Raw genomic sequence first — 57671 nt, forward strand, 5'->3', positions numbered from 1 at the left:
AATCTTGCATTTTCATTACCTGTTGTTTTGTACAGCGGAAGGGAGTATTTTATTTCTGCGTGGACAAATCTAAAGGCAAAGAGACTCAATCTTGATTTTCCATTAGCACTTGGTATCCTGGTTATGTTTCTGCGTTCTGCTTATGAAATCATCTCGCAAACCGGAGCTGGGTTTGTAGATACACTTTGCGGATTGGTTTTCTTTCTCTTAGTAGGAAAGTGGATGCAGGAAAGAACCTTTCATCATATTTCATTTGAGAGAGATTATCGGTCCTACTTTCCTGTTGCAGTAACCACCATAAACGAAGGAGTGGAAAGGCCAATACCCCTCAGTGATTTAAAAACGGGTGACAGAATTCTAATCAGAAGTCAGGAAATTTTGCCGGCAGACGCTATTCTACTCAACGGCGAGGCTGAAATAGACTTTAGTTTTGTAACAGGGGAATCCATTCCGGTAAAAAAAACACTGGGAGAAATTATTTATGCGGGTGGCCGACAACTATCAGGTTCTATTGAAATGGAGGTATTAAAGCCGGTGTCGCAAAGCTACCTTACGCAACTTTGGAATAATAGTGCTTTTATTGAATCGAAGAAGCGTATCAAAACATTTAGTGATACTGCCAGCAGGTATTTTAGTATCGTTCTATTAGTTATTGCATTAGGTGCAGGCATTTTCTGGATTTCCACAGATCCCTCTAAAGCATTGGCATCCTTTACCGCAGTTTTAATTATTGCTTGTCCATGTGCTCTGGCCCTGAGTTCACCGTTTACACTGGCAGCTGTATTATCAGTTTTTGATAAAAACAGATTTTATCTGAAGAATACCGCTGTGGTTGAAGAGCTGGCACGTATTAACACGTATGTATTTGACAAAACCGGCACTATAACTAATCCAAATGCGGCCGGACTTCAGTTTAACGGAACTATCATTGATGCTCAAATGCAATTAATCAGTGATCTGGCAAGAAATTCCGGACATCTGCTGAGTCGGGAGTTGACAAAATTTATTAATAAACCTGCAATCTATTCCGTGCAGGAATATACCGAGAAGATTGGAAGAGGTATCAGTGGTAAGGTTAATGGAAATGATGTAAAATTGGGAAGTTCTACCTTCCTTAACCTTCCACTGAAAAGCTCTTCTGAGGGCAGTGCCGTCCATGTAATGATTAACAATGTATATGTGGGTTTTTTCACTATCAGGCAGCAATGGAGAAATGGCTTTAAAGAATTGATGTTTAAGCTAAATACTCAGGCCGATTTACATCTGCTATCGGGAGATCATAACCACGAAAAAAAACAGCTCATCCCCTTCTTCCAGGACAGCAGCAAACTACATTTTGAACAATCTCCTCAAGACAAACTTGACTATATCCAACAACTTCAAAAAGAAGGAAAGAAAGTTTTAATGTTCGGCGACGGACTAAATGATTCAGGTGCCCTTAAACAAAGTGACTTGGGCGTTGCCATTACAGATAACATAAACAATTTTTCTCCTGGATGCGACGCCATACTGGATGGATTATCATTTCATAAAATTCCTCAATTTATCCAGCAGGCAAAAGACGCGGTAAAAGTAATCGGAATGTCCTTTGTCATTTCTCTGATGTACAATACAGCCGGATTATATTTTGCCGTACAAGGACTTTTATCACCATTGATGGCGGCGATACTAATGCCACTAAGTACCATTACAATAATCCTGTTTACCTCGCTTGCAGTAAGACTATTTGCACATAAAAACAAATTACTATGAACATGATTTATTTACTCATTGGCTGTAGTATTTTACTAGCCCTGATGTTTCTTTTGGCTTTTTTCTGGATGATTAAATCTGGTCAGAATGATGATACGTTTACCCCGGCTGTAAGAATTCTTTTTGATGACGAGGTAGCCGAAAGGGAAATACAAATAAGTGACGAAGATCATGCCTAGCTAAAACTTACATCACATATAGCCGTACCTGGCAGCAGTAATTTTACAACCGTTAACTATAATTTCAATATGACTGAAAAATTCTATTACGATAACAAGATCGTTAGGAACTTTGCCGTAGCCACCATTGTTTGGGGAATCATTGGCATGACAGTCGGGCTTCTGGCTGCTATGCAGCTTTTTAAGCCCGAGCTAAACATGGGTTCGCAGTATACAACTTTTGGGCGCATCAGGCCTTTGCATACCAATGCTGTAATTTTTGCATTTGTAGGCAATGCCATCTTTATGGGGGTTTACTATTCCCTACAGCGGTTGCTGAAAGCAAGAATGTTTAGCGACATGTTAAGTAAAATTCATTTTTGGGGCTGGCAGCTTATTATTGTTTCAGCGGTAATTACGCTTCCGCTGGGCTTTACCTCATCTCATGAATATGCTGAACTGGAATGGCCAATTGACATTGCCATAACCGTGATTTGGGTGGTCTTCGGGATAAATATGTTTGGTACAATTATCAAAAGAAGAGAACAGCACATGTATGTTGCGATATGGTTTTACATCGCAACCTTTGTTACGGTAGCTGTCTTACATATTGTCAATTCATTTCAATTACCCATATCATTGTTTAAAAGTTATTATTTGTATGCAGGTGTTCAGGATGCTTTAGTTCAATGGTGGTACGGTCACAATGCCGTAGCCTTCTTTCTAACTACCCCCTATTTGGGAATGATGTACTACTTTCTTCCAAAAATGGCTAACCGACCGGTATATTCTTATAAGTTAAGTATCCTGCACTTTTGGTCGCTGATATTCATCTACATCTGGGCAGGTCCTCACCATCTTCTATATACATCACTCCCATCATGGGCACAATCATTAGGTGTAGTGTTTTCTATTATGCTCATCGCGCCCAGTTGGGGAGGCATGATCAATGGCTTGTTAACCCTTCGTGGAGCATGGGACAAAGTGAGAGAAGATGCCACATTGAAATTTATGGTTGTCGGCTTAACAGCATATGGTATGGCCACTTTTGAAGGCCCAATGCTTGCACTAAAACAAATTAATGCTATTGCCCACTACACGGACTGGATTGTTGCCCACGTACACGTAGGTGCATTGGGCTGGAATGGTTTTTTAACTTTCGGTATCCTGTATTGGTTAATACCCAGAATTTACAGAACACCCCTGTACTCAAAAAAGCTTGCTGCATTTCACTTTTGGATAGGAACACTGGGAATTATTTTCTATGCAGTGCCGCTTTACTTTGCAGGTTTTACCCAAGGCTTAATGTGGAAACAGTTTACTGAAGACGGGATGCTTAAATATCCCAATTTTCTTGAAACCTTATTGCAGATCATTCCAATGTATGTGTTAAGAGCCATAGGTGGCGCCATGTATTTGATTGGTGTCATAGTAATGACCTATAACATCATTAAAACCGCCAGAGCAGGAAAACTACTTGCCAACGAACCTGCAGAAGCACAGCCGCTCTCAAAAACTTATGAGGCGGTAGGTTCAGACAAAAAAATTCATAGAATTCTCGAGCGAAAACCAATGGTATTTATGGTATTGTCTTTAATAGTGATCTTAATTGGGGGGATGATTGAGATGATGCCGACATTTACCATAAAATCAAACATCCCTACTATTAGTAGTGTAAAACCGTATTCACCGCTTGAATTGCAGGGAAGGGACCTTTATATACGAGAAGGATGTGTGAGCTGCCACTCCCAAATGATAAGGCCTTTCAGATCCGAAACAGAAAGGTATGGTGAGTATAGTAAAGCCGGTGAGTTCGTATATGACCACCCATTTCTTTGGGGTTCAAAACGTATCGGCCCTGATTTGGCAAGGGAAGGTGATAAATATTCCAATGCATGGCACTTTAATCACCTATTGGATCCTCAAACCATGTCACCAGGAAGTATTATGCCTCCGTATGAGTGGTTGATTAACCAAAAACTGGATACCACTACAACCATTGCCAAGATTAATGCTATGCGGACTCTTGGTGTTCCATATGAACCTGGTTTTGAACATAAGGCGAATAGTCATCTTAACAACCAGGCAAAAGAGATTGCTGCGGACCTTCGCAAAAGCAACGTACGTGTTCAAAGCGACAAAGAAATTATTGCAATTATAGCCTATCTGCAAAGATTAGGTACAGACATTAAAGCTAAGTAGAACTAAAATTCTTAAAGATGTTTAAACAATTTTTAAATCAGGTAGATGGTAGCCAGGTGTATTTAATAACATCACTTGGCATATTCCTATTATTCTTCATTATGGTAGCTGCATTGCTTTTGATAATGAAAAAGGATAAGATTAAGTATATGAGTGAATTACCCTTAAAAGATGATGTACAATGACAGATATGTTTATCTGGGCCTTACTGATTACCGCAGTATTGCTCCTTGCAGTATCAGTGCTGCTTCTAAAGGTAATTAAAGTATATGTGCATGAAAGCCTGAACCCTACTCAGTTCGCAACACCTGAAGAGAAAAGGTTAAGACGTATTGCTGCTGAAAAGACCGAAATCGCGCGACCTAAGAAACCATCAATCTGGGTAAAATTAATGGGCTTAAGGCCAATCGCTGAGGAGAAAGATATCGTAATGGAACATCAATTTGATGGAATTGCAGAGCTGGACAACCCTACTCCTGCATGGTTTATGGTTCTATTCTATGGAACAATCATTTTCGCCATTATTTATTTACTAAGCTACCACGTATTTGGTTTGGGAAACTTACAGGAAGAGGAATATGCAATAGAGTTAAGACAGGCTGAAGACGCTAAAATTGCTTTTCTTCAAAAACCAGGAAGCGCCGGGAATAAAATAAATGAGAACAATGTAGAGCAATCCAAAGATGCCGGGGTGCTTACCGCAGGAGCCGGACTTTTTAAAACTGCCTGTGCCCCATGCCATGGTGAGCATGCAGAAGGCTTGGTTGGACCAAACTTAACCGATGAGTTCTGGATTCATGGCGGTGGTGTTAAGAATATCTTTAAAACCATTAAATATGGAGTACCTGATAAAGGTATGATTGCATGGGAAAAAACACTTAAGCCTAAACAAATTGCCGACCTGGCCAGCTACATTATGTCTCTCAAAGGGAGCAACCCTGCCGGAGCCAAGGCACCACAGGGTGTAAAACAACAATAAGATGTCACAAACACCAGCACATTTTAGAGATCAGGTATCCACGCTTACTGATGATGGCCTGAAACGAAAATGGATCTATCCGAAGATAATAAAAGGAAAACTGTACAAATACCGTTCTGTGGTTAGCTATTTTTTCCTTTTATTGCTGATTTGTGCTCCGTTTATAAAATTGAACGGTGAACAACTTGTGCTGTTAAACGTAATAGAAAGGAAGTTTGTTTTTCTTGGAATTGTATTCTGGCCTCAGGATTTTTACCTGTTTGCTTTTGCACTTCTGATTTTTATAGTATTCATTGTTTTGTTTACAGTAATATTCGGAAGGGTCTTTTGTGGATGGGCCTGCCCGCAGACCATATTTCTGGAAATGGTATTCAGAAAAATAGAAAACTGGATAGAAGGAGATCACAATCAGCAGAGAAAACTCGATGCAGCACCATTAACCTTCAGTAAGTTCCTTAAAAAGACGTCAAAGCATTTTCTTTTTTTCTGTATCTCATTTCTGATCTCAAATGTTTTTCTTGCTTATCTGATCGGATCCGGCAAACTGATCAGCATTGTGACTGAACCCGTAAAAGATCATCTCTCGGGATTTATTTCAATATGGTTATTCTCATTCGTATTTTATCTCGTGTTTTCCAGAATGAGGGAGCTGGTTTGCACAGTAGTATGCCCCTATGGCAGATTGCAAGGGGTTTTGCTGGATAACCAGAGTATTATTGTTGCCTATGACTATGAGCGTGGTGAACCCAGAAAAAAAATAAATAAGGGACAGGATACTCCATCTGGAGATTGCATTGATTGCAAATTATGTGTTCAGGTTTGCCCTACCGGCATAGATATCAGGAACGGTACTCAGTTGGAGTGCGTTAACTGCACCGCATGCATAGATGCCTGCGATATGGTTATGACGAAAATCAACAGGCCTTTAAGACTAATTGGCTTTAAATCTGAGAGTGAGATCAAGCAAAAAACCACCTTTAAGATCAGCAAAAAAATATACGCATACAGTGCTGTACTGACAGTCCTTATAATTGTTCTGTCCTTTATGATCATAAGACGATCAGATGTGCAGACAACCATTTTGCGCGCAAGCGGAACATTATACCAGCTCAGGGACAAAGACCAGACTGTAAGCAATCTGTACACTGCAGAAATGGTGAACAAAACGGATAAAATTGTGGAATTTGAAATAATACCCGATGATGAGCATGCACGCATTCAGTATATCCAAAAACCCGATGCTATTGCATATGGAGGCAGTACCAAAGCAACTTTTTTTGTAATCCTGCCTCAAAGCACAATCAGAAAATATAAAACCAAGATCAGTTTCAAACTGCAATCTGAAAAGAAAGTGGTAGATCGGTTTGAAACTACCTTTATAGCACCTGCAAACAATTAAGAATATGAATTGGGGAACGAAATTAATTATTGGAATGTTGTCATTTATGGCCTTTATTGTAATTCTGGCTGTACTAATGATGCGTAGTGAAAATGACGCTTTGGTGGACAACGATTATTATGAAAAAGGATTAAGGTACAATGACCAATACCGGCAAAAAGAGCAGGTAATAAAAGATAATGCATCACCTGATATAGAATTCTCAGGTGACAATTTAATAATAACGTTTAAGACACAAGCTGCTGGCACCTTAAAAATAATGCGTACAGCAAAAAAAAGCATGGACAAGATGATGAATTTTAAGACTGACAGTGCCGCCAGTGTGATGCTGAGATCTACAGACCTGGCAAAAGGACATTGGAAGTTTATCATACAATGGAAGGCGGAAAACGGAAAAACATATTTAAGTGAGCAGGAGGTCTTAATGCCATGAGTAATGAAAGGCTTGCATTTTTTATCGGATTATTAGGCTCTCTCCATTGCATTGGAATGTGTGGGCCATTAGCTTTTGCAGTGCCATTAAGGCATCCAGGATGGGCGTATTTGGTGTGGAATAAATTAATTTATCAATTAGGCCGTTTAATTTCCTATTGCTTTCTGGGTGCATTGGTCGGTTTAGTTGGAAAGCAAATATGGCAGGCAGGTATCCAGCAAAGCATTAGTGTGTTCACCGGAGTACTAATCCTATTAGCCGCATGTTCCAGATTGTTTAAAATTCCTTTTCTTAAACAAACCCCTTTAAAAATATTAAACCCATTCAACAAGCTATTCAATTATGCCTTTAAACATAAATTAAATCACCTGATCATTGGAATGATAAATGGCCTGTTGCCTTGCGGATTCGTTTATCTTGCATTAGCTGGAGCATTAAATACGGAGAGCATTCAGCAAGGTATCATTTATATGTTTTGGTTTGGAGTAGGAACAATACCATTAATGCTGGGTGCGGCAATTATTGTCGGTTTTTCTGGTTTCACTTTCAGAAGGTCGCTCAATAAAGTTGTTCCTTATGCAATGCTAATTCTGGGTTTCTGGTTTTTATTAAGGGGACTGGAATTAAACATCCCCTATTTAAGTCCACAAAAACCAAATTCCAGTGTAGCAGAATGCAGATAAAACGATATTAATCTGCTAGGCTAAACAATTGAGTGCTGGGCTGGCTTGCCCAAAGTCTGGCATCAAAGGCCATACATATATTCCTTAAAAATCTTTTTCCGTACGGGGTAATCCGGACATCATGATCTGAAAGCATTACCAAGCCATCCTGGGCCAGCCATTTCATTCTTTTAATTCCTTCGTCTACTTTCTCATGCATTTCTTCTGGTTTTTTCCAGGATGTATACCCTCTACACATCAAATTCAAAATATGCTTTCGGATTACAAGATCGGTATCATTTAAAATGTGGCCTTTTGTAACTGGCAATTCTCCTTTACTAACAACACTCATATATTCTTCAACATTCTTTACATTTTGTGCAAAGGCCGTCCAGCAATCGCTTATAGATGAAACCCCTAATCCAATTAAGACTGTACTGAATTGTTCCGTATAGCCCATAAAATTCCTGTGTAACTGGCCATTCAGCTGGGCATGGTATAAACTATCGGTTTTGAGTGCAAAATGATCCATACCTATCTCCGAATAACCGCCGGCAATCAGCTTAGCTCTTCCCAGCTCATATAAACTCCTTTTCATTTCTGCCGATGGTAACTCTTCTTCTGTATATTTGCGCTGCCCGGGTTTTATCCATGGAACATGAGCATAACTGTAAAATGCAATTCTATCTGGTTTTAACCTTAATACAGATTGTATTGTTTTGCCCAGACCCGTTAAGGTTTGAAGCGGAAGTCCATAAATCAAGTCATAATTAATGGACTGATAGCCTATCTGTCGTGCCTTCCTTGTTACCCTTTCAACTGATCGGTAAGACTGAATCCTGTTGATTACAACCTGTACTTTTTTATCAAAATCCTGAATACCCAGACTTATCCGTCTGAACCCCAGTCTATATAAAAGGATCAGATGTTCATCGGTGGTATTGTTTGGATGACCTTCAATGCTAAACACAGCATCTTCATGTAAATCTGAGGGATTTACAAGGCCATCAATTAACAATTCCAGATGCTCAGGACTAAAAAAAGTTGGTGTTCCCCCACCCAGATGTATCTCCTTAATTATCGGCTTTATGCCAAGATGGCTGCGATATATTTCCCATTCTTTTAATACAGCATTAATGTAGGGAATTTCTACACCGTGATTTTTGGTAATCCTGGTATTACATCCACAATAGGTACACAGGCTTTCGCAGTAAGGTAAGTGTACGTATAAACTTAAACCTTCGGTACTATTGCGAACCGTAGTAATGAGGTTGTTAATCCATTTATTTTTATCAAAACGCTGCGCATCCCAAAATGGCACGGTAGGATAGCTGGTATATCTTGGTGCAGCAACGCGGTATTTGTCGATCAAGCTGCTATTTATCATCCCTGTCAGATTTTATGTTAACTTCTTTATGATGCTGATCACAAGATCTGGAACATATGCAGGCCTCTCCCAAGCATTTACGACCTTCCCACTTATCCAAATTGTTGATGGTTTGTGATGCAAGTGCCATTGGAAGTTCATTTTCGGGAATACCACTTAGCGCCCAGGGCGGAACGCTGGCAATTTTAATATTGTGACTAGAAGCCTCCTTGTGATCTATATGTGAACTATCTATTGATCTGGTTGCAATATATTTAATACCCAGATCAGCTAGCTTATGGATTACATTGGCTGAAACATCATCATCAGTAAACACAACAACGGCGTCCTTACCCTCTGCATAAAACACCGTTTCTGCACACAATGAATTGGATATCAGTGTAATTTCGTGTTTCTTGCGGTTGGCTGTCGCCAATGGCTCTTTTTCAGTTGACTTAATACTATACGCTACAACTCTCATTCTATTGATTTTATCTATCAAAATTAAGTCGTAGCTTACTGGCAAAGAATGAGGTTAATCACATCAAATTAGTGATCTTCGTCAGTTTTTCATGGTCTGTAATTTCAAATGATCAAGAATCAAGATCTGACTCCCCTTTCGCTCAATCAAGCCCTCATCTTTAAAATCGCTTAAAATTCTGCTCACAGTTTCCGTCGCCATTCCTGCCATTGAAGCCAAATTATCCCTAGACATACTTAATGTCACAGTATCAACTACCGTTTCTTTATTAGAACTTAACCTGATCAGAACTTCTGCCATCCGTTTTCTTACTGAATGATAGGCCAGCTGAAGCAGCTGCTGTTCCTTATCTAATATATTATTGGCTAAGAGTCTGATAAACTGAGATGCAACTGCAGGGTATTTATTTAGCAAGGGTTCCAGAAATCCCTTTGGAAGAAGACACAGGGAGGTATCTTCCATAGCCTCACTTGTTTCCCGGTAGTTCTCATTCGCTAACAAAGCGGCAACGCCAAAATACTCATCTGCGCCATGTATTCCGGTTAATAATTCCCTACCGTCATCAGCAACTTTAAAAGTTTTTATGCTTCCGGAAATTACAAGATAAATACCATTTACTGGATCTCCGTCATAGTAAACAACCTGTTTCTTTTTGATTTGTCTCACCTTTCGCTCAGCAATTAACTTTGAAAGTTCCTCGAGTCCTCTATTACCACTCAAAAGATTATCTAATTTATCAAGCGATTGACTGTATAATTGCTTTTGCAAGTCTCTCTTCTTAATCCGGCTCTCTATGGCATTTAAAAGTTCTACATCATCAAATGGTTTGGTCAAATAATCATCCGCCCCCATTTCCATCCCCTTTCTTATATCAATCCGCTCGGTCTTGGCGGTTAAAAAGATGAAAGGTATAGCAGATGTTTCAGGTGCCTTACTCAACAGATACAATACGCCATACCCGTCAAGTTCGGGCATCATAATATCACATAATATCACATCAGGTAAATATTTTATGGCAAGTTCTATCCCCTGCTTGCCATTTTCTGCCTGGAACACTTCATAATTCCCAAGCATTAAAATTTCAGAAGTGCTTTCTCTTATATCGTTGTTGTCTTCGATAATAAGTATCCTTGTTTTTTCCCTCATCTCTATTTATTGAATGATAATGTGAACTTAGTTCCCTTATTAAGCGTACTGGTGAAACCTACGGTCCCCTTCATTAACGTTGCATACCTCAATACAATGTTTAAGCCCAAACCCGTACCCGGAATATTCCCTGTATTATTCGCTCTGAAAAATGGCTGAAAAAGATCTCTTTGATCTGACTCAGGAATTCCAATACCGTTATCATTAATTGTCACGATGCATGCATTATCGGTAATTTCGGTATTAAACTCAATAAAAGTATGTTCACCGGAGTACTTAATCGCATTGGATATCAGGTTTATCATGCAGTTCTTAAGCAAGTTTTGATCAAGATAAACTACACTATCCACACCGGTATGCTGATAAATTATATTTTGCTCTTCTTTAGCTATCATTTGCATCTCTTCGGTTATTTCTTCAGCTAACTTAACCAGGTCAAATGACTGGAAGGAAGGTTCTACATTACCTGCTTCAAGCCGTTCAAGAGAAAGAAAATCATTCAAAATGGTCGTAAGATTACCTACGGCATTTTTTATCTTATTTACATGTTTTCTAATATTTTCATTGTCATACGGTACCGCATATTTTTCGATAAGAACCGAAGACAATTGTATGGAGCTCAAAGGAGTTCGGAATTCATGAGAGGCCATGGATACAAAACGGCTTTTCATTTGATTCAGTTCTTTCTCTTTCACCAGAGAAATACTCACCTCTTCTTTTGCAACTCTTAATGCCTGAACCAACTCTTTTAATGATCTTGTACGCTCATCAACAAGGTTTTCAAGCTCAGCTGCATATTCCTTTAACCGCTGTTCTGCTTCTTTTTCCTTTGACAGATCATGGATAAAACCAGTGTATATCGTTCGGTGGTCGTAACGCACTTCACTTACTGCCAAGCGAAAAGGAAAGGTTGTGCCATCTTTGCGCAATCCCCTGACTTCTCTGCCCTTGCCAATGATCCGCTTTTCACCGGTGCTTTGATAACGGTGAAGATACCCGTCATGGCCGCTTTTATCAGGCTCAGGCATTAGCATTGAGATGTTATTTCCAATAACTTCCTCAGCCGTATAACCAAAAAGCTTTAACGCAGCAGGATTAAGACTTTCTACTATACCTCTGTGGTCAATCGTTAGAATTCCATCAATTGCAGTCTCAATTATTGCCTTAAGCAGCTTAGCTCCGTCCATAGTTTTTCTTTACACAAATGTAATAAAAGCACGATCAGGCCTAACATAACCAAAATCATGGTAAATAGTGACCATCGTCATATTTTGCAATTGCTAATATAATTCTCTTTGCCAAATAAAACTTTATTTATGCAGCACACTTTCCACATTCCAGTACTTGGATTAGGTTATTCTATTGACACTCCACTAAAAGTCGCCAGATACGGTATATCATCGGTTGTATCTATTGTAGATGACGAACTTACTGAGCGGATGCGGAAATATCATGCTGACTTGAACAGTGAACCGTATGATTTTATAGCTAAAGATAGGCCTGATAGCCGTTCACTCAGGATAACTGAGTATTTAAATCTGCTGCATAGACTCGTAAATAAACAAATTACTGAGCTGAAGAAACATGACTTTGAAAGCCACAGTGAACTGAACAGCTATTTTGAGCTATTACCGGAAAATTCTGTATTAAAATCAAGATTCAGGCTGATGCAGGAGTTGCCTCAGGGTGATGAAAAGCAAAAACTTCAAAATGAACTAAAGGAGGGCATTATAGCAGGGAATATTGACGTAAACATCATGTCAAAAGTAGATAAGGCAAACTATCAGAATGGCGCTTATCTGGGCGACGAAAACACTGACGCTTTGGCTGCACTCCGCGGTTTCGCAAAAAGCACACTAAGCTCTTCTGTGATTGTATCGGCCGGTCTGAATCAAAGATTATACGCCTATATGGAAACTTTTAGCGATTTCTTTCCTAACGCTGAAGGTCTGTTTACTAAACAAATAACATTGAAGGTAAGCGATTACCGTTCAGCAATCATTCAGGCTAAAGTACTTGCGAAAAAAGGACTCTGGGTCTCAGAGTTTCGCATAGAGTCTGGTTTGAATTGCGGAGGACATGCTTTTGCTACAGACGGATTACTTATGGGGCCAATACTTCATGAATTTAAAGAGAATCGAACAGAATTGTTCGCAGAGTTATTTGAGATATATCAGGATGTACTTAAGATAAAAGGAATAGACCATGATGAAAATTGGAAACCTCAGCAACGTGTTACCTATCAAGGGGGTATTGGAACTGCCCAGGAGCATCAATTTCTAATTAACTACTATAACCTGGATGCAGCTGGCTGGGGAAGTCCTTTTCTTTTGGTACCAGAAGCTACAAATGTAGATAAACAAACCCTTGATGATATTGCAAATGCCTCAGAAAGCGACTTCTATCTGAGCAATGCTTCGCCACTGGGTGTTCCGTTTAACAATTTCCGGAAAAGTACGGCGGAAATCCAAAGAATTGAAAGAATCGCTAAAGGGCGTCCAGGAAGTCCCTGCACAAAAAAATATCTTTGCAGCAATGTTGAATTTACCGCAGAGCCTATATGTACGGCTTCAAGACAATATCAAAGACTTAAAATAGCGCAGCTAAAAATTTTAAACCTGCAACCAGAGGTCTTAAAGAAAAAACTCGATCTAATTACCGAAAAAACCTGCTTATGCGAAGGCCTCTGTTCATCCAATTACTTAAAATCAGATGTTCTTAGACAAAAAGAAAATAAGGCGGTAAGCATTTGCCCTGGTCCTAATATTGCATATTTCTCCAGACAATACAGTCTGGCAGAGATGATTGGACATATATACGGGCGAAATAATTTACTGAACGATATCAACAGACCAAATGTTTTTATCAAAGAACTTGGGCTTTATGTTGAGTACCTTAAAAAAGAGATGGAAAATTTCTTTTCCGATTTGAATTTGCAGCTCGATGATTACAGTGCGCAATTACAGGCATCAAATGCTAAGCGGACTAAATACTTTGCTAAATTTTGTAATCAATTAATGGAGGGAGTCGGCTACTACCATAAAATGTTAGGTATGTCCGATTTAAAATGCAAGCTTTGGGATGGTGATCAAGTTAAGAAACTTGATGATATCATTAATAAACTGGTGCTGCTAAAGATATAGGTAACAAAGTTACTTACAATATACCAAGCCCCTCGCTTATTTCATAAAGCGTGCTTAAACTAAAACAATAGGTTCCGCTTAACCACTTATTAATTACTGATTTATCTTTCCCCATTATCATTGCAAATTCTTCCACAGACATCTGGCGTAAGCTCAACACATTCTTAATGGCTTTGGCTAGCTTGATAGAACGGACCTGTTCTTTGTATTCTTCCAGGTCTATGCTTACTCTTAAGAAGCGAGACTTTGTATGTCTGCGGTGGTTTCTCATAGTTGTATTTTATACTTAAGCGTATCTCAGTTATGGTACCAAATAAAAAAACAACTATAAAACAGCCTTTTTTTCTATTTAAAAGGCGGAAGCTTAGTTTCTGCCAATTGCTTTTGTGAAGAGTTATGAGGCAAATGAACAACTATTTGCGAAAAAAATTACCATATGCAAACGGACAGTTATGCAGCTGGACTGCTGCCAGTTAAGATAAAATACAACTCAACTTCATTGCCTACAATACGCTGTTGCAATTGACTCCCATTTGCCTTCATGTACTCCCGGCATAGTTGCAACCCAAGACCAGTTCCAGATTCATTAGCGGTGCCAATTGTATGCATCTGGCGTTTATCATCTTCCCCGCTCTCTATGGCATTTTTTGCAGCAATTGGATTTAAAACCACATTATGAACTGCAACTCTCAATCCCTTAGCTTGCCGTACAAGGTTTATAGATATCTTATTGTCCTCAGGTGAAAATTTAACAGCATTATCAATTAAATTTCTTAAAACAAGTCTCACTTGATTCTCATCGGCATATACGGTACTTTCATCATTTGCATTAAGCTCTAAAGTAATATTCTTCGACAGTGCAATTGGTTCATATACCAACATTAAAACCTCAGAAAGCTTTTTGAGATCAAATTCTGTAAATTGCACACTTACCTGCTTCATTTGATCTTTTGCCCAAAATAATAGATTATCAAGTGTAAGCCTCATCTGGTCTATATTTTTTCGGTTTGCGTTAAGCAACATTTTCAGTTCCTCAAAATTCAACATTCCCATATCCTTCAGTGAAAATATGCTTATCAAGCTATTAAATGGAGTTCTTAAATCGTGAGCAATAATTGAAAACAACTTATCCTTCACCCTATTCGATGATTCAAGCTCAACTATAGTTTCACTTAATTTTATGGTCCGTTCTTCAACTACATATTCAAGCCTTTGATTCTGGGTTTGTACAAGCTTCATAAGACTTTCTCTCGCCTCGCGTTCGTTGTTAATCAATATGCTGTAGCGGTCTCCTAACGCGAATGCCAGCAATAGCATTTCGATGGTTGTAGCAATTGGAAAAATCTGAAAAGTATAATCCCTTAATTCCAGTACACCGAATAGGTTTAAGTTCACAAGAATCACACCTGTTACCCTAAAAAGCCATGCAATAATATAAAACTTAGCAGGCCTGTGTCCTTTTCTCAATGACATTATTCCTGCTATCGCTAAGCCTACTGAAATGAAAAGCGCAGTATATTGTATCATAGAGGCCGCTACGCTTTTATACCCCAATAAGCTTACAGTCATCAAGGCAAATCCAAAACCCATCATGATATAATAAACTGGTTTTATACGAGGAATTAATACTTGCAGATTCAGGAATTTCCATGAAAACAAGATGCCCGACATTGATGACAATGCCAAAAAGAAATGGGGATATTTATATATTGTTGTTCTGAAATCGTAACCGAACAAATAACCATAGCCTCTTAAATACAATACTAAATAAACAAAGCCAGCAAGAAGGTACAGCCCATAAAAGAGGTACATTTTTTCGTGCAAACTGATGTATAAGAAAATATTAAACAGAAATAATGTTATCAGTACCCCAATGTAAATTGATTCGATGTGTTCTTTAAAAGAAGAACCTGCGATGTAAGCCTCATGTGTTGCAAGTTTAATAGGCACCAGCATAAAATTATTTGTTTTAACCCGAAGATAGACTTCGTTTAAATCTTCAGCACCGGCTGTTTCGGGTAAAGAAAATATATAATTATTATTCGCAATAACACCTTTAGTTTCCTTACTAAGGCTACCAGAATTTATTACCTGCAGGTTACCATTACTGCCAATGATATAACAATCGACAAACTCAAGATTTGGCACATCAACTACAAGAAAGCTCCCTGAACCGGTATTGTTTTGATAAACTATCTTTATCCAAAAGGCGGATTTACTGTTACCAAAATTAAGTATACTTTCTTTGGATGATTTAAATTTACCTGCCCGATACAGGTCTTTAACATCTTTAAAGTTAAGTTTGCCTGTTGCATCTTCAAGATAGACTAATTTCTTACCAATATTAGTATAATCCTGTTGGTCAAGTTTAATTACATATTCTGTCGCATTCGAAGATAATGAAAGGGATAATAACAGGATTACAGTAAAAAATCGCATGAAGGGTTGGTTATTAGCCGCTAAATTATTTCAACATTCAGATGTAAAGAGAAATTCAAGAAAAAAGAAACAGTTAACAACTGTTAATTTTGCGACTTAAGTCCAGATATGCCGGTTACTGGCTCTTCTTCTTTATTTTTCCCCTTTTTTCCCTTCTTTTTCTTATTGTCTCCGTTTAAACGCTCCTCTTGTAACTTATCAAATTCAGCTATCTGATTCCCTTTTAAAATATTTTTAATATTATCATTTGTTTCATTTTGAAACTTATAAAATCTGGTTACATCTTCTTCCTTAGATGAGCCCGCCTGTTGCTTTTTCACAAGTTCCAGTTGCTGGCGATACATGTCAAATACGTAATTATATATCACACTTTTCTGAGTTGGACTCAGTTCTAACCTTTCATTCAGCTCATCTATATTTTTAACAGTCAATTCTTGAGCAGTTGGAATCTTTTTTTGTGCGTTTGCGAATGTATTAACACCTAGGCAAAACAATATTATTAAAATGTATGTTTTCATTTTTGGATTTCTAATGGTGCAATTTAAAATTTTTTTATCAAAATAACGTTTGCACTCATACCTAATATATTATATTAATTATGCGCTACCTGTTTACTTTCATTCTTTCGCTTTATTTTGTTTCAAATATTTTCGGACAATCAAGCCCTGGTTTAAAAATTTCACATTTAACCGGCGACTTTTATATTTTCACATCCTACAATTCGTATAAGGGGACTATTACCCCGGCCAATGGCATGTATGTAGTGACCAATGACGGGGTGATGATGATTGATGCTCCCTGGGACACCTCTCAATTCCAACCCCTACTCGATAGCATAAAAGTTAAACATAATAAGACGGTTAAAATTGAGATTGCCACGCATTCACATGAGGATAGAGCTGGAGGGTTAGATTTTTTAAAGAATAGTGGTGCTAAAACCTTTACAACTGATCAAACTGACAAAATTTTAAAAGAAAGCAATAAGAAACGAGCAGAATTTACTTTTAAAAGAGATACAACGATATCGCTTGGTCAATACGAGCTTCAAACATACTATGCAGGAGAAGGTCATACCAAAGACAACATTGTCGTTTGGTTTGAAAAAGAAAAAGTACTTTATGGGGGCTGCCTGGTGAAAAGTACAGATGCAAAAGACTTAGGCAATACCCAGGAGGCCAATCTTACCCAATGGGTGAAAACAATAAATAAGATTAAGCAAAAGTTTCCCAATCCAAGCTTTGTGATCACTGGTCATCAGAACTGGGATCATGTGGATGCGTTGGATCACACCTTAAATTTACTAACTAATAGTATGCAATAGAAATAAAAAAAGCCCTTTATCAAGATAAAGAGCTTTTTCTTACCAATTTTTTATAGTCTTCCAGTAAGGCAATATATTTTTCCATCCAATAATAAACTGATCCCGGATGATCTGATTGAATGTCATTCTTAAGTACCGTAAGGTCTTCCTGGAAACCAAAGCCATTGAGTTCACCTTCAAAATCATGTGAGAAATCATAATTTATGACCTTTCCGATTTCGAAAATCACATCTGTATGAAGTTTCTTTTGTCGAAACCAATTATACAAGGTTCGCCTGTTTACATGTAAACGCCTGGATAACTCACTAATATTTACGTTTTGTCGTCGAACAGCTAGTTCAACAATCTCTCCGGCATTGTGTTCCATAACTTTAGTTAATTTAGTAATCCTTATATTAAACGTTAGGGACGTCTTAATGGTAGCGTATAGGGTTTTAAAAAATTAGAAGTTCTTAGGATTTGAGCATCAATAAAACAGTTAAGGGCATCTTATAAACAAAGATATTTAATAGAAAAAAAAACGTGAACCTACTGATTGTCATAAACTTACTTTTAATGTTCAATAATTTACAATGAAGCAACATAAATGATTACGCCACTCACTTCCTTATTTTCATTATGCCAAAGATTTACGATGCATTTAATCAAATGTCCATTATTGTAAAAGTCGTAGCTCCCTGCACAATTCTCTATCTTCCCGCTATCTATTTTGTTTTTTAGCGTTTCCAGGTCGGGGCTGGTTTCCGAAAATGCATCAAAAAAATTCAGGCCCACAGGATCCCCTTCAGGGAAACCAAATTCTCTCATCCATTGCGCCGATGCCAATAAGTAATTCATACTTAGATCAAACATTGCAACTGGTAAAGGAAATTGAGTGATCAGAATTTTATTTTTTTCATCAATATCTGCAACAAAAGTTCGTTTGCCTGTTTTTTCTTGTTTGCTGCTTTTGTACCGATTATAACATAATGTATAGTTTGCAGGATTTGAAAAACCAAGCATAAAGGCCATCTGTTTTTTACTGCAGCCTGTCCTGCTTATGTACTGTTCGGCAAATTCCATTTGCAAGCGTCTGAAATAAAGATAGGGGCTTGTTTGATAAGTGGTTTTAAAATCACGCATCAATTTAGAAACCGAAATATTGTGTAAAATCGAAAGGTGCTCAACCTTGGGAAAACCAGACAGAATGACTGTTCCAAGATAATCCGCAATCTGATGGCTCTTATTACTTGCTGTATCATGGCCCAGCATTGCTTCATGATTAATGTTAAATTGATCGCCCAGAAGTTTCTCATCCATCAATCCGGGTAAATTTTTATTATAAATGTTTGCAAAAAAACCGACTACATTTCCATTTTCAACATCAGGATAATAGATGATGGTTACCGAACATTTCTGTCCATTAATCAGCTTAATTTCTGAATTATACTTTTGGACCTGGCCATCCAGAACCTTATTCACGTATGGCAGGTGATGTTCATGATAGCTACCATTAAACAAAACTCTTAGGCTTATAATACCTAACAATTCTTCAGGAGTCTTGCCACACCATTTAAAAAACTCCTTATTTGCAAAACGGCAGACTAAGTCCATGTCCCAATAGGACCACAAACTGATTCCTGCACAGGTTTGCATTATGGAGATTTCATTAAAACTTGATCCCATATAAATTCGCCTTTATTTTTTCGCATATTTCTAGGTAGATATACAGATATTAAAAGCAGCAATCTCAGCTCACGCCTGGTTCAACACTAACATCCATTAGATCTCCAGTTTCCACATTTACTACATCCATACTCTGATAAGTTGAATTTGCACTAACATATTCAGGAACGATCTCCTTCATTTTTCGAACAACCTCTTTATCATTGTTCGAGCAGTTCAATGCCAATAACTCGTCTATATTTCGTTGTACATATTCGTAGGGATAATAAATTACATTCGATATCTTAATTTTTTCATGATAAGTTGGAACAACCTTTTCAGTTTTATTCAACAGCTCTTCATACAATTTCTCACCTGGTCTTAGTCCGGTGAAGCAAATTTTTATATCGGTGTAAGGCATAAACCCAGCTAACTTGATCATATTTACAGCCAAGTTCAAAATTTTGATTGGCTCACCCATATCAAAAATAAATATCTCACCACCTTTACCCATTACTGATGCCTCCAGCACTAATTGTACTGCTTCAGGAATCGTCATAAAATATCTTGTTATGTTTGGATCGGTTACCGTAACAGGCCCTCCCATTTCAATTTGCGCCCTAAATCGTGGAACAACTGACCCGTTTGACCCCAGTACATTTCCAAACCGGGTAGTGATAAACCTTGTTCTATGAACCACATCAGTTTGATAATTTTGAAGGGACTGAATATAGATTTCTGCGATCCTCTTCGATGCCCCCATCACATTTGTTGGATTTACAGCTTTATCTGTAGATATCATTATAAATTTTTCTACATCATAGTCAATTGCCAGATCTGCAAGATTTTTGGTGCCCATCACGTTAGTCAAAATGGCCTCCGACGGGTTATGCTCCATCATTGGCACATGTTTTAAAGCTGCTGCGTGGAATATTATTTCCGGCCTGTACGTCTCAAACAAGCTTTTAAGCCTTCCATAATTTTGGATATTTACGATAAACAATTCACAAACACTATCTTTAAAATTATCTTCTATTTCTAACTGCATTTCGTGAAGTGGTGTTTCTGCCTGATCACAAAGAATCAATAATTGTGGATTACACCTCAACACTTGACGAACAATCTCTGACCCTATGGAGCCTGCAGCACCGGTAATTAAAATCCTCTTGCCTTTAAGTTCAGCTTTAATATTTTCTCCTTCCATGTTAATAGGTTCGCGCTGTAAAAGGTCTTCAATTCTTAAATCAGGGAGTTGACTTAACCTCAGTTTGCCCTTTAACCAATAATTTGAAGCGGGTACTGAAATAACTCTTATTCCACATTCCATACACTTTTCTATTGCAAGTTTCCTTCCTTCAATGTTTATACAATCCTCCATTACAATCATCTTCTCTACTCCATATTTATTTTTCAAGTACTGAATAGAATGAGAACCGTATACTCTTTTTTGTTCTATGTGTTTATTCCTACGATCAGGATTATCATCAACAAAGCCCAATATTTCAAAATTATTTTCTGAAGATGCGTCTAAACCTTGCTTAATCAGTAAAGAAGATCTGTCAGCTCCATAGATCAGCAACACCTCTTTAGAAACAACTTCCAGATCTTGAAGGTAATGGAACAATTGTTTCACAGTTATCCTTAGTGCAATAAGCATCGAGGCAGAGATAAAAAAATTAATGATGAGCATAGGAATAAACCAATGATTATTGAATCCAAAATAAGAGGATAAAAACAGGTAAGCCGCCACTTCAAATAGCAAACTAGCTAATAGCACTGCTTTAAAGACACGGAAAATATCGTCAACACTAGAGTATCGGATTATTCCGGTGTGTATTCTCATACTTACAAAAACCACCATCGTGATTACATTGTAAACGATCAGATAAAGGAAAAACTTGTTATTAAATATTTCATTAAAATTCTCCTTTTGTATAATCATTAATGATGCAGCAAGAGCGATTGTTACAATGAACTGATCAATTAACAGGATCAGCCACCTGGAGTACACTTTTTCGCAAAATAGAATTTTTTTCATGTCATTAAACGTTAAATAGATGAAGAAAGGTTAAGCTTTGTTAGCTTGCAATCTATAAAGTGGGAAAAAATCAACATCAGAGTTGAGATCGATTTCTTGTTGAGATAACAAAGAGGTATATACTTCCGGATTGGCTATGAAACGCCAACTATGGTAATTGAAAGTAAGATTTGAAAAATTAGCTTTCCACCTAAACAACGAATCTTCTTTAAAGCCTAAGCCTCCACCCAGATTGTAATATTTTACACCAAGTTGTCGCCCAAGAATCGTGATTTCTTCCGTTAACAATTTGGCAGGAGAATCTCCCAGATATTCTTCTCTGGTCCCCAATAAATGCGCCTGCATAATACCATTTGTGATGACCACTATTGCACCACATATCGGATAATCATTTTGATCATACACAAAGATTAGTCTTGCATCGTATTCTTCTGAATCAAGCAATCGCCTAAAATATTCTTCATCAAAATAATAGGTGTTCGAGGCATCCACCCTAAGCATATTTAATGTATAGATAGCACTAAAGGTTTTTATATCCTCGCCCGTACTGGCTTCCCTAACATAATACCCCTTTTTTCTCAGGGTCCTGATTTTTCTTAATACCCTTTCCTGGTAAGCGCTTCTCTGTTCCTCAATAGGAAGGCTTAGATCCAGTACCACCACTTTTCCGTTATCTACCACCCCTCCAAAATCTCCCATCAGTTCTGCCTGGTCAAAGAAAGGGTTCAACCTGGAAAATACGGTAACGATCTTTTCATCTTTTAGGAAGTCCAGAAAACAATTCCTGAAATTATATACAAAATCTGAAGGAAGCTTGTGGAAATCCCTATTCGAAATCGGACCGCTATAACCATATACCGAACTCATATCATAGTATTCAGAATCCTGAATATCTCTTTTCAATAATGGGATAGCAATAAAATCACTCCCTTCTTCATAAACAAACAACATTGGAATTCCAGAAGTGTTATCCAATGAATGATAGGTCCATGAATGATAAAAATCATATTTCAAAGCCCTTTTTACAAGACCTTTCCACTCGGCCTCTTGTTCAAGTTTAACGATGTACTTCATGCCGGGTAAATTATTTTTAGTTATATAATCCTCTTTTATTACTTCCATTTTCAGATATTTATCACTACCTGGGATACCAACAAAACCTTGTTTACTATATATTCTGATGGCTGCATTATGTTCTTTATTTACTTCAAGTATTACCTTTTTCAGGTTTAGGGTAGAGAAAGCATAATCAAGAATAAGTGCTGTTGCCTTTTCTCCGATGCCTTTGCCCCAGCAGCTTGAGTCACCTATAAAAAGATGAAATTCGGCCTGTTGTTCTGAGATGTCAAGCAATTGCACGTTCCCGATATATCTCTTGCTATCTGTTAAGCAGATGGCAAATCTCTTTTGGTCAGTTCGCTTTAAAACACCCCTTAGCCAATCCCTCTCCACTTTCAATGTAATTGGCTCTGATGGATTGAAAGGTGTATACTTCCATATCTCCGGATTATTTCGCCATTTATAGGATATCATCGCATCCTCAAGTGCCAGAGGCCTTAAAAATATACTTTCGCTCATAATATTGTTTTTAATACATTAAGTATGCGTTTCATTTCAGAATGGGTATACCGATGATCTATTGGTATGGCGATAAGATGCGTTGTTAAATAATATTCATACATCTTTTTTGTAGTCCATTCCAGAACATTTGGCCAGTATGTAGCCACATATATTCTTTTTTCAAATAGCTTGTTTCTAATTTCGGTAGAAGAGATTAGCAGTGGATAGATCATCGGTCCATTTACAGAAGACGCATCAAATGAATAGTCGTTATAACTCTCCAGAAAATCATGAAGGTACATGAAGTTGGAATTTCTTCTGTATTTACACGCTTTATAATCTATACCTGATAAAATCGACTGAGATAAAGAAGACATTTTACGTATTGGGTTGTTGGAAAGAACAACATTATTTACAATAAAATCTTCGTACCCGCTTTCAATCCCCATGTCAATACTTTTTATCAGATGGGAAAATCTGTCTACCGACACATCTTTCTCTAGCTTTAGTCTTACATCACTAGTGCATTGAAGATAGGCCCCATCTGGTACACCAAAGAACTTTCGGCAAGAATAAAAAGTATCCACCCCCTCCAATGGCTCAGAAAAAAAAGCCTGGGAATTATCTACTATCAGATTTTCGAAAAGCTTACTTAGCCTTATAACGGTATCCTGTTTTAGTCCAAAATAATTTGTGTACAGCAGACCATCATCAGGACCTACCTCGAAATCGAGAACCGGATCCATATTTTCGTCAATAGTATAATATTGAAATTGAACACCCAACTTCTTAAGTGGCTCCAACATCACCTCACAGGTATAATAAGGTATGTGAACCAATTTATATCGCTTAACTTTGAGAATATATTCAAATGCATTCCTACCAGTATTTAATTTTATTAGCGAGGGATAAAATTCCTCACCTCTGGACAATTGTAATTCTAAATATCCTCCAATAGACTTCATTTTGTTTGAATATTGATTTTGCATTTTGAAAATAGGTTAACAATGGGATTGATGTATTTTGAATGAATCCAAAACGACTTAACTATTCCTGTCCCCTTTGGTACATTCTTTTATGAACTGGCTGATAATACTCATACAGATCCGTAGGAGTTCTTGCATTATAGCCTATAACTTGTCTAAGGTGGTCATTAAGTTCCTCACCAAAATCATAGCCTAATAATCTTGGATAATCAAGCTGTTGTTTCATAAACGGTTTTGTAAAGGCCATTGTAAGGGTCCTTCTTGGCTTGTCTGTATAATTTTTACCTGCAGCATGCCATAGGTTAGCGTCAAATAAAATAATGCTGCCTTTTCTTGCTACTGCTCTGTCCGCATAGTCATAAAAATATTGGTCGTCAGGCTTTTTATCATGCTTATGCGATCCGGTAAGCATGTATGTTGCGCCATTTTCTACAGTAAAATCATCAAGAATAACCATCATTTGGATCATAAGCTTAAATGATCCTGTAAAAGTTCTAACATCCCGATGAACATTCTGAACATACGGTTGTGCATTTCTTACATTAATTACCGCGCCTAATGAATTCAAAATGTAATTGCCCTTTAAGAAATGTATAATTTGCTCATGTGCATACTTTTGTTCTAAAAATTTTAATGTAAACAGCTGCTTCTCCACCAAGTGATGTAAGGTGCCATCCATATTTTGCGCAATGCCATTGGCTTCCTGTATCTTATGCCTTACTTCATAAGCCGGCAATAGGGAGTCATTGATTTCATCAAGTAATTCATTGCTTAAAGCATTTTCATATACGATCCAGCCGTATTCGCTGATCACCTTATCAAATATTGTAATATCAGCTTCCGAATAATCAAATTTATTGTTCATAATAGTACGTTTTATTTGTTATGCTTTGGTTTGCCTATACGCAGGAAAGAATGTAGACTGCTGGGTGAGCCCTACACCTTTTTGATGTAAAAGCGCATTATAAGATTCCTGGTCGCTAACGTAACACCAGATCCAGTCGTTAATTCTTAAATTAGAAAAATGACTTTTAAACTTAAATAATGAGTCTTCCTTTCCTCCTACACCCCCACCTAAGTGGAATATCTTTTTCCCCAATCTTCTGCCAATCAGGCTAATTTCATCCGTCAGTAATTTACTGGGCGATACTTTCAGGTATTTTTCAGAAGTGGCAGACAAGTGGTTTCTGACTACATTTTCGGATATCAATATCAGGGCTCCGCAAATCATTTCAGTACCATCATAAATCAGCACAAGCTCATTTTCAAATTCACGGGTATTGAGCAATCCGGCAAAATATTTTTCATCGAAATAATAACTCTTGCTGGCTCCCAACCGATCCATATTCTTATGATACATTTCTGTAAATGCAGCTATTTCGCTAGGACCCGCTGCATTTTTAATGGTATATCCGGTTTCCCGAAGTTTCTTTATCTGCCTTTTCAGCCTCTTATCGTATCGTGATCTCTGCTCTTCAATACTTAATGATAAATCCATATAGATGGTGCTTCCGTTAGGAATAACGCCTCCAATATTTTCCAGTAAGTAATGTTGATTAAGAAAAGGATACAATCGTGAAAAAACACATATACACTGTTCGGACTTCAGAAAATGACCGAACTCTTCTTTAAAGCTTTCAATCGTTAGTTGCGGAATATCCTTAAAATCTACATTAGATATTGGCCCTGCGTATCCATATACTGAAGTCATATCATATTGAGATGACCCTGCGATATTTCTCTTTATTAGTGGAAATGCTATAAATAAATCTTCTTTCTCGTAAATAAAAAGAATGGGCTCTCCTTCCATATTTAAGGAGTGGTAATACCAGGTGTGATATACTTCATAATTATGAGCCCGTTTAACATAAGCATCCCACTCCGCTTTTGCGCGGACAATTAAGCATTGATAAGACATGTATATTTTTTCTTTAAGGTGCGCTAGTGATCTGATTTTCCTAGGTAGTAGGATTATGCTCCTTCCAGAATATTAACCATAGTCTGGTTCACTTTGTTTACATCAAACTTTTCGCTTGCGTATTTTCTGCCATTTAGCCCGAATCTTGCAACATCATCTGTATGCCTTATATAGTACTCCATTTTAGAGGCCAATTGTTGAATATCTTTTATTGGAACCAAAAAACCATTGGCCTTTCTTAGAAGCGGGTTAATTGTTTCCCTGCATCCAACAGAATTACAGGTAATAACTGCCCTTCCCATTGCCATTCCCTCTAAAAGACACCGTGGAACTCCCTCTCCATAATAAGATGGTAGCACAATAACAGAAGATTTGTTAATGTATGGTCTTACATCATCAACCAGCCCAAAATATTGGATGGTTCCATCCGTTTTTATTCTTGAAAACAGATCCGCACTAATGGCATCAATGTTATCATCATAAGGCCCAATTAGTTTAAAAACAACATCAGGGAATTTTTCTTTGATCTGTTTTGCAGCATAGTAGTATTCCTTAATTCCTTTCGCGTTAATTAATCGCGAAATCATCAAAAAACTTATGTTATTTAAATCGGGGGGAGAGTACTCATAGTGAGACAAATCTACCCCCGAACCATTCACCACATGAGCTATATTCTTGTTTGTAATAATATTTGCACGAATCAGTGTATTATAATCATCCTTATTTTGAAAAATGATCTGCAATCTTTTACTTGCTCTCAGACTCAATTTTAACAAAATCCTTGTTATCTTTTGAACTACCGTTTTCCTTGAACCTACATTTAAAAAATTGTAGCCAAGCCCCGTCAGCATCGGTGTGATGTGATTTACTCTGCAAAACCTGGCAACAAAAGCGCCATAAATAACTGGTTTAAAAGTGTAGGGAAAAAACACATCGGGTTTAGTAGCTTTGATCAGCCTGCGCAATTCGAAGAGGTATTTAAGATCAGAGACTATTGATACATTACTCGGATTCAATCCATTTTCATATACCCTTACCCCCATTTCACTTAGCTTATTTTTAATCTCCTGATGTTCAATTTTAGGAGTAAAAATAATCACTTCGTGTTTTACAATTAATGCTTCTATCAATTTACCTCGGAAATCCAGCAATGAACGTGGAGAATCGCATGAGATCAAGATTATCTTTCTTTCTTTTACCATGTTGATTTAAATTTATAGGTAAATATTTAAGGGCCTGTTTCAACTGAGTTGAAACACGCCCTTAATACTATGACCATCAAAAAAGATGTTATTAAATCAAAAACTATTATTGCTTAAAGGTTCAGGATTGCTCCGGCATTTGCCATCACAGTCGCAGGAACATTTGCTGCTGGAATAAGTTCTGACTTGTATTCATAGGTTGGTACCCATGATGATGCTGCTGTTGAAATTTTGTTTACACTACCTTTGTAAATATTAGTGCTTGCGCCACTAACAAATCCTGGTTTTGAATTAAAATCAGTATAAATCGCATAATGCTGGTTCTCAAAATAGTTATTATCTGTTCTTACTGTCGCACCCATAGTTACACCAATCCCGTATCCGCTACCATTTTGCAGATAGTTATTAAATACGTGCATGGTTCCAAATCTTGTACAAGGTTGTCTTTCAGAAACATTATAGAAATAATTCTTGTAGACAGTAACACGAAGTTTACCAATATCGTTAGTGTTTGCATCTCCAAAACCGATTAACATCGCGACATTATTATCATGTAATCTATTGTACGATAAAGTAACATAATCTGCTCTGTTACCAACGTCTAACAGACCATCATAATAGTCCCATCCGTGATTTCTATCAGATGATAGATCGCAATGATCTACCCACACGTGATGAGCACCTTCTTTAATAACTATATTTGAATAGGTTACCACATTTCTGATGGTCATGTTACGGATGATTACATTACTGGTTCCATAAACTAATAAACCAACACCTTCCAAACTCGAACCTTTCATACCAAGGATTGTTTTATTGGAACCTACGTTTAAATAGCCTGTACCAGTAATTCTTCCGGATACCTTAATAATCGTAGCTGTATTTGATGAAACAGCATTTTTTAAAGCAGAATAAGTTGTTACAGTTATGGTTTGGCCACCTGTACCACCTGTGGTTTTACCGTCAACCATAGCATAACCAATAATAGCACCGCTTGTTGCCGGAGGCGCTACAGGACTCGTTACCGGAGGTTGTACAACAGAACCACTGCTGCCATCTAAGGTATAAGTATACTTACGTCCATTGGTCCTTGGATCGCTATTATCCGAAGCAGATATATATACGCTGGTAAGCCAATGACAAAAGCGTCCTTTACCAATGTTCCTGATGTCTGCTGCGCTTGAATGCGCAGGACCAAGCTCTTTTCCATCCTCAAAGACCCTCATTGTTGATACTTTGGGCTGGCTTTGTGAATCTCCTGACACTGGAAGCTCATAAACTCTGTAAGAGTAACCACCGTCACTTGCTACTCTAAATGTTTGTAATGATTTAATACCACTTGTGGTGCTCGTAGCTGCTACACCAGTATCAGTCTGCGTAAGTGGGTTTTCAGGGGTTGCCGCATCCGAGCCTTTTTTACATTTACTAAAAGTTAATACAACTAACAGTAATAGAAGGCTCATGGGCAGTCGATTTGATGTTTTGTTTTTTCTTTCCATTTGATTTTTTAAAAGTATACAATGGTAACGCGAAAAAGCGCGTCACTATACACTTCAAAAATTATGGAAAATCAATGATTTTACATAAAGAAAACCATTTTTCAGGCGCTAATCCAATTTAGCAAATCTCATCGATTTAATTATTATAATTAATAAATTATCATTCAGAAATTAGAATATCTTTTAGCTTAATCAAATATTACTTATTATTATATCAGGCATCAATTGATTAAAATATTTTCCAGATACAAATTTTAAATTAATTTAAAATAGTGATAAATTATTAATATCGACGTAGATATTAACTACAAAAAGCATGTTCAAACACATGAATAAATGTAATTTTTCCGTCACAAAAGAACCATCAGACCTCAAACTCTAAATATACTTGGCCCAAAACTTAGAATTATCAATAATTTTTAGTATTGTTTTGTAAGAGAATTATCAATGATAAACAACACTTGCTAGATGCGTTTGTCCCTTTTTTGTTACCAAGTAAAAATCTTTATACCAATTCACAAAATTTCTTACCCCTTCAGATACTGAAACCTTCGGATCATATGCCAGCATTTTCTTCATTACCGATATATCTGCCCAGGTTTCTGCAACATCGCCATTTTGCATTGGCATATAATTTTTATCGGCAATTTCACCTATATTTTTCTCAATTTCAGTAATAAACTCTAACAGATCTACTGATTCTCCTCTTCCAATGTTAAATACCCTGTATGGAACATTGGAACTCGAAGGGTCAGGAACAGAAGCGTCCCATAAAACACTTTTTTTTGCGGGATGATCAATAACACGAACAATTCCATCCACAATATCATCTATATAGGTAAAGTCCCGTTTCATTTTCCCATTGTTAAAGATATCTATCTGCTTGTGTTCCAGAATTGCTTTTGTGAAAAGAAATGGAGCCATATCAGGTCTTCCCCAAGGGCCATATACGGTAAAAAAGCGTAGCCCCGTTGTTGGGAGTTTAAATAAATGGCTGTAAGTATGGGCCATAAGTTCATTACTTTTTTTTGTAGCAGCATATATTGATACCGGATGATTTGCCTGATGACTTGGAGAAAACGGCATTCTTTTATTTAAACCATAAACGCTTGATGAACTTGCATAGACAAAATGTTTGATATTGTGTGTACGACAGCACTCTAAAATATTTAGGAAACCGGTGATATTTGAATCAATATATGCTCTGGGGTTCGTCAAACTATACCTTACTCCGGCTTGCGCGGCTAAATTACATACCGCATCAAAATGACATCCTTTAAAAAGTTTCTTCATCTTGCCATGATCTGTGAGATCTAGTTTAACAAACTGATAATTGGGATATTTACAACTTCTTACAGCTTTTCCATATTCTAAGGATAAACCATCAATTCCTGTTTCTGAGAGCCTGCCATGTTTTAGATTTACATCATAGTAATCATTAATATTATCAATTCCGACTACCTCATCGCCTCTTTCCAACAAATATTTTGCCAGATGATACCCAATAAAACCGGCTGTACCGGTAACCAATACTTTCATAACGATCGCTTTAAAATTTAGATTTATAGATTTAGGCTTAAAGGTTTTTATGCCACACTTCCAGACTGAATACGCAAAAGAGTATTTTGGCCCTTCTTTCATCAGAAATTTTAATCTTTCTGGCAATAAGGTCCATTATGAAGTCTTTTTTTATGATTTTAGAATATAAATTATCCGGAGCCATCAAATAGGTATTGATAATCTCTTTGAGTTCATGATCTACCCACTTCTTCAGGGGTATTTCAAATCCTCTTTTAGGTTGTTCAATGAGCTCAGCCGGCAGATATTTTTTTCCAAGCGTTCTCAAAATATCTTTGGTCTGGAGTTTCTTTATTTTAAAATTGTCCGGTAATCCAGGGGCAAATTCAAGAACTTCTTTTGCTAAAAAAGGGCTTCTTCCTTCTAAAGAATGTGCCATGGTAGCAATATCCATTTTGGTAAGTAGTCTGCTGAACAACATCGAATCAAAATCCATCAGCAGCAATTTCTTTAATGGCGAAATTGAATAGTCGTTAATTCTTGCAAGATCACTTGAAATAACCTTCATTTTTGGTTTTTCAAGAAACGCGTCTTCAAAACCCACAAAAAGATCTGAAGAAGCTGAGCAATAGATTTTAACCAAATCAGAATAGCCACCAAACTTCAATAACCTATATATATACGTGTAATTACTTTGTTTCTGATTAGCTACAGGCAATAGACTCGTTAAGATTCTTGAACTAATCCTTGTAAATTGACTCGGATTAAAAAAATCTACGTGTTTAAATGGCACATATCTTCTATAACCACCAAATAGCTCATCTGCACCGTCACCATTTAAAACAACCGTTATATGCTTTTTGGCTTCCCTGGCCACATAATAACTCGGTATTGCGGAATTATCAGAATTAGGCTCACCATGGTTAGATATGATCTTTTCTATATCGTTGGTTAAATCAGAAAAGTCTATTTCAACAACAGTGTGGTCGGTTCCATATTTCTTTGCTACCTTCTCTGCAAGGGCCGATTCATCAAAAGATCCCGGAACCTTAACCGTAAAGGTTTTAAGTTTTGAAGTTTGTTCAGCGGCCATTGCTGTCACTAATCCGCTATCAATCCCTCCACTCAAAAAAGATCCTACATCTAAATCGGAGCTATCTATTCGTCTTTTAACTGCAGTTTTCAGTATGCCATCGAGCTGTGTTACAGCATCGGTATAATCGGGGTATCTTTCTGCTTTATAATAGTCTTCGATTTTAAACCAGCAAACATCATCACAAAGACCTGTAAGTGTATCAATCTTTAAATAGTGCCCATTTTCCAACTCGTTAACAAAAAGATACGGAGTAGCTTTACGGTAATGATGCCCAACATAGAGGTAATCAGCCAGCGAGGAGTAATCTATCTCAGGTCTGCACTTTTTATAAAGTACGTTTAGCTCCGACGAAAAAACAAAGGTTTTTGCTTTATTATATACATACAAAGGTTTTTTGCCCGCCCTATCACGTGCCAGGTACATTCTAAAATTGAGGGTATCATATAATGCAAATGCAAACATCCCATCAAATTCCTCAAGCATATCCATGCCCATCAATTCAAACATCATCAGTATGGTCAATGTATCAGAATTGGAAGAAGCCTTAAGACCATACTTTTCTCTAAGCTCCATATGATTGTAAATCTCACCATTAAAAACAATCACCAGTCCATTGTGTTCCATTGGTTGCTGCCCGGTTACACTTAAATCCTGAATTGCCAGTCTGGTATGGTAAAGATTTACATTATACAAGCTATAATGTCCCTGTTCATCGGGGCCTCTGTGCAATAACCCATTAAAGATCATACTGTTCTCTATTGGATATTCATAGTTTATCGTTCCAAATATTCCGCACATATTATGTCAATTCTAAATAGCACTAACCGGCTAAGCCGTCAATTAATTGCATCCACTCCCCCATCACTTGCTCTTCACTAAATCGTGCCTTAATGTGTTGCTGGCCCTTAGCACCAAGAGCAGTTCTATCGGCAGCAGACATATCCATTATCTTTAACATATTACTGGCCATATCATGCTCATTTTGCTTCTCGCATAATAAACCACATTGTGCCTTTTCAATCAATTCATGATTTCCATCAATATCAGTTACAACCGTAGGTCTCGCATATGCCATAGCTTCCAGAATTGCATTTGGCATCCCTTCTGAAAAAGAGGAAAGCACAAAAGCGTCTGATTGGCCTAAAAAACTATGTGCTTCTTTCTTAAAACCTATGATGTTAACATAGTCTTGAATATTTAGCTCCTCAATTGTTTTCTCAGGCCACAACTCTCCATTTAAATCTCCAACAATATCTACCGTGAAATTTTTGTGTTTTAAAAGTGCTATTGCTTTAAAGAGTGTTAAATAGTCTTTGTTCCACCTAAAGTGACCAATGCATACCCACTTAAAACTACCATTAACCAATTCGCCATCAATCTTGGTATGTTGTGGTATAGTAATTCCATTATGAATCACTATACCTCTTTTGCTCACTAACTTCTGCTTTTCAAAATTTATCATAGAGGCAACAGAATTGTAAACAACTGCATCGTCAAGTCCGTCCGTAAGTTTAAAAGGCATATACCATTTTTTAGGGATCACAGATATCCTAATGGTAGAGATCAACTTAAATTTAAGTCTCATCTTTAATAAGCGTGCAAATATGATTGCAATGAACATAAAAGCAATAACTACATCAGGTCTGAATTTTTTAATGGTTTTATAAAGTATCTGTATGTTCGAAAACGGAGCGCTAGACCAATTCCTTAAAAACAAAGCATCTACTCCGGCTTTTCTGATATCACCATTAAACTCATCAATGGGTTTTAAAGAAATGATCAATACTTTATGATGCTTTGATTGCAGAAATGATGCAATTTTCAATAGCTGCGTTTCAGCTCCACCCTTGCTCATAGATGGGGTCATTAAGATCACCCGTTTATTCACTTTCATAAACTATTTTATTTGAGAGGAAAATTAATTGAGAACTTAATTTGCTATGGAATCTTCCAGGTATGCCTTTACCTGTTTATGCTTAATATCAAAAACAACATTTACGTACTTAACATCCCATGAATTAAATAAGCTGAAATGCTGCTTATAAAAGGCATACGCTTTTTCCTTTAATTCCATTTTAGGATTCGGCTGATAAAATGGACTAACTTCAAGATAAATAGGCTTAGTACTCAGGTCATCGTTTTCCCAGGTAACATCAAAAGCACCGGTAGTGATCTTCAATGATTTAAAGGTTTCTATAATGTGTGCTCTCCACTGTTCCGGAAAGAAATCAAAATCTACCTTACTTCCATAACTTGTCGAAGTTGGTTTCCATTCTTCATTTAAATTTATTCTCCAGTAATGGAGCAAAATCTCTCCTTTAACCAAAATAACCCTTAGGTCTTTTCTCATATTAATCAGCTCCTGTGCTATAATATGCTTGTTTTCTGCCACAAATTTCTTGTTCGAAACAAGGTCTGAAAGATCTTTTATAGATGATATTTTGTATAACCCTTCTGAAGATGAGGAATGCTCTGCTTTGATAAGAAAAGGGAAACAGATATTCGCTTTTACCAAGTCTTCAATTGATTCAAAAATTCGTGTTTTAGGCTCATTAACACCCTCTACATAAAACACTTGATGCATGTAGGTTTTATTTTCCCATAACATGGTCTCGCTGTGTTTGGGAAATACTGAATTTCCCTGCTGTTCAAGCTGCATGGTAATATGCGACAGTATATGGGTATAGTTATCAAACTTGTATATATTGTATCGATTGCTAATGGAAAAAAAAATCTTTTTGTTATGGTATTTCCCAATGGCCAGATTAAACACAATTTTTATTCTTTTATTTTCTGCTATCAGCCCAGCAATAGTTGCCATATCCCATATAAATGCATCTGATCCAAAATACTTAATAGATCTAAAGGGAATCCAAACTAAAATATCACTACTAGCATCATGCAGTCTCCAGAGTTTTAGCCATTTAATTGCTACTATAATTCTGATGATACGCGCTATTCTCTTTAGTACCTTGGTTACTTGTTTCATAAGCTGAATTAATTAGTTCTATTTCTTTAATACCTAAGTATTTTATAGGCATTTCCTTCAATTTCAATATTACCTTTTCATATAATTTCATTACTCCAGACTCATGACCATAACTCAAATCGTCTATATAAACTACAGGCACGCCTCTGTTTAATAGTTCATTTATATAATCAAGCTTGTCTTCAGCCTTCCTTACCAGAATTACACAATCAGCCTTCAGGCCATTTGCTGCCAGCCATTTACGTGTCGAAAAGTAGTCGAGGTAGCTTCTTGCGGATATAAATATTACTTTCTGCCTGGTTCTGGTTTTATCCAGTATAAAATTCCGCATCCCAATAAAAATCGATAACGATCCATATCGGTGGTTTTCATTTCTATAAACATAATCTTGTAGTGATGGCCAGGTATCGGCAAGGGTATTATCTATATCAACAAGGTATATCTCCTGATTTTGGACGGCATTTTTTATAGACCTTCTAAAACGATACCTGAAATACAAATTACAAATCCCAAAAACTATTGCTTTAAACAACCGTTTCATTTACCAATTTCAAAACGTCATTCATCTGAATACATGCTTTTATGCTTTGAATTACATAGTCGTTTTCATCTTTTGAACGGGATGCTAATCTTATAAACTGTCCCTTTAAGCCAATTTTATCATCACATGTTCTTACGTAAATGCCATAACTTATAAGCAGTTTGGCTACAAACTCTGTAGATTTTATGCCTTCCAGTAACTCAATAAGTACAAAATTGGCCATGCTTGGGTAAACTTTAATATTTGGCAACTGTCTCAGCTCCTGTATAAATTCCAGCGTCTCAACAATATATTTTACCCTTACCTTATCATATCTAAGTGCAAAATCCGCTCTTGTATACAATCGAAAGAAATATTCGGCAAAACCATTTGAATTCCACAAATAACCATTCTTTAATAAAAGATCAACATATTCCTTTCTCATCACACCATACCCGGCCCTTACACCTGCAATCCCAAAATCCTTCGACATGCTTTTTAGAACAATAACATTAGGATGTTCTTTAACAAGATGAGATAATGATACCAGCTGATAAGATTCACTTTCATATGCGAAGTGAATAAAGCTTTCATCTATAATAATATTGTCAACAAATGAAAGCTCTTCTATAATCCGCTGCACATCAGCAGCTTTTGTATAACCACCATTTGGATTATTCGGGTTAATCAATACTATGGTGTCTGGCTTATTTTGTTTAACAAATGCAATGTATTCTTCTACATCAAGGTTGTAATTATTATTCTTTGATAAATTATAATACACCACCTCCACACCATCCTTAACATACTCATAATAAGATGAAAAGGTAGGTATTGTAATGATAATCTTCCTTTTGGTAAAATTATGGATAACAGCTTGAATGATTTCAATAGCTCCATTGCCAATAAAGATATTCCCTGAATCAATTTTTAAGAAATCAGCTAAAATCTCAGCAATTACACCATTTTGAGAGGGATAACTCTCCAATAAATCTCTGATATTCCCAGTATGAAGTATTTCCTTATTAAAATACTCAATAAACAAATCCGTTGCATAAGGATTAGATAAAAAGCAAGCATCTACTTTAATGTCTACCTCTGGGAGTTTTTGTTTGAATGTAAAGAAACTAGGTGAATGGGAGCCTGCCTCATTCTTTAATACCTCAATTTTCTTTACTACTTTGAGTTCGTCACTAGTAAATTTTATCATCTCTATTTAAGTTAAATCTTAGTAATCATCTGGTACCCTTTCACCATGTTGCTTTTATCCGAGATCAACATTGTAGAATAGGTTTTTAAATGGGCATTTGCAGATGCCTGGATATGGTAATTTAATTTGAAGAATAACCTTCCGTTTAGTTTGATCATTTTTTTATCAGGATGATAAAGCGCTTCTTTTAATACATCGTAATAACTTTCTACACTTACATCTTTACTTAGAAAACCGGTTTTTCCATGTCTGATCATCTGACCAATCCCCCCTACAGGCGTGCAAACTGGAATACAGCCAACCGATAAGGCTTCGATTAAAGAAATTGGCATTCCTTCGAATATGCTTGAAAGACAAAATGCATCGGCTATACTTAAATAATCCACCACATTATGCTTTCCACCTATAAATTCTATGTATGGATCGTTACCAACCAGTTTCAGTAAATGCTGATATAAATGCTTTTCTTTAACCTCTCCAATAATGATCAGTTTGCATTTCTTGTCTTCAGTAACATTAAATTTCTTTACAGCCCTGATTAATAAATCCTGATTCTTTTCCGATACAATTCGTCCTACATGAATTAAAATAAAAGCGTCTTCGCCCTCCTTGTATTTTTCATTTAATAAAGGATATTCATCAGTTGTTACCAGATCCTGTCTTCCATTTTCAATTAAAATGTCATTATCCAGCTGATAATAATCTCTATAAGTTTTCTTGCCGTCAAATGAGATCGTAACAGGTTTCACCTTATTTATTTTATACCAGAACTTTCTAAAGGTTTTGAGTATAAAATTTGGACATTCCGCCACAGCGATATTATGAATGGTATGAAAGAACAACGTGTGCTTGCTAGCCAATAGATATAAGGCCAGATATTCGAAGCCATTTAAATGAGAGTGTAACACATCAGGTTCCTCCCTATTCAACCATTTGGTTAAGCCCAAAAAAGCCTTTAAGCTAAATCCTCTGCCTTTATTGAAAGAAACGTAGCGAACATTCTTATGAATATCTTTCACAAATGTCTCTTGTGGATCATTCCAGCAGATAGAAACCAAATAAACTTCATATTGGTCATCTTTAGCAAGCTCATTACACAAATCAACTACGAAGCGCTCTGCTCCTCCCTTAGTTAAATCACCTATAAGGTGCATTATTTTGATTTTCTCCATTGTTATATGTACCTGGAAATCCGATTCAAAAAATTATTTCGTTGCAATACCACTTAGTATGTATCTTTTTCTCTTTGGGATGATGAACTCCAATAATCCATCAAGGTGTCCTAAAAGGATTCTTTGCTTTTCAGTCCTACCAAAGCAGCCAAAAAAACCTGTTGTTGTATATTTGATTGTTTTGAATGCACTAAATAGCTCTTCTACCTCATTTATATCCAGATAATTCCATCCAGGGGTACCATATTTCCTTCTCAGAAACCGATGGAGATTAGTAGCGGCCAAATTTTCTGTGAAAAGCAGCATGCCTCCCGGCTTCAGGGCACCATAAATCTCATTTAGCGTTTTTGCTTTATATTCATTTCTATTATTCTGGCTAATCCCACCCAGGATAGATTTAAATACGATAATGTCAAATTGGTTCTTAAAAGGAATATCCGTTGCATCCAAAGCCGCATACCTTATATTAATGCCACATTCATACTTACAATGAATTTCACCTGCTATAGGCTCCGGATTTTTAAGATCCGTACATAGTACTGAGTTGCCTCTAAGTGCAAGCCAAAGTGATAGCCCACCACGTGCCGCGCCCAATTCCAAACATTGTGTACTCTTCTCGTTTGCTGGCACATTCTTATCCAGATAATCAATTGCCCTCCACCAGTTTGTAATATCCCAGTCTATGATATCTCTAATGGTTTCCTTATCCATATCATTCGGCTTTAAATATGGGTTACAACTACATCCTCATCCAGATCAGCTTCTCTGTTCAGCAAAAAGTTTAAGTGCAGAATCGCGAAATACAGGAAAAAGGTAGGGCCGTTTGCGCTAACAAGCCATGAGTTGTGCGACAGTGAATTGATGGAAACGGCAATAAATGAACAACAAAGACAAATCATCAACGCATATTTCTTCTTCTTAACATTTCGAAATGCATTGATAATGATCTTTGAAATCTTATAATACAATCCGGCCAATATTCCCAAACCCAAAAAAGGTCCGACATAGGTAAGAAACATCAGGTAGGCATTGTGCGAAGTAATCCCCGACGAGAACACCTCATTACGATAAGTAACGTCTGACCAATCCTTCCCATAAAATATAAGCCCATAAGGATAATCCGAATAGATTCTTAAGTTTTCAGCAGCCAGGGTTGATCTATTGTATTCCTCCATATTATGTTCATTCTTGGTAAGAATGTTATTATAAGAGTCTGTATTATCTTTCAAAATGTATGTGTAGAATACAAAAGCTGCACAAACAGCAAACACCACAATAAAAATCGCTTTGTAATTGTAATACAATATCAGGAACAAGAATACCGAGAAAACAAAACCTACAAATACCGAGCGTTGCATACCCAGATATATAAACAGTAAACAAGCCAAAAGACTAACTATTTTAATAACAAGCGCTTTGTCAAACACTAGAGTAAAAATCAATAGAAATGGAACCAGGGCGGCCAATTGATAACCAAAGTTAAATTGATATGTTGCTATTCCCGAAGGACTCTGCACGACCGGTTCTCCCATCAGCATCGACCTTAGATTATTTATTTCTGATAAATAAAATGGATTAAGAACCATTACAATTGATGAAAATGTCAGCAAGGCAAAAAAAATATAAACAGAAATCGTAAATCGCTCTTTATCTGCACCTACAAAATAATTAAAGTAAAGCGCGCACATTCCAATGCATAAGGTATTGGCCATAAACACCATGTAATCTGAAAAACCAATCGCATTGTACAAGAAAATAGCGCCCCCAAGAAGAAGAAGCTCCGTTTTGTACAAAAATCCTAGCCCATCTTTTTCCCTAAACAAAAAAATAAGTGGTAAACAGAAAATAAGAGGCGTAGGGATTCTAAATAAATTTGTCATAAAAACCCCGAACGACAGGCTGTATAAATACAACACTATAAATACAACTGCAATTAATTTCATATGCATTATAAGCTATTCTATGTTTTGTTTAAAAGTTTCTATAAAACCTTGGGAATCATTAATCGCATTAAAATATTTCTCCTGGCCATTTTTTGCGATGTGTTTATAATCATCATAATGAGCTGCCATGTGTTCAAGGCGAGCCTCAAGTTCTTCTAAATTCCAATTAACAGGAACATAGGTTTCGTTTTCTATAAACAGATTCGGGTAAGTTTCAAGATGATTCATAAGCGGTTTAATCAGTACCGATCCAGAAATAAACGTTTCAAAATCCCTATAGCAAATTTCACCCCAGCCAAATGGACTGATACTAAGTTTCGAATCCCTTAGTTCTTTCCAATATCTGGCTTTGCTTACATTCCCACCACTTGCTATTTGCAAATTCAGGCGATCAAAAAGACTTAAAACATGGTTTCTTTGATAAGAGATCATGTTTCTATTCCCATTATCTTTATGGATTGTTCCACGAAAAGCCAAATCATATTTCCTGTCTTTATCGTAAGTAGATAAATGAGTTGGGTAAACCCTATAACTCAAATAATTACTTAATCTGCTCATTTTATACCCAAAGTATCTGTAATCATTAAACCCGATATTCCAACCAAGTTTAATTTTATGAAGTTCCGCTTCGGGGCAGGGTACAAAAGTTGTTTTTTGATCATCCGAAATTGTGTTTAGCCATATCCTTAAGTCATTTACCTTATTTGAAACGGTATAGTAATCAAGGTTTTTTAGTCGCTGTTTTTTCATAAAAACATCAACAAAAGATATAATTGGAAAGTCGCTGGATCCGGAAGAGTCCGCAGCATCAAACCAAATCAGTCTACCTGCTGTTCGTTTCATTTCTGTTAAATACATAATCAGTTCATTCTCATTTTTAGAAGATCTGGTATGTATGTTTTGCCAGCCATCCGCAAAATACCGCGAGTGCAATAGCAAATAATCGGCGTCCCTTAATCTTTTATCATTGTGATCATAGTAAAATTCTACTTTCAAATCATGCTCAAGAAGATTCTTTTTCCAGCGATAAAAATGATGTGATTCGCCATAAAATCTTTTTGATGGCCAATCCAAAACTTTCAATATTTTCATCTTCTAATTATACTTTTCAGGGTATATGAAATGATCTTCAGATCAACCCAAAGGTTGTGGTGATCAATGTATTTTAAGTTCTGAGTAATCTTTGAAGGGATAATGGTGTTAATATAAAAACTCTCTGGGTCTTCGGCTGCTGCAAGCAACTCGTTTTCATCTATATATTGAATGGATGCCCAATCTGTAATGCCCGGTTTTACACTAAGTACTTTTATTTGAGAGGCATCGTACAATTCAACATATTTAAGTACTTCCGGTCTGGGGCCAACAAAACTCATTTCTCCCTTTAGAATATTAATAAGCTGTGGAAGTTCATCTATTTTATATTTCCTTAGCCAGCATCCAACTTTGGTAATACGCGAATCATGATCTCCAATAGTCAACAAACCGGCCCTATCTGAATCAGTATACATCGTTCTAAACTTTATCAGTTTAAAATTCTTCTGATTTAAGCCTACCCGAAGTTGCTTGTAAAAAATGCTCCCTTTTGAATCTAACTTTAAAAGAATAACAACCACAATAAACATTGGCGACAAAAAGAACATACCACCCAATGAGAACACGATGTCAAACACCCTTTTCGCAATCATGTTATATGATTTTATGATAACACTTTAACCAATTTATTGATTTCAACAACCTGATGAACAGCCCCTATAACAGATTCTATAATGAAATCGACCTCCGGATCAGAGAGTTGAGGATATATAGGCAATGAAATCTCGCAGGCGAACTGTTTATAGCTATTAGGATAATTTTCTATAGCATATCCAATGCTTTTGAAATACGTAAGCATCGGCATTGGTATAAAATGTACATTTACGATCACTCCCCAGTTTACCAGGCTTTCAATAATCTGATCTCTCTCAGCCTCGGTAATTCCTTTAATGCGCAAAGGGAAAAGATGATACGAACCTTCTCTTATTTCGTCTTTACCGGTTGGTTCAATAAACCAATCATAAGATTTAAATGCGGCACAATATTTTAAGAAAATATTTTTACGGAGTGGCAGCAAGGTATTACTGTATTGTCTTATCTGGGCCAATCCAATTGCAGCGCAAATATCGGGCATATTCATTTTGAATCCTTTAAAAAGAATATCATATCTCCAGTTAGCTCCTTTTGATTTTGCAAATGCATCTTTATTCTGTCCATTTAGCGAGAAAATCTTCAAAAAACTATATTCTTCCTGGTTGTCAAAAGGAGGAGGCAAATTCAAACAGATGCAGCCTCCTTCAGCAGTTGTAATATTCTTAACGGCATGAAAAGAAAAAATAGTAACATCACATTTCTGTGCGGCAGGCAGTCCTTCGTAGGTTGCACCAATAGAATGTGCTGCGTCAGACATCAATAATATCCTTCCCAATTCAGATTGTTTTGCTGTAACGGGTTTAAAAATGCTTTTTATTGCCGGATCATTTACAATTTCACGCAACTCGTTATAATTACATGGTAAGCCTGCAATGTCAACCCCAATTATTGCTTTCGTTTTTGATGTAATCTTACTTTTCACCATCACCGGATCAATAGTAAAATCGTCTAAAATATCCACCATCACAGGTATGGCTCCACAATGCAAAACGCATAAAGCGGTAGCACAATAAGAGTACGCTGGCACAATCACTTCATCTCCGTCGCCTACCCCAAACCATTTCAGCATCATAATTGCTCCAGAGGTCCAGGAGTTCACGCAAACTGTGGCTTTAGATCCCGTTAAATTCAACAACTCATATTCCAGGGCCTTAACTTTTGGTCCCGAAGTGATCCAGTTGGTACGAAGAGAGTCAAGCACTTCATCAATCACTGCCTGATCAATAAATGGAGGAGAGAAAGGTATATTCATATCTTTAAGATTTTAACATTTGGTAAGACTAATAGATTGGTTATTAAACCCTTATGGATTTAAACATGAGTTAGTATTAATTTTTCCCATTTTGCGAAAGTGTTTTCGGGGGAGTTTGTCTGATTAATTAATTGAGCATTTACAGACATTTTTATTTTAAGAGCAGGATCACTCATGGTTCTTTTAATTGCTTCAGAAAGGTATTTTATATTGTTTGCTTTAACCAACAAACCGTTTTCCTCATTTTCTATAATATCAGAAGGTCCAAACTCACAATCGGTAGCCACACAAGCACAGCCTAAACTCATTGCTTCCACAAGTACATTGGGATATCCTTCGTTTCGCGATGAAAGCACAAACATTTCTGCCTGCCTGTAATAATCCTGAAGATTTTTCTGATAACCAATCAGCTTCACTCTATCACTTAGATCTAAATCTTTGATTTGTTTCTCCAGATTTTTACGCTCCCCCCCCTCGCCAGAAATCAAAAGATCTACATCTTTCATTTCCAACCTTTTAAAGGCTTGTATTAATAGATCAAATCCTTTTTGGTGATCTAACCTGCCTACGCTAAGAATGAATTTACGAGGGTAAACTCTTTCTGTACAGGCGGCGCTAAACTGGCTGACCGGATTATTTATTACTTCAAAATTGCTTAGTGCACTAAACGATTTGTTCTTTCTAAAGCCATCAACCATTCCTTTTGAAGGAACAACGATCGCTTTGGATTTACTATAAACCCTTGCCGACAACCATCTTAAGAAATGATTAAGTTGATTTACGGTATAGTCTGGGGTAATGCGTTCAGAAACCAAATAAGGAGTCCTTAAAATATTACAGGTAAGTCCCATCCATATATTGGCAGAGGTCATAAAAGATATCACGCAACTTGGTTTTTCTTTTATAAGGATAAACAGCAGCTTAAAAAGAGTAACTCCACCATACCAAAGCCTAAAAAAAAATGATTGGTTTCGGATATTGGTCACAAGAGAAATGATTTTTATTCCCTTCTCTAAGTGATAAGCAGGTTTAGCCTCATTCAGGCAAACCATTGTAACATCAAAGCCTTTCTTATAAAAGTAATTGCCAAGGTTCGAAATTACACGCTCCGCTCCGCCTCCAAAAAGGCTGTTAATGGCAAAAATCAGTTTATATTTTCTTACCATAGCGAGGTAATTGTTTGGAATGCATTATTGAAATTGAAATACCGTATATCAAACAGGAAATATTGTTTAAAATAAATTTTCAACAGCTCTCTTTTTTGAAGTGAAGAATACTTGAAATTCTTGATTGTGAGGTTAAAATCGCTTATCATTCTTGATTTTCGGATCTTCGGATCTATCATACTCCATATCCCGCCGGTATGGTGCCTGTAGCATGCCATCACTTCAGGTAACACATAAATCTTTTTACCTGTATTTGAAAGCGCATATAGTTTCAAAAGCGTATCTGTACCATAAGTTTCGAAATACCAGCTTTGTTCTGCTACGCCCGTTACCTGTTTAATGTTTCTCATCATCAAAGAGCAGATTCTTGTCTCTTCTCTTTTTCCCAGCAAAACGTCTTTGTAGTCAAATTCCAAACTTACCGGCAAATCTTTAACATAAACAAGCTTGTCAAAATCATCAATCACTTCACTATGGTGACAGCAAATCACATAATCATCATGAGCTTCCAGAAAATCTACCTGTTTCTGTAGTTTAGAGGCATCTGTCCAAAAATCGTCTCCATCGCACATCGCTATGTACTTTCCTTTTGCGCGTCTTACCACGTCAGTTTGGTTTCTTATCGCTCCTATATTGGGGTTATGGCTAATCAGTTTGATCAAATCTGGATACCTTGCACAATAGCTTTCAATGATTGCTTTTGTGTTATCTGAAGATTTATCTTCACCAACCAGGATTTCAAATTTAAAATTGGTTTCCTGCATCAAGAAACCATCTAAAGCCTGAGCAATATACTTTTCGTGGTTATACGTGATGCAACATACTGATACCATTAATTCATGTGTAGGCATAGCTATATTATTTTTTATTATAAGGATTAGACAGCTCCATTTTGTAAGCCGGCGAATACAGGCTTCAGGTTATTTATAGGAATCACATGATTCAATCTTTCGATCTCAGCCGGACGATCATAATTTTGTACCCTTAAAATTATCCTTGTAATCAGGTCCAGGTCACTGGATGTTAAAGTATGATACAGTGGTAAACAAAGAATCCTTCTTGACACTGAATCGCATACGGGCATATGAGGTGAGGTAACAAAAGGCAAAGTAGAAAGAGATGGGTAAAAGTATCTTCTGCAATACACCTTTTCATTCTCCAGCGCCTTTAAGCATCTCAGCATTAAATCTTCACTGTCAAACAATACAGGGAAATACGCATAATTGTAATCAAGGTTTTCATTCAGCTTTGGATACCTGGCCTCCAGATTAGCTAAGGCTTTCCAATAATAAAATGAAAGCAACCTTCTTTTGTCTAAAATTTCATCGATCTCTTTCAGGTTGCATAAACCCATAGCAGCATGAAATTCACAGTTTTTTCCATTTATACCCAACTCAGAAAATTCATCAGGCCCGTCGTGCCCAAAGTTTCTCATTAAGGCCATCTTTTTCAATAAGTCAGGGCATTGAGTAAATACGGCTCCTCCCTCAATGGTATGAAACACCTTGGTTGCATGGAAGCTTGTTGTACTCACATCCCCATAAGCAAATACCGATTTGTTTTTATATTTTGTACCAAAGCAATGTGCAGCGTCATAAATCACCTTCAATGAATACCTGTCTGCAATTTCCTGTATGGCATCAATATCACATGGATTCCCATATACATGGGTAGCAAGAATGGCTGATGTTTGAGGCGTTATTGCAGCTTCAATTTTTTTAGGATCTATATTAAAAGTCTCCTCATCAATGTCTACAAATACAGGTTTGCAGCCTTCCCATACAATACTATTTGTAGTCGCAACAAAAGAAAAAGGTGTTGTAATAATTTCACCTGTCAGGCCAAGTGCTTTAATTGCAATTTGCAATGCAATTGTACCATTCGAAACAAACAGCAAGTGTTTAATTTCCAAATAGTTCTTGAGCTTCAATTCAAGTTCATTTACCAGTGGCCCGTTATTGGTAAGCCACTGACGTTCCCAAATGCTGTGAATGTACTCTTCAAATTCGTTAACTTTTGGAAGAAAAGGTTTGGTTACAGGTATCATCTCTTTAGGATTAATTGTTTAAAATCATGAATTGGTGCAAGTCTTAAAATTGAACTGCTGGCCAGATAAATCAGAGAGAAAAACAGGCCGTCTATTATAATTCTGGTAACATCTAATAATTGGAGTGTGCTGAAGCATAGCGTATCGGCCAGGTAGCATAATATTCCTGCAAAAACAGAGGTTGCAATCATTGGAATAATGTCAATAATCTGCTCTCCTATGGGGTAATTGATCAGTTTTCCGCTATAAATTGAGTTGATGTAATAACCTATAAAATTGAACATCAGCTGAAAATATAGTAAGCCATATATTCCAAAGGGGAACACGCACAAAATGCCAACTACACAAATTGATTTTTTAATAAATTCCAGTTTCAGTATCAGATCGCTCCTTCCCTTTACTTTTAATATGTTAAGGTTATAAGCATGCAAAGGATACATAATACCAGCAATGCATAAGATTTGAAAGTATGGTACTGCCGGCAACCATTTATCTGTAAACAGAAACCTAAATAAAGGCTCTCCTATTACGGCCAGCAAAATCAAAATAGGCGTATTCCAGAAAATAACCTGCTGCATTAATCTTTTATAAACCATTTTTAACCTCAAATCGTCATCGGCAATTGATGCGAACATTGGGTAGGTAACCTTATTTATTACTGCAGATATATTTGCAATAGGGAGCTGGCTAGCCGAATCTGCCCTCGAATAAAAGCCTAGTTGTACAACAGAATAATACTTACCAATGATTAATACATATATATTTCTATAAAGGATATCCAGTAATCCAGTCAGGGTCATTTTATAGCCAAAATAAAAGTGCCTCTTAAAGCATCGTTTACTGAACACAAAACTTGGTGTCCAGCCAGAATAAATCCAATGCATCACTGTGGATAAGAAAGACTGAAATAAACCCATCCAAACTAAACTCCATACACCGTAACCCTGAAGCGCCAAAAAAACGCCTAATAGTCCACCAATCAATACTGCAGGTATCTGAATTTTCATTTGAATTTTAAAATTCATCTCCTTTGTTAACCGTGCATTCTGCACTCCATAAAAGGCATTTATGATAAAATCTAGGGCATAAACCCTAAGAATCAGCGTCAGTACATCCTGATGGTAAAATGAAGCAATCAGCGGTGCAAGCAGGTAAATAATGGCATACAGTACAATACTTCCGCCCAGGTTAAAAAAGAAAACCGTTGAGTAGTCTTCCTGTCCCAGATCTGACGATCGTATTAACGACGATGCCAGACCGCTTTCTAACAAAGAATTACCTATGGCAATAAATACTGTTAGCATTGCGATAAGGCCAAATTCTGCAGGCAATAAAATCCTTGCCAGTATCATGGTAATGCAGAAGCCAATTAGCTGCACACTAAACTGCTGTGTAAAATTCCAGATTAACCCTGAAATTGTTTTTTTCTGTAAAGACATGATAAAGGGTTTATTTCTGAAAGGAACCTGAATACCTGGGTTTATGGAACCTATAGTTCCTTAAAAAATGAAGTATTGGTTTTTCCAAAAACCGGGTTACCAGCCATGCTATGGTTATCATAGAAATGATGCCTATAAAAATTACCAGAAACTCGTTAGAAATATATCGTCCTATTTTTCTCATCAGCACAAAACCTATGTTTTGATGCAGCAGATATAACGGATAGGAAATATAACCCAGAAACACAAAAGGCTTCCATGTTAGCAGCGTAAGCTTGTTATAAACAAATAAGTAGAACAAGCAAAATATGGCAGAGAACACTCCGAAACAAATCAGCGTTGGGTTTTCTATTACACCAGCTAAAAAACACACGCCAATCAAAATGTGTTCGCGCCAGTCCCCTCCATCAAATTTTATCTTGTAAAAAAGAATCCCCGCAAGAAAAAACATCCCATACTGTAAGTTCAGCAAATAAGCGCCAAAAGGTAGCGTAAACAGACTATTGCTTAACATCAGCGTTAGCCATATCACTGCAATTGTCCTCATTTTTCTCAGCAGCCTGAGTTGGAACAAGGCACCCATAAAAGCGTAAAAAAACAGTTCCGGTACCAGCGACCAGTAAGCACCATCAACATTTTTTATCCCGAAAACCCCTTGTATCATACTCATGTTCATCAAAAGAACCGGGATACTGTTTGTTTCCATTTTAGGATCCTGAGAAAGGTTTACAATTAAAAATGTTATAAAAACACAAATCCAGTAAGTTGGATAAAGCCTCGAAAATCTTTTATAAGCAAAATCTTCTAATGAGGTTTTCCCTTGAAGAGACATAAAGATTACAAAGCCACTGATCATAAAAAACAGTTCTACTCCGTAACGACCAATCTCCCAATCGAATTTTGAAGGATAATTATGGCCAAAATTCATTCTGAACTTAGATGTATAATGGAATATAACTACGTTAAGAGCGGCAATTCCTCTTAAAACATCCAGTTCTTTTAAGCGTACCATAATTCTGGGGTTTGTCTTAATTAATTAATTCAAGACTATTAATAGCAACCTTAGTGGTTAAAACACAACTCAGGCTATCTATTACTACTACTACTGTTCTTTCCTGAATTTTTATAACCCTGCCTTCTTTAAGGTTCATCAATCCCTCTTTAATTTTTACCCTGTCACCAATTTCCAAATATTGAAAAGCCATAACTTCAGTATCAGGGAATATTTCAAGACAACGTTTTATATCCTCTATAACACTTTCTCTAACCTGTGCCGGCTTTCCCATGTAATACACAAAGTTCATTACCCCTAAAGTAACCCTCACTTTAAGTTCCTCTCTTGGGTCTATGTATACAAAAACATAAGAATTAAACAGCGGAAGCTCTACTTCTTTTATCCTATCCGCCCATTTATTCTTTACCTTTCTTACCGGGCAGTAACTGGTAATACCTTGCAGTTTAAGCAACTCATCAACCTTCTTTTCCCATCTAGGGCGAGTGTAGATTACATACCACCTGCGTGGCATATTGGTTCTGATGGTGGACAGATTTTCCATAATTTTGATTTGAGATTATTAATTAGATTGTGGCCGGATACAGCTTCGCTACCTCACTTACATGATTAATTGCAGTTTTAGAGAAAAATCCTGTTGCACACCGTCCATTTCTTGAATATATCGGTCCCTTTTACCGATCTGTCACTACCCCCAACTCACCTAAACTTAATGTATCAGCTAATCCCTATATTAGCCTATCCCGGATAAGCATAGCCACCATAGCGGTAGGCATTCTTATTCTCTTTTTTAGCATCATTAAATACGATCATCGGATTTATTAATCTTCTGTTCTCACAGATCTCTTCAAATATTGCCAGATCTGCTTTGTTTGTATAATTGTACCGAACCAGATAAATACTCGAATCAGCATACTCTGCAAGCGTAAATGCATCAGCTACGTGCCCAATCGGAGAAGTATCCACGATAACATAATCAAACCGTTTTTTAAGCTCATGAAACAAAATTTTCAGTTTATGGCTCATTAGAATTTCTGCCGGGCTCTCAGATATCTCCCCGCAACCAATCACATATAAGTTATCCGATTGAGGGGCTTTTATCAAAATGTCATCAATAACCATGGTTTCCGATTTTAAATAATCAGATAAGCCCAATTTCGTTTTTATGTTCATGTTATTCAGCAAATCGGGCTTGCGCAAATCAAACTCCAGTATCGCAACCTTTTTTTCAACCAGCGACAAGGTAATGCCCAGGTTGATGCTAAAAAAAGTTTTACCCTCGCCTTTTGTGGTAGAAGTTACCAACAGAACTTTGTTGCTCTTATTCGTATTCATGAATTGCAGATTCGACCTGATGTACCTGAATAGTTCAGATATAGTGGTGCTTTTATCTTTATGAACTACAATAGACTCTCCTATTGCTTTATGACTAAGTTCTCCCAGAATCTTTCCATTTATAGCGATGTATTCTACATCATATATATCTTTCACCTTATTGTTCATTTTATCTTTAACATAGATTACAGAAAATGGAACAAATAAGCCGGCTATCATCCCCAGCATGTAAATCATTTGTACTTTTGGTTTTGCAGGAGTAGGATTGTATGCAGGTCTGTCTATGATTTGAGAAGTTGGAATAGTGGCAGACAATGAAAGTTCTGTTTCTTCTCTCTTTTGAAGCAGATATTGATAAAGCGTTGTCTTAACACTCTGTTCCCTGCTTCTTTCCAACAGCCCCCGTTCTATAACCGGAACACTATTTAATTTAGCCGCAAACTGCGATGATTTGCTGTTTAATTTATTTTTCTCTAAAGTTAACCCTCTTCTTATCATACTAAGGTTCTCTAGCAAGCTGCCTTTTAAGCTGGTTAGTTGCTCAGTAAGATTGATCACCAAGGGATTGCTAACGCTACTATTGCGTAACAGCTTTTGTCTTTCAATCTGCAGATTATTATATTTTTCTGTCAGATTTAGCAAGGTTGGATCCTTTAAACCCAATGTACTTGGCACCAATTCAAACTCACTATCTGCATTTTTCAGATAAGAAATTATAGATTGAATAAGACTCAACTGTACTTCGCTTGTCGACAGCTGATCATTATAATTACCCGACGACTGTAAGTTCATCTGTGCATCTGCACTCAATTCAGTAATCCTATTGTTTCTTTTGTAGTTTTCTACGTCTTGTTCAACTCCCGATAAATTACTGGTCAGCATTTTTAATTTACCATCAATAAACTTAATGGTATTTAAAGCCATTAAATTTTTATTGCTTACGTTCTCCAGGTTATACCTATAGATCAGCGTATTCAACATATCAACCCCGCGTTGAGGTATAGCATCCAAAACACTAAGAACAATTGTGTTAGCATCTTTAATTACTGGCAAAATAACCAGGCCACTGGAACTGTATGCCTGCGCTAACTGATAAAGATCTACAAAGCCAAAATGTACAGTTTTACCTGAAACCTCAAAGCCTTCCCCCTTTTGAACGACAATAGTGAATTGTGGGCGTGTTATTTTATTACCGAATCTGTAAATGGTTTCCTTGTCTTTTTCCCCTAAAACAAACTGGTCATTATTTATAGCTCTTAAAGTAAGCTTTAAGGCACGTGCTTTATCTGTAAGCTTATCTACCACAACTTCCATTGGCAGGTTTTTACCATACAATTCCTGTGTTTTTAAAGGAAGATTATAATGATACCTCACATTCATTTTAAGATCAGATAACACCTTATAAATCAAATCTCTTGACCGCATCACCTCCATTTCATCATCAACAGTTTTAGAGGTCTTAAACATATTCAAATCACTGAAAGCGGTTCCTTTTAACAGACCATCCCCTTTCGAGTCGTCCTGAACAAGCAGTGAGCTGGTGACCTTATATTTAGGTACCTGAGTTTGAAGATAAAACCACGCCCCACCTAAGCCCAGCAGTAGTGCAAGTCCAAAGAAATACCAATACTTAGCATATTTCATAATCTGAGCCTTTACGTCGGGGCTGTTCGTCGGATTTTGTTTGTTGTAAGCCATCACAATAAGTTTAAAAGATTAACACTGCCTTACTTATTCAAAAAAGTTGTCGCCAATACCGCCACAGCAGAGATTGCTGCAACAATTAGTGGCATTAATCGGTTGTTACTACTTACTTCAACTGATTTTGCTTTATCAGGCTCTACATAGATTACATCATTTTGCTTTAAATAGAAGTACGGAGAATTAAGCACGTCTTTACTATTCAGGTTTACCCGCTCCATCCTTCTCTGCCCATCCAATTCTCTTATCAGTAAAACATTTTCTCTTTTGCCGTAAGGTGTCATATCGCCCGCTAAGCCAAGTGCTTCGAGCAGATTTATTTTCTCACTGGTTACTGTAAAAGTTGAGGGGTGGTTAACCTCTCCGATTACGGTCACTCTAAAATTCATAAACTTGATATTTACAATGGCATTCTTCACATACTTATTAAGTTCAGATTCCATTAATGCCTGTGCCTGCCCTACAGTTAAACCTTGTAATTTGACTTGACCCAAAACAGGGAACTTCACAAATCCTTGTTTATTCACCCTGTAACCTTCTCTTTCGTATATTCCACCTACTGTTGGATTACTTGGAACAGAAGCAAATAAAATATTAGATTCGGGGCTGGTACTATTAACTGTAATACCCAGCACGTCATTTTGAAGTATGGTGGGCTCTCCGGCATCTAAAACCTGTGAACTACTTTCGCTGGCTCCTTTAAGATCACTGAAATAAACTAAATTTCTTTGTCTGGAACAGCTACTTAATATAATTAACATTAAGTAACAGAAGAGGTGTTTTAGATTCATAAAATATAATTTAAATTAAACACAATAAATGTTTGATTAAATACTATGATATGAATTTACACACTTATTATAATCCGTGAACCATACTTTAACTAGTTGTAAACCATTTTGTAAAAAGTTCACAGTTTATTGCACATACCTGTGAAATATCTTTCACAATAAGTAGTTATAAGTTTCTCACAACCTGTGTGATTACTCAGTCCTGCTTTTTAGAAAAGTAAAACATTCTGCTCACTATAATTGTTATCAAGAGGCGAATAGGGAGCAAATCCATGAAAACGATCATCATTGCCACTGATTTCTCTGCATCTGCATTAAATGCAGCACGGTATGCAGCATCGTTAAGTAAACAGCTTCATGCTAAACAAATCTTGTTATATCACTCCTATGAATTACCTGTTGCTACCGAGATTCCATTTCCTGAGAATAGAGATGCACACATTTTACATGAGAAAAGCATCACATCTCTTAATAATGTAAAAACGGCAATTTCGGATCTGTGTGCAGAAGATACCGCTATCGAAATCTTTACCGACGACAGTCCCATAATAATGGGCCTAGAACAGCTTTCAAAGCAATACCCCGATCCTTTTGTAGTTATCGGCATTACAGGGAAAAGCAGAGGACTTACCGCCTTAATAGGTAGTAACACAATAAGCATTGTTAAAAGCGTATCAATGCCCATTCTTGTTATTCCTAATGAGTCGAGTTACACAACTATAAAAAACATGGTGTTAAGTTGTGATTTGAAAGAAGTAAACGAAACCAGCCCGGTAAATACCATAAAGTCATTTATGCATGCTTTAAACACCAGGCTTCTCCTGCTAAACGTTGATCATAATGAATCAGCTCATTTTAATCCTGATCGCATTATAGAACAATATAACCTTCACAAGTTATGGGATAATGAAACTCCGGAATACCACTATACAGATAATCCGGACGTTGCATTAGGAATCATGGAGTTTGCAAAACAGTACGCCTCAGGTATAGTCATAATAGTTGCAAAAACGTATGGCTTCTTTGAGGGGCTATTTCATAAAAGCATGACAAGAAAACTTGCTTTGAATACGCAATTACCCTTATTAATATTAAAGGAAGTCCACCAAAAAGTCCATCAATAATCTACATGATAATCTTTTTGAAAAGACTTACCGCTCCAGGCGCTCTTTGCAGTCCAGTCTGCAGGTGCTTGTGTCCAGAACAAATTAGTTTCAGGTAAGCCCAATGGCAAAAATGAAAGCGTAGCCATATAAAGGCTACCTGTGGATGTATAGTAATCTGCAATATCTGGTTGATGTCCACAAAAACCCAGAGTTAGCCAGTTATTCTTATCAAAAGTTCCTGGTATACTATACATATTCTGTTTAACTTTTGTTAATGCACACCGAACTTGTGCTGGCAAAATAGATTCAGGAAGCTTTTCCATTAGGGCAATCTGACTTAAGGCCTGAAAAGCACCTGTCCTATAAGTAATGGAACGGCCAATTGGAGGGTAAGTACCTTCCGGAGAAATCATTCTTTCCTGGCCTACTGCATAACGTTGCATTCTGATTAATGCAAGCTCATAGCTTTTCTCTTCTGCTAGCTTATGATCAACTAAAATCCGAAGCGTATCAACCATCATTGGATGTATTACAAAGGAATTGTAATAATCAAATGCCAGATTAGGTCCATCGCCATACCATCCATCGCCTTTGTACCAGTCATTCAGGCTATCAACTCCATTTGTTATCCGGACATGGTCATATTCCTCTCCAATAGAAAGCAAAAATGCTTCCGTAATAGCGCCAAACAATAACCAGTTACTGTTAAATGGCTTTCTGTTCCTCAGTGATTTAAATGAGGATACGATCCGTTGCTTAGTTAATGAATCAAGAGGCTCCCATAAAGCCTTTGGTGCCCTTAAAAATGCCTGCGCCAGGTAAGCAGAATCCACAATAGGCTGATAGTCCTTTGAGAAATTTAAAAGATCGGGGCTTGATGGATCAAAGCATTTGTTTAAACCAGTAATAGCGTCTGCTCTCAGTTTTTTTCTCAATACAGCTTCCCTGGTATTGTCATCTGGCAGCGCAATCCACGGGGCAATCCCCGCATAAGTGCGACCTACCGCTTCAAGGTAGGTAACACTTAACGATCTGGAATCAAAAGTTGGCGACTTCTCAAGCGGCATATTTTTCTTCAATGTTCCGCTGGCCAGATTGGAAACCACCGGGCTGGCAATTTTATATAAAAGCTCGCACCAGTATTCCCGGTCATTCCTATATGGGCCTAAGCGATTAGCTTTGTATTCAGCAGCCAAAAGTTGTGTTGAACTCACTACGCCGGCTGCCGTTGCAAATGACATCGCTTCTATAAATTTTCTTCTTCTCATATTTTGGCTTTATCATAATTATTTTCACCACTGCGCTCCTTTTTCTTTGTTTCCAAAACAATCACAAAGGGTTTACTCTGGCTAGCGGGGTTGGCATAAACAAAGTATTCATTGGTGTGCACTTCTTCTACTTTTAAAACCTGGTTCTGGTCGGCAAGCAGATAAGATTTGGCAATCGCAGTTTTAGCAGGTAATTTAACACGATAAGCGCCTGATACCGGAATGTTAAAGACCACCATATATATCTTATCAATACGTGTTTTTTTTGTTGAATAGCCCCAGTCTTGCTTCTCTAAACCACTATATCCACAATTATATATTGCCTCATTGTTAACTTTCATCCAGTCGCCTATCTCCAAAGCAAGCCTTTTCTCCTGGTCACGGATAGAACCGTCTCCTTTGGGGCCAAAATTCAGCACAAAATTCCCACCCAATGAAACAGCTTTTGCTGTCATCTCTATTAACTCAGTTGAAGTTTTAATATGTCCCTTCCATGCTTTATTGTACCCCCATTGATTTTCTGGAATCGTCATTACGCAATCCCAGTCGTTTCCATGTACATCAGCAATCGTATTTGGTAGTTTACGCTCCCATCCTTGTTCATAATCTCCCATAAGTACGTTGTTCGAATCAAAATGGCGTTTTCCATATTCATCCGCTCTAAAACGACTGCCAATAATCAAACCAGGGCGAAGTTTTCGCATTTCGGCTTCCAGTTCATCAGCAAACTTCGCCTGCTTTATCCATGATTTATCCCAGGTGCCATCAAACCATAGTCCTTTAGCTTTTGGATACATAGTCAATAATTCTATTAGCTGATTACGTGTAAATTTTTTGAATCCCTCAAAGGCGATACTATCCGCCCTGGTTTTGATATCATACCGCCATCCCGGATGATTCCAGTCCATAATAGAGAAATATAAGATCACATCTATCCCTGCCTTATCATAAGCATCAACCAATGGTTTCATGATGTCTTTTTTCCATGGAGAATTGGCTACTGTATACGATGTGTATTTACTAGGCCATAAACAGAAACCATCATGGTGTTTGGTGGTAATGGTTACATATCTGGCTCCCATATCCTTTGCAATCGCAGCCCACTGATCAGCATTGAAATTAACGGGATTAAACTTATAAATTAGCGAATCATATGCCGGTTTGGGCATTTCATTCCAGGACCGGATCCACTCTGCGGCACCATTATATTGTTTACCATTCCATTCTCCACCCGGAATAGCATACAAACCCCAGTGAATAAACTGCCCAAGTCCATTACCTCTCCATTTTTGCATGATGGCATCGGTACGTTTACCCTCACGGTGTGAGCCATGTTTTAGTTTTATCTTTTCAGCATTCTGAGCGTAAACAGTGCCAGTAGTGCCTGCTATTAAAAGGAATAATAAATGTAGAATGATGAAGCTTTTAATTGGTTTTCTAACCATGATTCAGGGAATAATAGGTGTCTTTTCTTTTAATTAAATGGGTTAGTTTTATTTCCAGTTAGGATTCTGTACCAGATTTTTATTAAGGATCAGATCCTCGGTAGGAATTGGAAACAAATAGCCTTTCGTTTCGTCAAATTTGCGACCGGCCGGAATTGTTTTAAAATAAGGCAATATATATCCCTCGGCGCTTAAATAAATGTCCTTGTTAACCACTACTGTAGGGAACTGCGACTGAACAAATTTAATGCCCTCAACAGGAACATTTATCAATTTACCTGCCTTCCATCTCATCAGATCGTCCCAACGGGTATTTTCAAAAGCCATCTCTACACGTCTTTCTCTACGAATTTCTCTTAATAAAGGAGGAATTGAAGCGCCAACATAAGTTTGATAGATCCCATCCAAACGTGAATCTGCAGGCTCATTGCCTATTGTTAAATGCGGCATTCCTACACGGTCCCGCAATTTGTTAATTGTCTGATCAATAACAAGCTGATTCACTTCACCTAATTCATACTTTGCTTCAGCATAGTTTAACAATACTTCTGCAAAGCGAAATACGGGGGCAGCCTGCTGTCCATTGGTAACTCTTTCCCAATCCACAGGATTATTATAGAACCATTTGGCCAAACGATAACCAGTTGGACATTTATTGCCATTCATTCCCGGCAAGTTTGGCAATGGTGCATTATTCGCACCCTGTATGGTGGTATTAGCCAGATTGTAAGTTCCAAAATTGGCAATAGTTTGGGTTAAGCGCGGATCACGGTTTTCCATTTCAGTTTGGATCGATCCCTTTCCTTTGAACAACGGACTTGTCGAAATGGTTAAACCGTCAGCGCATAAATACTCGTCTACCAGGCTACGGGTAGCTCCAAACTGATGCCTTAAATTTTGTGCAAAATAACGGCTAAATGCGGCGCCGTAAGTCACTGCTGCAGAATACTCCCTCCACATAATCACCTCAGGATTGGATTTGTAAGATTCCGTAGCAAACAAGCTATTGTATACGGTATTGTAATCTCCCTGTACTAAACTGTATTTGTTAAGCAAGGCTTCAGAAGCTTCAGCAGAATATCTCAGAAACGTATTCGCATCCAAGCCCAGCTCTGTATGGTACTTTCTGTAGGTACCTTCAAATAATCCAATTCTGGATTTTAAGAACAGTGCCATATCCTTATTTAAACGATTTGTTTCTTCAGTACCTTTGGCCGGCAGGTAGTCTATGGCCCTGTTAAGCATAACCATTACAGAATCCATTACCTCAGCCCTTGGGGTTCTTGCGCCAAACAGCTCCGGTGAATTTATATTTAACGAATGTTGTATCCACGAAACATCACCGAATAGCTTCACCTTATTGAAATAGTCCCATGCTTTAAAAAAATAGATCTCTCCTAAATATTTGTTTGCTATATTATCCGGAAGACTGGCACGCTTATAATTATCTATAAAGAAGTTCAGCTGTCTCACACCTTCAAAATTCCATCCACCGGAACCGCTTCCACCAGAAAGATAGGCAATGTATTCATCGGTACCTACTTTAGAATAGGTAAGCGGTGCGGCATTATCCGTAATTACATCCCCATAAACCAAGGTATTCACATTTACACCATATGGCTGAACCGTACCATCGGCAAAATCGGTTCCAAATCCTACAATGTATTTTGGGTAAAGGCTGTTTGCATACAGCTTTAAGTCGTTCTCGGTTTTCCAGTAATTTTCATCAGTGATCTGATCCAAAGGATAGCGGTCTAACAGATTCTTTTTGCATCCAAAGAGCAGCAAGCAGGCTATTACACCCAGTGTATATATTTTGATATTGTTTTTCATGTTTGTTTAATTTGAGTACTAATTATTTAACCTAAAATGTTGCCTGTAAGCCAAATGCATATGATCTGATAATTGGATAGTTCATCCCAACCAATTCAGGATCAAAAGTTTTCGGAACACTCTTAAATTCAAATAAATTATAGGCAGAAGCAGAAAGTCTTACCCTTTGCAATTTAATTTTATTGGTAAAGCCCTTAGGAAGTGTATACCCTAATGCTAAATTTTTCATGCGCAGGTAAGCACCATTTTCGAGATACCTTGTTTGTACCTGTCTGTTCCTGCTCGCATTTTTATAGGCAGGGTAAAATGCGTCTGTACGCTCCGGAGTCCAGGAGTTATTGTAAGTTTCCCATGTACCTGTTGTACCAGCTCCCCAGTAAAGATTGTTTCCAATCCACAGGTCTCTCTTTCCTACACCCTGTACAAATATATCCAGGTCTACATTCCTGTAGCTAAAATTGGAGTTAAAGCCAAACTGATATCTTGGGGTACTATTCCCTATGATCTTCCTGTCTCCGGAATTCCCAACAGTATTATTTCCAAAATTAATCTCGTTATTACCATCAATATCTTTATATCTCACATCACCTGGAAACCAAAGGCCGGATGAAATTAGCTTTTGAGTGGGCGAATTCGCAATTTCTTCTTTAGTCTGAAAAATCCCGTAGGTTTCATAACCCCAAATCTCACCCATTTTCTGGCCTTCATATAAATACTGATCGCTTAACAGCTTGTTCGGATTATTATCAAACTTTACTACTTCCGACTGGCTATCTCCAAGCGTAAGGGCCAAATCATAATTTAATCCAAAACC

The 57671-nt window shown here is 37.2% G+C and carries 51 protein-coding genes (2 of these 51 cut by a window edge); 11 read left to right on the forward strand and 40 right to left on the reverse strand.

Translation table 11 applies throughout. The features are described from left to right. From AC1DDK_RS18870 to AC1DDK_RS18905, 8 genes are all read left to right on the forward strand, one after another. Window positions 1-1752, forward strand: the 3' portion of a protein-coding gene (locus AC1DDK_RS18870) for a heavy metal translocating P-type ATPase (RefSeq protein WP_337715995.1). The gene continues 645 nt to the left of window position 1, outside the view; the window shows 1752 of its 2397 coding nt (coding positions 646-2397); the start codon falls outside the window, past its left edge; it ends in the stop codon at window positions 1750-1752. After that, window positions 1749-1931, forward strand: coding sequence for a cbb3-type cytochrome oxidase assembly protein CcoS (gene ccoS / locus AC1DDK_RS18875; protein ID WP_172662629.1), 183 nt, complete (start codon window positions 1749-1751; stop codon window positions 1929-1931). The genes AC1DDK_RS18870 and ccoS overlap by 4 nt, the downstream gene beginning before the upstream one ends. A gap of 69 nt (window positions 1932-2000) precedes the next feature. After that, entirely contained in the window at window positions 2001-4112 is a 2112-nt protein-coding gene (gene ccoN / locus AC1DDK_RS18880; protein ID WP_288883692.1) for a cytochrome-c oxidase, cbb3-type subunit I, read from the forward strand. Between the two features lie 17 nt (window positions 4113-4129). Continuing rightward, complete coding sequence (locus AC1DDK_RS18885; RefSeq protein ID WP_172662627.1) at window positions 4130-4297, forward strand: hypothetical protein; 168 nt, start codon at window positions 4130-4132, stop codon at window positions 4295-4297. Beyond that, a complete protein-coding gene (locus tag AC1DDK_RS18890; RefSeq protein WP_288883690.1) occupies window positions 4294-5091 on the forward strand; it encodes a cbb3-type cytochrome c oxidase N-terminal domain-containing protein in 798 nt (265 codons plus the stop codon). Before AC1DDK_RS18885 ends, AC1DDK_RS18890 begins: the two co-directional genes overlap by 4 nt. A gap of 1 nt (window position 5092) precedes the next feature. Beyond that, complete coding sequence (gene ccoG, locus AC1DDK_RS18895; protein WP_172662625.1) at window positions 5093-6490, forward strand: cytochrome c oxidase accessory protein CcoG; 1398 nt, start codon at window positions 5093-5095, stop codon at window positions 6488-6490. Between the two features lie 4 nt (window positions 6491-6494). After that, window positions 6495-6923, forward strand: coding sequence for a FixH family protein (locus AC1DDK_RS18900; RefSeq protein ID WP_172662624.1), 429 nt, complete (start codon window positions 6495-6497; stop codon window positions 6921-6923). Continuing rightward, entirely contained in the window at window positions 6920-7606 is a 687-nt protein-coding gene (locus tag AC1DDK_RS18905) for a sulfite exporter TauE/SafE family protein (RefSeq protein WP_288883686.1), read from the forward strand. The genes AC1DDK_RS18900 and AC1DDK_RS18905 overlap by 4 nt, the downstream gene beginning before the upstream one ends. Window positions 7607-7613: 7 nt before the next feature. On the opposite strand, the gene hemN is transcribed toward AC1DDK_RS18905, so the two are convergent. The 4 genes from hemN to AC1DDK_RS18925 form a co-directional block, all read right to left on the reverse strand. Then, window positions 7614-8972 (reverse strand): oxygen-independent coproporphyrinogen III oxidase, encoded by a 1359-nt coding sequence (gene hemN, locus AC1DDK_RS18910; protein ID WP_288883685.1) that lies wholly within the window; start codon window positions 8970-8972, stop codon window positions 7614-7616. Next, the gene (locus AC1DDK_RS18915) at window positions 8962-9432 is read right to left on the reverse strand and encodes a Rossmann-fold NAD(P)-binding domain-containing protein (RefSeq protein ID WP_337715993.1); all 471 of its coding nucleotides are present in this window, start codon (window positions 9430-9432) and stop codon (window positions 8962-8964) included. Before AC1DDK_RS18915 ends, hemN begins: the two co-directional genes overlap by 11 nt. 81 nt (window positions 9433-9513) lie before the next feature. Next, window positions 9514-10578: a response regulator gene (locus AC1DDK_RS18920; RefSeq protein WP_288883684.1), complete on the reverse strand. Its 1065-nt coding sequence runs from the start codon at window positions 10576-10578 to the stop codon at window positions 9514-9516. Between the two features lie 2 nt (window positions 10579-10580). Next, on the reverse strand, window positions 10581-11765 hold the full coding sequence (locus AC1DDK_RS18925) for a PAS domain-containing sensor histidine kinase (RefSeq protein WP_172662619.1): 1185 nt from the start codon (window positions 11763-11765) through the stop codon (window positions 10581-10583). Window positions 11766-11894: 129 nt separating this feature from the next. Between AC1DDK_RS18925 and AC1DDK_RS18930 the strand changes: the two genes are divergently transcribed. Next, window positions 11895-13721, forward strand: a complete 1827-nt coding sequence (locus AC1DDK_RS18930) for a hypothetical protein (protein ID WP_337715991.1) — start codon at window positions 11895-11897, stop codon at window positions 13719-13721. A gap of 13 nt (window positions 13722-13734) precedes the next feature. Here the strand turns inward: AC1DDK_RS18930 and AC1DDK_RS18935 are convergent, their stop codons facing one another. From AC1DDK_RS18935 to AC1DDK_RS18945, 3 genes are all read right to left on the reverse strand, one after another. Then, window positions 13735-13992, reverse strand: a complete 258-nt coding sequence (locus AC1DDK_RS18935; RefSeq protein ID WP_172662617.1) for a helix-turn-helix domain-containing protein — start codon at window positions 13990-13992, stop codon at window positions 13735-13737. 179 nt (window positions 13993-14171) lie between these two features. After that, window positions 14172-16160, reverse strand: a complete 1989-nt coding sequence (locus AC1DDK_RS18940) for a sensor histidine kinase (RefSeq protein WP_337715989.1) — start codon at window positions 16158-16160, stop codon at window positions 14172-14174. 83 nt (window positions 16161-16243) lie between these two features. After that, on the reverse strand, window positions 16244-16678 hold the full coding sequence (locus tag AC1DDK_RS18945; protein WP_288883679.1) for a hypothetical protein: 435 nt from the start codon (window positions 16676-16678) through the stop codon (window positions 16244-16246). A gap of 80 nt (window positions 16679-16758) precedes the next feature. Between AC1DDK_RS18945 and bla the strand changes: the two genes are divergently transcribed. Next, window positions 16759-17481: a BlaB/IND/MUS family subclass B1 metallo-beta-lactamase gene (gene bla, locus AC1DDK_RS18950; protein WP_172662614.1), complete on the forward strand. Its 723-nt coding sequence runs from the start codon at window positions 16759-16761 to the stop codon at window positions 17479-17481. 19 nt (window positions 17482-17500) lie between these two features. Here the strand turns inward: bla and AC1DDK_RS18955 are convergent, their stop codons facing one another. From AC1DDK_RS18955 to AC1DDK_RS19095, 29 genes are all read right to left on the reverse strand, one after another. Beyond that, window positions 17501-17848 (reverse strand): hypothetical protein, encoded by a 348-nt coding sequence (locus AC1DDK_RS18955; protein WP_172662613.1) that lies wholly within the window; start codon window positions 17846-17848, stop codon window positions 17501-17503. Between the two features lie 200 nt (window positions 17849-18048). Further along, entirely contained in the window at window positions 18049-19146 is a 1098-nt protein-coding gene (locus AC1DDK_RS18960; protein WP_288883678.1) for a helix-turn-helix domain-containing protein, read from the reverse strand. Between the two features lie 64 nt (window positions 19147-19210). Further along, a complete protein-coding gene (locus AC1DDK_RS18965; protein ID WP_288883675.1) occupies window positions 19211-21163 on the reverse strand; it encodes a polysaccharide biosynthesis protein in 1953 nt (650 codons plus the stop codon). Between the two features lie 30 nt (window positions 21164-21193). Further along, a complete protein-coding gene (locus tag AC1DDK_RS18970; RefSeq protein ID WP_337715987.1) occupies window positions 21194-22741 on the reverse strand; it encodes a GNAT family N-acetyltransferase in 1548 nt (515 codons plus the stop codon). Then, entirely contained in the window at window positions 22738-23712 is a 975-nt protein-coding gene (locus tag AC1DDK_RS18975; RefSeq protein ID WP_288883671.1) for a hypothetical protein, read from the reverse strand. Before AC1DDK_RS18975 ends, AC1DDK_RS18970 begins: the two co-directional genes overlap by 4 nt. 58 nt (window positions 23713-23770) lie before the next feature. After that, window positions 23771-24574 carry a phytanoyl-CoA dioxygenase family protein gene (locus AC1DDK_RS18980; protein WP_337715985.1) on the reverse strand — a complete coding sequence of 268 codons (804 nt, stop codon included), beginning with the start codon at window positions 24572-24574 and terminating at the stop codon, window positions 23771-23773. 18 nt (window positions 24575-24592) lie between these two features. After that, window positions 24593-25627, reverse strand: a complete 1035-nt coding sequence (locus AC1DDK_RS18985; protein ID WP_172662608.1) for a GNAT family N-acetyltransferase — start codon at window positions 25625-25627, stop codon at window positions 24593-24595. A gap of 53 nt (window positions 25628-25680) precedes the next feature. Further along, window positions 25681-26829 (reverse strand): glycosyltransferase family 4 protein, encoded by a 1149-nt coding sequence (locus AC1DDK_RS18990; protein WP_288883667.1) that lies wholly within the window; start codon window positions 26827-26829, stop codon window positions 25681-25683. Between the two features lie 113 nt (window positions 26830-26942). Beyond that, window positions 26943-28292: a pectate lyase family protein gene (locus AC1DDK_RS18995; protein WP_337715983.1), complete on the reverse strand. Its 1350-nt coding sequence runs from the start codon at window positions 28290-28292 to the stop codon at window positions 26943-26945. Window positions 28293-28772: 480 nt separating this feature from the next. Beyond that, window positions 28773-29867, reverse strand: a complete 1095-nt coding sequence (locus AC1DDK_RS19000; protein WP_172662605.1) for an NAD-dependent epimerase — start codon at window positions 29865-29867, stop codon at window positions 28773-28775. Window positions 29868-29904: 37 nt separating this feature from the next. Then, a complete protein-coding gene (asnB, locus tag AC1DDK_RS19005) occupies window positions 29905-31740 on the reverse strand; it encodes an asparagine synthase (glutamine-hydrolyzing) (protein WP_288883662.1) in 1836 nt (611 codons plus the stop codon). A 22-nt stretch (window positions 31741-31762) separates the two neighbouring features. After that, window positions 31763-32836, reverse strand: coding sequence for a glycosyltransferase (locus AC1DDK_RS19010; protein ID WP_337715981.1), 1074 nt, complete (start codon window positions 32834-32836; stop codon window positions 31763-31765). Between the two features lie 36 nt (window positions 32837-32872). Then, window positions 32873-33931 (reverse strand): ATP-grasp domain-containing protein, encoded by a 1059-nt coding sequence (locus AC1DDK_RS19015; protein WP_172662603.1) that lies wholly within the window; start codon window positions 33929-33931, stop codon window positions 32873-32875. Further along, window positions 33867-34472 carry a hypothetical protein gene (locus AC1DDK_RS19020; RefSeq protein WP_337715979.1) on the reverse strand — a complete coding sequence of 202 codons (606 nt, stop codon included), beginning with the start codon at window positions 34470-34472 and terminating at the stop codon, window positions 33867-33869. Before AC1DDK_RS19020 ends, AC1DDK_RS19015 begins: the two co-directional genes overlap by 65 nt. Continuing rightward, entirely contained in the window at window positions 34456-35661 is a 1206-nt protein-coding gene (locus tag AC1DDK_RS19025; protein WP_172662601.1) for a pyridoxal phosphate-dependent aminotransferase, read from the reverse strand. Before AC1DDK_RS19025 ends, AC1DDK_RS19020 begins: the two co-directional genes overlap by 17 nt. Before the next feature lie 11 nt (window positions 35662-35672). After that, window positions 35673-36833: a glycosyltransferase gene (locus AC1DDK_RS19030; RefSeq protein ID WP_337715977.1), complete on the reverse strand. Its 1161-nt coding sequence runs from the start codon at window positions 36831-36833 to the stop codon at window positions 35673-35675. A gap of 33 nt (window positions 36834-36866) precedes the next feature. Further along, window positions 36867-37544, reverse strand: coding sequence for a class I SAM-dependent methyltransferase (locus tag AC1DDK_RS19035; protein ID WP_172662599.1), 678 nt, complete (start codon window positions 37542-37544; stop codon window positions 36867-36869). Window positions 37545-37555: 11 nt separating this feature from the next. Continuing rightward, window positions 37556-38656 carry an O-antigen ligase family protein gene (locus AC1DDK_RS19040; protein ID WP_246269694.1) on the reverse strand — a complete coding sequence of 367 codons (1101 nt, stop codon included), beginning with the start codon at window positions 38654-38656 and terminating at the stop codon, window positions 37556-37558. Window positions 38657-38788: 132 nt separating this feature from the next. Next, entirely contained in the window at window positions 38789-39868 is a 1080-nt protein-coding gene (locus AC1DDK_RS19045) for a glycosyltransferase family 1 protein (RefSeq protein WP_172662597.1), read from the reverse strand. Continuing rightward, a complete protein-coding gene (locus AC1DDK_RS19050) occupies window positions 39865-40461 on the reverse strand; it encodes a sugar transferase (protein ID WP_172662596.1) in 597 nt (198 codons plus the stop codon). Before AC1DDK_RS19050 ends, AC1DDK_RS19045 begins: the two co-directional genes overlap by 4 nt. 11 nt (window positions 40462-40472) lie before the next feature. Beyond that, entirely contained in the window at window positions 40473-41714 is a 1242-nt protein-coding gene (locus AC1DDK_RS19055) for a DegT/DnrJ/EryC1/StrS family aminotransferase (protein ID WP_172662595.1), read from the reverse strand. A gap of 59 nt (window positions 41715-41773) precedes the next feature. Continuing rightward, complete coding sequence (locus AC1DDK_RS19060; RefSeq protein WP_288884253.1) at window positions 41774-42880, reverse strand: glycosyltransferase family 4 protein; 1107 nt, start codon at window positions 42878-42880, stop codon at window positions 41774-41776. Then, the gene (locus AC1DDK_RS19065; protein WP_337715975.1) at window positions 42874-43731 is read right to left on the reverse strand and encodes a glycosyltransferase family 2 protein; all 858 of its coding nucleotides are present in this window, start codon (window positions 43729-43731) and stop codon (window positions 42874-42876) included. Before AC1DDK_RS19065 ends, AC1DDK_RS19060 begins: the two co-directional genes overlap by 7 nt. 26 nt (window positions 43732-43757) lie before the next feature. Next, entirely contained in the window at window positions 43758-44927 is a 1170-nt protein-coding gene (locus AC1DDK_RS19070; protein ID WP_172662592.1) for a DegT/DnrJ/EryC1/StrS family aminotransferase, read from the reverse strand. Then, window positions 44924-46366: a lipopolysaccharide biosynthesis protein gene (locus tag AC1DDK_RS19075; RefSeq protein ID WP_337715973.1), complete on the reverse strand. Its 1443-nt coding sequence runs from the start codon at window positions 46364-46366 to the stop codon at window positions 44924-44926. The genes AC1DDK_RS19070 and AC1DDK_RS19075 overlap by 4 nt, the downstream gene beginning before the upstream one ends. Before the next feature lie 10 nt (window positions 46367-46376). Beyond that, a complete protein-coding gene (locus tag AC1DDK_RS19080) occupies window positions 46377-47378 on the reverse strand; it encodes an acyltransferase family protein (RefSeq protein ID WP_172662590.1) in 1002 nt (333 codons plus the stop codon). Between the two features lie 16 nt (window positions 47379-47394). Continuing rightward, window positions 47395-47922 (reverse strand): UpxY family transcription antiterminator, encoded by a 528-nt coding sequence (locus AC1DDK_RS19085; protein ID WP_172662589.1) that lies wholly within the window; start codon window positions 47920-47922, stop codon window positions 47395-47397. Between the two features lie 194 nt (window positions 47923-48116). Then, entirely contained in the window at window positions 48117-50411 is a 2295-nt protein-coding gene (locus tag AC1DDK_RS19090; protein ID WP_337715971.1) for a GumC family protein, read from the reverse strand. Between the two features lie 29 nt (window positions 50412-50440). Beyond that, window positions 50441-51205, reverse strand: a complete 765-nt coding sequence (locus AC1DDK_RS19095) for a polysaccharide biosynthesis/export family protein (protein WP_337715969.1) — start codon at window positions 51203-51205, stop codon at window positions 50441-50443. A gap of 272 nt (window positions 51206-51477) precedes the next feature. Here AC1DDK_RS19095 and AC1DDK_RS19100 point away from each other — a divergent pair, with 272 nt between their 5' ends. Further along, window positions 51478-52329, forward strand: coding sequence for a universal stress protein (locus AC1DDK_RS19100; RefSeq protein WP_337715967.1), 852 nt, complete (start codon window positions 51478-51480; stop codon window positions 52327-52329). Here AC1DDK_RS19100 and AC1DDK_RS19105 read toward each other — a convergent pair. The 4 genes in view from AC1DDK_RS19105 to AC1DDK_RS19120 are tightly spaced (at most 48 nt apart) and all read right to left on the reverse strand, a layout consistent with a single transcriptional unit that may run on beyond the window. Further along, a complete protein-coding gene (locus AC1DDK_RS19105) occupies window positions 52323-53579 on the reverse strand; it encodes a DUF2264 domain-containing protein (RefSeq protein WP_337715965.1) in 1257 nt (418 codons plus the stop codon). The two genes, AC1DDK_RS19100 and AC1DDK_RS19105, sit on opposite strands and share 7 nt — an antisense overlap. Continuing rightward, on the reverse strand, window positions 53576-55024 hold the full coding sequence (locus AC1DDK_RS19110) for an alpha-L-fucosidase (RefSeq protein WP_337715963.1): 1449 nt from the start codon (window positions 55022-55024) through the stop codon (window positions 53576-53578). The genes AC1DDK_RS19105 and AC1DDK_RS19110 overlap by 4 nt, the downstream gene beginning before the upstream one ends. Before the next feature lie 48 nt (window positions 55025-55072). Further along, complete coding sequence (locus AC1DDK_RS19115; protein ID WP_337715961.1) at window positions 55073-56857, reverse strand: RagB/SusD family nutrient uptake outer membrane protein; 1785 nt, start codon at window positions 56855-56857, stop codon at window positions 55073-55075. A 31-nt stretch (window positions 56858-56888) separates the two neighbouring features. Beyond that, window positions 56889-57671 carry the end of a SusC/RagA family TonB-linked outer membrane protein gene (locus tag AC1DDK_RS19120; protein ID WP_337715959.1) on the reverse strand. 2439 nt of this gene lie beyond the right edge of the window, so 783 of the gene's 3222 nt are visible here — the last part of the coding sequence; its start codon lies off the right edge, out of view; it ends in the stop codon at window positions 56889-56891.

It is taken from the genome of Pedobacter sp. 05T44, from assembly GCF_056395985.1.

Bases quoted from the DNA above. Each gene is read 5' to 3' on its own strand.
- bla (WP_172662614.1), top strand. From the start codon at position 16,759: ATGCGCTACCTGTTTACTTTCATTCTTTCGCTTTATTTTGTTTCAAAT.
- AC1DDK_RS19080 (WP_172662590.1), bottom strand. From the start codon at position 47,378: ATGGTACGCTTAAAAGAACTGGATGTTTTAAGAGGAATTGCCGCTCTT.
- AC1DDK_RS18890 (WP_288883690.1), top strand. From the start codon at position 4,294: ATGACAGATATGTTTATCTGGGCCTTACTGATTACCGCAGTATTGCTC.
- AC1DDK_RS18900 (WP_172662624.1), top strand. From the start codon at position 6,495: ATGAATTGGGGAACGAAATTAATTATTGGAATGTTGTCATTTATGGCC.
- AC1DDK_RS19025 (WP_172662601.1), bottom strand. From the start codon at position 35,661: ATGATAAAATTTACTAGTGACGAACTCAAAGTAGTAAAGAAAATTGAG.
- AC1DDK_RS19045 (WP_172662597.1), bottom strand. From the start codon at position 39,868: ATGAAAATATTGAAAGTTTTGGATTGGCCATCAAAAAGATTTTATGGC.
- ccoS (WP_172662629.1), top strand. From the start codon at position 1,749: ATGAACATGATTTATTTACTCATTGGCTGTAGTATTTTACTAGCCCTG.
- AC1DDK_RS18905 (WP_288883686.1), top strand. From the start codon at position 6,920: ATGAGTAATGAAAGGCTTGCATTTTTTATCGGATTATTAGGCTCTCTC.
- AC1DDK_RS18935 (WP_172662617.1), bottom strand. From the start codon at position 13,992: ATGAGAAACCACCGCAGACATACAAAGTCTCGCTTCTTAAGAGTAAGC.
- AC1DDK_RS19085 (WP_172662589.1), bottom strand. From the start codon at position 47,922: ATGGAAAATCTGTCCACCATCAGAACCAATATGCCACGCAGGTGGTAT.
- AC1DDK_RS18885 (WP_172662627.1), top strand. From the start codon at position 4,130: ATGTTTAAACAATTTTTAAATCAGGTAGATGGTAGCCAGGTGTATTTA.
- AC1DDK_RS19050 (WP_172662596.1), bottom strand. From the start codon at position 40,461: ATGATTGCGAAAAGGGTGTTTGACATCGTGTTCTCATTGGGTGGTATG.
- AC1DDK_RS18980 (WP_337715985.1), bottom strand. From the start codon at position 24,574: ATGAACAATAAATTTGATTATTCGGAAGCTGATATTACAATATTTGAT.
- AC1DDK_RS18930 (WP_337715991.1), top strand. From the start codon at position 11,895: ATGCAGCACACTTTCCACATTCCAGTACTTGGATTAGGTTATTCTATT.
- AC1DDK_RS18970 (WP_337715987.1), bottom strand. From the start codon at position 22,741: ATGAGCGAAAGTATATTTTTAAGGCCTCTGGCACTTGAGGATGCGATG.
- AC1DDK_RS18995 (WP_337715983.1), bottom strand. From the start codon at position 28,292: ATGAGCCTTCTATTACTGTTAGTTGTATTAACTTTTAGTAAATGTAAA.
- AC1DDK_RS19065 (WP_337715975.1), bottom strand. From the start codon at position 43,731: ATGCCTACACATGAATTAATGGTATCAGTATGTTGCATCACGTATAAC.
- asnB (WP_288883662.1), bottom strand. From the start codon at position 31,740: ATGTGCGGAATATTTGGAACGATAAACTATGAATATCCAATAGAGAAC.
- AC1DDK_RS19110 (WP_337715963.1), bottom strand. From the start codon at position 55,024: ATGGTTAGAAAACCAATTAAAAGCTTCATCATTCTACATTTATTATTC.
- AC1DDK_RS18960 (WP_288883678.1), bottom strand. From the start codon at position 19,146: ATGGGATCAAGTTTTAATGAAATCTCCATAATGCAAACCTGTGCAGGA.
- AC1DDK_RS19100 (WP_337715967.1), top strand. From the start codon at position 51,478: ATGAAAACGATCATCATTGCCACTGATTTCTCTGCATCTGCATTAAAT.
- AC1DDK_RS18925 (WP_172662619.1), bottom strand. From the start codon at position 11,765: ATGGACGGAGCTAAGCTGCTTAAGGCAATAATTGAGACTGCAATTGAT.
- AC1DDK_RS18920 (WP_288883684.1), bottom strand. From the start codon at position 10,578: ATGAGGGAAAAAACAAGGATACTTATTATCGAAGACAACAACGATATA.
- AC1DDK_RS19115 (WP_337715961.1), bottom strand. From the start codon at position 56,857: ATGAAAAACAATATCAAAATATATACACTGGGTGTAATAGCCTGCTTG.
- AC1DDK_RS19105 (WP_337715965.1), bottom strand. From the start codon at position 53,579: ATGAGAAGAAGAAAATTTATAGAAGCGATGTCATTTGCAACGGCAGCC.
- AC1DDK_RS19070 (WP_172662592.1), bottom strand. From the start codon at position 44,927: ATGATACCTGTAACCAAACCTTTTCTTCCAAAAGTTAACGAATTTGAA.
- AC1DDK_RS19030 (WP_337715977.1), bottom strand. From the start codon at position 36,833: ATGGAGAAAATCAAAATAATGCACCTTATAGGTGATTTAACTAAGGGA.
- AC1DDK_RS19055 (WP_172662595.1), bottom strand. From the start codon at position 41,714: ATGAATATACCTTTCTCTCCTCCATTTATTGATCAGGCAGTGATTGAT.
- hemN (WP_288883685.1), bottom strand. From the start codon at position 8,972: ATGATAAATAGCAGCTTGATCGACAAATACCGCGTTGCTGCACCAAGA.
- AC1DDK_RS18985 (WP_172662608.1), bottom strand. From the start codon at position 25,627: ATGTCTTATCAATGCTTAATTGTCCGCGCAAAAGCGGAGTGGGATGCT.
- AC1DDK_RS19015 (WP_172662603.1), bottom strand. From the start codon at position 33,931: ATGAAACAAGTAACCAAGGTACTAAAGAGAATAGCGCGTATCATCAGA.
- ccoG (WP_172662625.1), top strand. From the start codon at position 5,093: ATGTCACAAACACCAGCACATTTTAGAGATCAGGTATCCACGCTTACT.
- ccoN (WP_288883692.1), top strand. From the start codon at position 2,001: ATGACTGAAAAATTCTATTACGATAACAAGATCGTTAGGAACTTTGCC.
- AC1DDK_RS18975 (WP_288883671.1), bottom strand. From the start codon at position 23,712: ATGCAAAATCAATATTCAAACAAAATGAAGTCTATTGGAGGATATTTA.
- AC1DDK_RS19090 (WP_337715971.1), bottom strand. From the start codon at position 50,411: ATGGCTTACAACAAACAAAATCCGACGAACAGCCCCGACGTAAAGGCT.
- AC1DDK_RS18990 (WP_288883667.1), bottom strand. From the start codon at position 26,829: ATGGTAAAAGAAAGAAAGATAATCTTGATCTCATGCGATTCTCCACGT.
- AC1DDK_RS19000 (WP_172662605.1), bottom strand. From the start codon at position 29,867: ATGAAAGTATTGGTTACCGGTACAGCCGGTTTTATTGGGTATCATCTG.
- AC1DDK_RS19020 (WP_337715979.1), bottom strand. From the start codon at position 34,472: ATGAAACGGTTGTTTAAAGCAATAGTTTTTGGGATTTGTAATTTGTAT.
- AC1DDK_RS18940 (WP_337715989.1), bottom strand. From the start codon at position 16,160: ATGCGATTTTTTACTGTAATCCTGTTATTATCCCTTTCATTATCTTCG.
- AC1DDK_RS19095 (WP_337715969.1), bottom strand. From the start codon at position 51,205: ATGAATCTAAAACACCTCTTCTGTTACTTAATGTTAATTATATTAAGT.
- AC1DDK_RS18965 (WP_288883675.1), bottom strand. From the start codon at position 21,163: ATGAAAAAAATTCTATTTTGCGAAAAAGTGTACTCCAGGTGGCTGATC.
- AC1DDK_RS18955 (WP_172662613.1), bottom strand. From the start codon at position 17,848: ATGGAACACAATGCCGGAGAGATTGTTGAACTAGCTGTTCGACGACAA.
- AC1DDK_RS18915 (WP_337715993.1), bottom strand. From the start codon at position 9,432: ATGAGAGTTGTAGCGTATAGTATTAAGTCAACTGAAAAAGAGCCATTG.
- AC1DDK_RS18945 (WP_288883679.1), bottom strand. From the start codon at position 16,678: ATGAAAACATACATTTTAATAATATTGTTTTGCCTAGGTGTTAATACA.
- AC1DDK_RS19035 (WP_172662599.1), bottom strand. From the start codon at position 37,544: ATGGATAAGGAAACCATTAGAGATATCATAGACTGGGATATTACAAAC.
- AC1DDK_RS19075 (WP_337715973.1), bottom strand. From the start codon at position 46,366: ATGTCTTTACAGAAAAAAACAATTTCAGGGTTAATCTGGAATTTTACA.
- AC1DDK_RS19010 (WP_337715981.1), bottom strand. From the start codon at position 32,836: ATGAAAGTGAATAAACGGGTGATCTTAATGACCCCATCTATGAGCAAG.
- AC1DDK_RS19060 (WP_288884253.1), bottom strand. From the start codon at position 42,880: ATGGTAAGAAAATATAAACTGATTTTTGCCATTAACAGCCTTTTTGGA.